Annotated in this window: 39 protein-coding genes (1 of these 39 only partly in view); 19 read left to right on the top strand and 20 right to left on the bottom strand. The window is 65.3% G+C overall.

Annotated features, from left to right (window positions below; translation table 11 throughout):
* Positions 1 to 319 precede the first annotated feature (319 nt).
* The 10 genes from RN01_RS05905 (at position 320) to RN01_RS05860 (ending at position 18,352) form a co-directional block, all read left to right on the top strand.
* Positions 320 to 3,181 (top strand): bifunctional glycoside hydrolase 114/ polysaccharide deacetylase family protein, encoded by a 2,862-nt coding sequence (locus tag RN01_RS05905; protein WP_017513328.1) that lies wholly within the window; start codon positions 320 to 322, stop codon positions 3,179 to 3,181.
* Complete coding sequence (locus RN01_RS05900) at positions 3,144 to 7,301, top strand: tetratricopeptide repeat protein (RefSeq protein ID WP_024570850.1); 4,158 nt, start codon at positions 3,144 to 3,146, stop codon at positions 7,299 to 7,301. The genes RN01_RS05905 and RN01_RS05900 overlap by 38 nt, the downstream gene beginning before the upstream one ends.
* Before the next feature lie 51 nt (positions 7,302 to 7,352).
* Positions 7,353 to 7,901 (top strand): hypothetical protein, encoded by a 549-nt coding sequence (locus tag RN01_RS05895; protein ID WP_063828808.1) that lies wholly within the window; start codon positions 7,353 to 7,355, stop codon positions 7,899 to 7,901.
* Between the two features lie 23 nt (positions 7,902 to 7,924).
* Positions 7,925 to 9,388: a PelD GGDEF domain-containing protein gene (locus RN01_RS05890; protein WP_024570848.1), complete on the top strand. Its 1,464-nt coding sequence runs from the start codon at positions 7,925 to 7,927 to the stop codon at positions 9,386 to 9,388.
* A 3-nt stretch (positions 9,389 to 9,391) separates the two neighbouring features.
* Positions 9,392 to 10,378: a hypothetical protein gene (locus tag RN01_RS05885; protein ID WP_017514842.1), complete on the top strand. Its 987-nt coding sequence runs from the start codon at positions 9,392 to 9,394 to the stop codon at positions 10,376 to 10,378.
* Positions 10,375 to 11,964, top strand: coding sequence for a GT4 family glycosyltransferase PelF (gene pelF / locus RN01_RS05880; RefSeq protein ID WP_024570847.1), 1,590 nt, complete (start codon positions 10,375 to 10,377; stop codon positions 11,962 to 11,964). The genes RN01_RS05885 and pelF overlap by 4 nt, the downstream gene beginning before the upstream one ends.
* A gap of 1 nt (position 11,965) precedes the next feature.
* Positions 11,966 to 13,336, top strand: a complete 1,371-nt coding sequence (gene pelG / locus RN01_RS05875; protein ID WP_011518650.1) for an exopolysaccharide Pel transporter PelG — start codon at positions 11,966 to 11,968, stop codon at positions 13,334 to 13,336.
* Positions 13,337 to 13,544: 208 nt separating this feature from the next.
* A complete protein-coding gene (locus RN01_RS05870) occupies positions 13,545 to 14,243 on the top strand; it encodes a response regulator transcription factor (RefSeq protein ID WP_011518651.1) in 699 nt (232 codons plus the stop codon).
* A complete protein-coding gene (locus RN01_RS05865; RefSeq protein WP_024570846.1) occupies positions 14,236 to 15,906 on the top strand; it encodes a FecR domain-containing protein in 1,671 nt (556 codons plus the stop codon). The genes RN01_RS05870 and RN01_RS05865 overlap by 8 nt, the downstream gene beginning before the upstream one ends.
* A complete protein-coding gene (locus tag RN01_RS05860) occupies positions 15,893 to 18,352 on the top strand; it encodes a CHASE2 domain-containing protein (protein ID WP_017513293.1) in 2,460 nt (819 codons plus the stop codon). The genes RN01_RS05865 and RN01_RS05860 overlap by 14 nt, the downstream gene beginning before the upstream one ends.
* A 250-nt stretch (positions 18,353 to 18,602) precedes the next feature.
* Here the strand turns inward: RN01_RS05860 and RN01_RS05855 are convergent, their stop codons facing one another.
* On the bottom strand, positions 18,603 to 19,493 hold the full coding sequence (locus tag RN01_RS05855) for a VacJ family lipoprotein (protein WP_017513292.1): 891 nt from the start codon (positions 19,491 to 19,493) through the stop codon (positions 18,603 to 18,605).
* A 43-nt stretch (positions 19,494 to 19,536) separates the two neighbouring features.
* Positions 19,537 to 22,263, bottom strand: coding sequence for an MMPL family transporter (locus tag RN01_RS05850; RefSeq protein WP_024570845.1), 2,727 nt, complete (start codon positions 22,261 to 22,263; stop codon positions 19,537 to 19,539).
* A 181-nt stretch (positions 22,264 to 22,444) separates the two neighbouring features.
* Here RN01_RS05850 and RN01_RS05845 point away from each other — a divergent pair, with 181 nt between their 5' ends.
* A complete protein-coding gene (locus RN01_RS05845; protein ID WP_008645112.1) occupies positions 22,445 to 23,074 on the top strand; it encodes a phospholipid-binding protein MlaC in 630 nt (209 codons plus the stop codon).
* Between the two features lie 94 nt (positions 23,075 to 23,168).
* On the opposite strand, the gene hpnH is transcribed toward RN01_RS05845, so the two are convergent.
* Together hpnH and ispH are read right to left on the bottom strand one after the other, a co-directional pair.
* Positions 23,169 to 24,335 (bottom strand): adenosyl-hopene transferase HpnH, encoded by a 1,167-nt coding sequence (gene hpnH / locus RN01_RS05840; protein ID WP_008645108.1) that lies wholly within the window; start codon positions 24,333 to 24,335, stop codon positions 23,169 to 23,171.
* Positions 24,336 to 24,363: 28 nt separating this feature from the next.
* Complete coding sequence (gene ispH, locus RN01_RS05835) at positions 24,364 to 25,362, bottom strand: 4-hydroxy-3-methylbut-2-enyl diphosphate reductase (RefSeq protein ID WP_024570843.1); 999 nt, start codon at positions 25,360 to 25,362, stop codon at positions 24,364 to 24,366.
* Positions 25,363 to 25,516: 154 nt separating this feature from the next.
* Between ispH and hpnA the strand changes: the two genes are divergently transcribed.
* On the top strand, positions 25,517 to 26,593 hold the full coding sequence (gene hpnA / locus RN01_RS05830; protein WP_223277417.1) for a hopanoid-associated sugar epimerase: 1,077 nt from the start codon (positions 25,517 to 25,519) through the stop codon (positions 26,591 to 26,593).
* A gap of 36 nt (positions 26,594 to 26,629) precedes the next feature.
* On the opposite strand, the gene RN01_RS05825 is transcribed toward hpnA, so the two are convergent.
* From RN01_RS05825 to RN01_RS05810, 4 genes are all read right to left on the bottom strand, one after another.
* Entirely contained in the window at positions 26,630 to 27,772 is a 1,143-nt protein-coding gene (locus RN01_RS05825) for a glycosyltransferase (protein ID WP_024570842.1), read from the bottom strand.
* Between the two features lie 6 nt (positions 27,773 to 27,778).
* Entirely contained in the window at positions 27,779 to 28,795 is a 1,017-nt protein-coding gene (locus RN01_RS05820) for a hypothetical protein (protein ID WP_017515404.1), read from the bottom strand.
* A gap of 132 nt (positions 28,796 to 28,927) precedes the next feature.
* The gene (locus RN01_RS05815) at positions 28,928 to 29,203 is read right to left on the bottom strand and encodes a hypothetical protein (RefSeq protein ID WP_011518661.1); all 276 of its coding nucleotides are present in this window, start codon (positions 29,201 to 29,203) and stop codon (positions 28,928 to 28,930) included.
* A gap of 62 nt (positions 29,204 to 29,265) precedes the next feature.
* The gene (locus RN01_RS05810; protein ID WP_008645098.1) at positions 29,266 to 29,529 is read right to left on the bottom strand and encodes a hypothetical protein; all 264 of its coding nucleotides are present in this window, start codon (positions 29,527 to 29,529) and stop codon (positions 29,266 to 29,268) included.
* Between the two features lie 199 nt (positions 29,530 to 29,728).
* Between RN01_RS05810 and RN01_RS05805 the strand changes: the two genes are divergently transcribed.
* Positions 29,729 to 30,847 carry an AGE family epimerase/isomerase gene (locus RN01_RS05805; protein WP_024570841.1) on the top strand — a complete coding sequence of 373 codons (1,119 nt, stop codon included), beginning with the start codon at positions 29,729 to 29,731 and terminating at the stop codon, positions 30,845 to 30,847.
* A gap of 7 nt (positions 30,848 to 30,854) precedes the next feature.
* Here RN01_RS05805 and RN01_RS05800 read toward each other — a convergent pair whose 3' ends face one another.
* Entirely contained in the window at positions 30,855 to 31,712 is an 858-nt protein-coding gene (locus tag RN01_RS05800; RefSeq protein ID WP_008645096.1) for a LysR family transcriptional regulator, read from the bottom strand.
* A gap of 133 nt (positions 31,713 to 31,845) precedes the next feature.
* Here RN01_RS05800 and mdtD point away from each other — a divergent pair, with 133 nt between their 5' ends.
* Complete coding sequence (gene mdtD, locus RN01_RS05795; protein ID WP_017512959.1) at positions 31,846 to 33,249, top strand: multidrug transporter subunit MdtD; 1,404 nt, start codon at positions 31,846 to 31,848, stop codon at positions 33,247 to 33,249.
* A gap of 38 nt (positions 33,250 to 33,287) precedes the next feature.
* Here the strand turns inward: mdtD and RN01_RS05790 are convergent, their stop codons facing one another.
* The 4 genes from RN01_RS05790 to RN01_RS05775 form a co-directional block, all read right to left on the bottom strand.
* Entirely contained in the window at positions 33,288 to 34,454 is a 1,167-nt protein-coding gene (locus tag RN01_RS05790) for an AAA family ATPase (RefSeq protein WP_024570839.1), read from the bottom strand.
* A gap of 100 nt (positions 34,455 to 34,554) precedes the next feature.
* Positions 34,555 to 34,929, bottom strand: a complete 375-nt coding sequence (locus RN01_RS05785) for a hypothetical protein (RefSeq protein WP_017512960.1) — start codon at positions 34,927 to 34,929, stop codon at positions 34,555 to 34,557.
* 76 nt (positions 34,930 to 35,005) lie between these two features.
* Positions 35,006 to 35,677: an alpha/beta hydrolase gene (locus tag RN01_RS05780; protein ID WP_017512961.1), complete on the bottom strand. Its 672-nt coding sequence runs from the start codon at positions 35,675 to 35,677 to the stop codon at positions 35,006 to 35,008.
* Between the two features lie 106 nt (positions 35,678 to 35,783).
* Complete coding sequence (locus tag RN01_RS05775) at positions 35,784 to 36,080, bottom strand: hypothetical protein (protein WP_011518671.1); 297 nt, start codon at positions 36,078 to 36,080, stop codon at positions 35,784 to 35,786.
* 573 nt (positions 36,081 to 36,653) lie between these two features.
* On the opposite strand from RN01_RS05775, the gene RN01_RS05765 reads away from it, so the two are divergent.
* Positions 36,654 to 37,727, top strand: a complete 1,074-nt coding sequence (locus RN01_RS05765) for a methyl-accepting chemotaxis protein (protein ID WP_017512963.1) — start codon at positions 36,654 to 36,656, stop codon at positions 37,725 to 37,727.
* A gap of 17 nt (positions 37,728 to 37,744) precedes the next feature.
* Here RN01_RS05765 and RN01_RS05760 read toward each other — a convergent pair whose 3' ends face one another.
* Positions 37,745 to 38,614: an alpha/beta hydrolase gene (locus RN01_RS05760; protein ID WP_017512964.1), complete on the bottom strand. Its 870-nt coding sequence runs from the start codon at positions 38,612 to 38,614 to the stop codon at positions 37,745 to 37,747.
* A 456-nt stretch (positions 38,615 to 39,070) separates the two neighbouring features.
* Between RN01_RS05760 and RN01_RS05755 the strand changes: the two genes are divergently transcribed.
* The gene (locus RN01_RS05755; RefSeq protein WP_008645085.1) at positions 39,071 to 39,568 is read left to right on the top strand and encodes a hypothetical protein; all 498 of its coding nucleotides are present in this window, start codon (positions 39,071 to 39,073) and stop codon (positions 39,566 to 39,568) included.
* A 256-nt stretch (positions 39,569 to 39,824) separates the two neighbouring features.
* On the top strand, positions 39,825 to 40,424 hold the full coding sequence (locus tag RN01_RS05750; RefSeq protein ID WP_017512965.1) for a TetR/AcrR family transcriptional regulator: 600 nt from the start codon (positions 39,825 to 39,827) through the stop codon (positions 40,422 to 40,424).
* A 46-nt stretch (positions 40,425 to 40,470) separates the two neighbouring features.
* Here RN01_RS05750 and RN01_RS05745 read toward each other — a convergent pair whose 3' ends face one another.
* The 5 genes from RN01_RS05745 to RN01_RS05725 all read right to left on the bottom strand — a co-directional run bounded on the left by RN01_RS05745 (position 40,471) and on the right by RN01_RS05725 (position 45,936).
* Positions 40,471 to 41,247 carry an alpha/beta fold hydrolase gene (locus RN01_RS05745; protein WP_024570837.1) on the bottom strand — a complete coding sequence of 259 codons (777 nt, stop codon included), beginning with the start codon at positions 41,245 to 41,247 and terminating at the stop codon, positions 40,471 to 40,473.
* Complete coding sequence (locus tag RN01_RS05740) at positions 41,244 to 42,275, bottom strand: M14 family zinc carboxypeptidase (RefSeq protein ID WP_024570836.1); 1,032 nt, start codon at positions 42,273 to 42,275, stop codon at positions 41,244 to 41,246. Before RN01_RS05740 ends, RN01_RS05745 begins: the two co-directional genes overlap by 4 nt.
* Before the next feature lie 45 nt (positions 42,276 to 42,320).
* Entirely contained in the window at positions 42,321 to 43,235 is a 915-nt protein-coding gene (locus RN01_RS05735) for a LysR substrate-binding domain-containing protein (protein WP_024570835.1), read from the bottom strand.
* A gap of 286 nt (positions 43,236 to 43,521) precedes the next feature.
* On the bottom strand, positions 43,522 to 45,666 hold the full coding sequence (locus RN01_RS05730) for a phosphocholine-specific phospholipase C (protein WP_024570834.1): 2,145 nt from the start codon (positions 45,664 to 45,666) through the stop codon (positions 43,522 to 43,524).
* Positions 45,667 to 45,717: 51 nt separating this feature from the next.
* The gene (locus RN01_RS05725) at positions 45,718 to 45,936 is read right to left on the bottom strand and encodes a hypothetical protein (protein ID WP_017514643.1); all 219 of its coding nucleotides are present in this window, start codon (positions 45,934 to 45,936) and stop codon (positions 45,718 to 45,720) included.
* Positions 45,937 to 46,392: 456 nt separating this feature from the next.
* Here RN01_RS05725 and RN01_RS05720 point away from each other — a divergent pair, with 456 nt between their 5' ends.
* Positions 46,393 to 46,878 carry a hypothetical protein gene (locus RN01_RS05720; protein WP_017514644.1) on the top strand — a complete coding sequence of 162 codons (486 nt, stop codon included), beginning with the start codon at positions 46,393 to 46,395 and terminating at the stop codon, positions 46,876 to 46,878.
* A 25-nt stretch (positions 46,879 to 46,903) separates the two neighbouring features.
* Here RN01_RS05720 and RN01_RS05715 read toward each other — a convergent pair whose 3' ends face one another.
* Positions 46,904 to 48,052: a DSD1 family PLP-dependent enzyme gene (locus RN01_RS05715; RefSeq protein ID WP_024570833.1), complete on the bottom strand. Its 1,149-nt coding sequence runs from the start codon at positions 48,050 to 48,052 to the stop codon at positions 46,904 to 46,906.
* Between the two features lie 217 nt (positions 48,053 to 48,269).
* Between RN01_RS05715 and RN01_RS05710 the strand changes: the two genes are divergently transcribed.
* Positions 48,270 to 48,779 carry the 5' portion of a methyl-accepting chemotaxis protein gene (locus tag RN01_RS05710; protein ID WP_017511031.1) on the top strand. The gene runs 1,038 nt beyond the window's last position, so the window shows 510 of its 1,548 coding nt (coding positions 1-510); its start codon is at positions 48,270 to 48,272; its stop codon lies off the right edge, out of view.

The raw sequence follows: 48,779 nt of genomic DNA, 5'->3' as shown, positions 1-48,779 counted from the left end.
CAAGAATGCAGGCTGTCAACAGCAATCTACGAAATCAAAATTGAAATGTAGATGCTGACCTACAACACCGAATCAACAGCCTTTTCCGAATACCCGAAAAATCCTATATAGAAGTGATGCGTAAGGCATAATAAAGGCTTGGGCATCGTCCGAGATGCGGGCCATGTATGCGAGCAGGGCCTGCGCGCCGCCATCGGCAACCGTCATAACAGCAGCGGACTTTAAGCCAGTGAAGCAATTACAGCGATGGATTCGGGGACTTTTCGAGGAGAGGGATGGGCCGACAGGCCGCTCGCGATCCGGTGCGTGGCGTGTAGTGATGGCCGTGATTGCCATTGTGGCAGCCGGTGTAGGGCTTGTGCTTGGCACGCTGACGCCGTCGACCGCGGCGCTGGCGCAGTCACCGGCGCCGGCGCGCGTCGCGCCGAGCGTGGCATTTCACTATGGCGCCCGCCCACCCGTGGACATGCTGCAGGCCTTCGACGTGGCCGTCGTGGAGCCCGATAGCGGCTTCGATCCGCGTAGCGCCAAAACACCAAACACAGCCTGGTTCGCATATGTCAGCGTCGGCGAAGTCCTGCCGAGCCGCGCGTACTTCAAGGACATCCCCAAGGCCTGGCTTTCCGGCAGCAATGACGCATGGAACGCCAGAGTCGTCGATCAGGCCGCCGACGGCTGGCCTGCCTTCTATGTCGACAAGGTAATCACGCCGCTGTGGGAACGCGGCTATCGCGGCTTTTTCCTCGACACGCTCGATTCGTACCATCTCGTGGCCAAGACCGACGCCGACCGCGCGCGTCAGGAAGCCGGCATGGTGCGTGTGCTCCAGGCAATCAAGGCGCGTTATCCAGACGCGAAGCTGCTGTTCAACCGTGGCTTCGAGATTCTGCCCCAGGTGCATTCGCTGGCCTACGGCGTGGTGTTTGAATCGCTGTTCCGCGGCTGGAACCAGGCGCAGGGCACGTACACCGAAGTCAGTCAGCAGGACCGTGACTGGTTGCTTAACCAGGCGCGCATTGTCCGCGAGCAGTACGGCCTGCCCGTGATCTCGATCGACTACTGCCCGCCCACCGACGCCCAATGCCGACGCGACACCGCGCGTCGTATCGGCGCTCTGGGCATCACCCCTTATGTCACCGATTCCGGGCTGCAGACCGTGGGCGTCGGGCCGTTTGAGGTCATGCCGCGCCGCGTGCTGGTGGTGCAGGAAAACGAGCTCGATGTTTCCATCGACGACAGCGTCGGCGTGCGTTTCCTGTCGATGCCGCTCAACTATCTGGGCTATCGCGTCGATTTCGCCGAAACGCGCGACACGTTGCCGGAGATCACCCCCGACCGCTATGCCGGCGTGGTGGTCTGGACCAACGGCAATATCCGCCAGAACCCGGGCCGCTTCTACGCCTGGGCGGAGAAACAGATCCGCCAGGGCATCCCCGTGGTCTTCATGAACGGGTTTGGCGCGCAGCCTGACGGGGCGCTGGCACGGATGCTGGACCTGAAGGTAGTCAAGGGCCGCACCTCGGGCGACGTCCAGATCGTGTCGCAGGACAAGATGATGGGCTTCGAGCAGCAAGTGGCCCCGGACCGTACCGATGCGGTGCCAGTGCAGATACGCGATGGCGCGGCGAACACGCGCACGCTGCTGCGCCTGCGCTCGGGCACGCTGACGTATGACGCCGCCGCGATCACGGCCTGGGGCGGATATGTGATGGGCCCCTACGCGGTGCGGCAGAACACGCCCAAGGGGCAGGACCGCTGGATCGTGCAACCGATCGACTTCCTGCGCGAGGCATTGCGCCTGCCGTCGATGCCCGTGCCGGATTCCACCACCGAAAGCGGCCGCCGGCTGCTGACCATCCATATCGATGGCGATGGGTTTGCCTCGAAGGCTGAGATTCCCGGTGGCGGTTATTCGGGCGAGGTGCTGTTCCGCGAGATCTTCGACCGGTACCGCCTGCCGATGACGATGTCCGTGATCGAAGGCGAGGTCGGCAAGAGCGGCATGTATCCGAAGCTGGCACCGGAACTGGAGCCGATCGCCCGCAAGATCTTCGCGCAGCCGTATGTCGAGGTGGCCAGCCATACCTATTCGCATCCGTTCGAATGGGGCCGGACCGTGCCGGGACAGGAGAGTAACGCCAGGATCATCGAGGGCGATGACACCTATCACCTGGCAATTCCGGGCTACAAGATGGACCTGAACCGTGAAATCGGCGGCTCGATCGATTACATCAACAAGGTGCTGTCACCGAACAAGCCGGTGAAGCTGGTGTTGTGGCCCGGCGACTGCCAGGCCCCGCCCGAGGCGCTCAAGCTGACCGAAGCCGCTGGCGTGCTGAACATGAATGGCGGCGACACGCTGATCACGCGCAGCAATCCGACCTGGACCGCCATCGCTCCGCTGGGCATCCACAAGGCGGATCACACGTTCCAGGTGTTCGCGACCAACCAGAACGAGAACGTCTATACGAACCTGTGGCATGGACCGTACTACGGCTTCGAGCGCGTGATCGAAACGTACGAGATGACGGAGAAGCCGTACCGCTTCAAGGCGGTGAACATCTACTACCACAGCTACTCGGGCACCAAGGTGGCATCGCTGAAGGCGCTGCGCAAGGTCTATGACTACGTGCTGACGCAGAACTTGCTGCCGATGCATTCCACCGACTACGTGCTCAAGGTGATTGACTGGCAGGGGATGGCCGTGGCCCGCGAGTTGGGCGATGGCGCCGACGGCGCGCCGGCCAGTGGCGCGTGGCGCGTGCGGGGCGATGGCAACCTGCGCAATCTGCGCTGGACAGGCGCGGGCGTGCCCGACGTGGCCACCGCAACCGGCGTGACAGGTTCATCGCCGGCGCCGGGCGGCGGCGTCTACGTGCATCTGGATGGTGGCAATGCGCGCTTCCGTTTCGTACCCACGGCCACGCAGTCGGTGCCGGAGCTGCCCGAGGCCAACGGTCTCGTGCGCGACTGGCGCCGCGATGGCAATGTCACCCGTTTTACCTTCGCCGGCTATTACAAGCCGTTCTTCCGGCTCGCCAACGCGGGCCAGTGCAGTGTTTCCATCGATGGCAAGCCAGTAACCGGTGTGCGCGATCGCAATACGCTGCGTTTCGATACCCCGGCGGTCAATGATCCGATCCATGTCCAGCAACAAGTCGAAGTCCGCTGCGGCGCCTGAGCGCGAGCGGCTGTTGCCGCCGGCGCTGGTTCTGACCTTTACCGCGATCGTGGGGGTCGGGCTGGCGCTGATGTTCCCGCGCGAGACCCTGCGTGAGCGCCTGCTTGGTCAGGGGAGGGCCGTCGATGGCCTGACCGTGGCCTATCTCGAGGCGTGGTCGCGCGTAGCGCCCAACGATACGAACTTCATGAGCGTGCTGGCCGAACAGTACGCCCGCAGTGGTCGGCTGGATGATGCCGAGACGATGCTCGAACGCATGTTGGCGGTGAAGGGTCAGGACCTGACGGGCCAGATCCTGCGCACGCGCATCGAGATCGCGCAGCAACGCGCCTATGCGGCCCAGCCGGATTCCCCCGAGCGCGTGGAGCGTCTGGCCATGATGAACGGCCTGCTCAAGGACGCCACCACGCCGGAGATGCTGCGCGCCTGGTCGGTGGCCGATCTGCAGACGCTGGCCACGCAGTCGCGCCAGGTCGGCAATGCGGCGGCCGCCGTGAAGCTCTTCCGCGAACTCAGCGTGCGCGACCCGGCCAACGTGGATTTCTATAATCGCCAGCTTGCCGGCATCGCCCTGGCGGGCGGCAACTATCGCGATTCCGCTCGCGCGTTGTTCGAGGCGCAGGCCCGCGCGAAGAATCTCTACGAGCAGCGCACGCTGTTCCTGCAGGCCCTGCAGACACTGCAGGCCGGCAATCTGCTCGATGAAGCGCTGGCCGAAGCCGAGCGCCATGGTGGAAAGCTGCTCGATGACGCCGAGGTACTGCGCTATCTGACCAGACTGGCGCTGGCGGCGAACAAGCCGGATATCGCGGCGAAGTATGTGGAGCGCCTGCTCAAGCTGTCGGCCAACCGGCCGACGAAGAGCACGCAGCTCGCACAGGCCGAACGGCAGCGGAACCTCCGCCGGGTCTCTGATACCGAGCCGTGGCTCGCGCGCGGCGTTGTGTTCCTCGACGGTCCGCACGGCCTTGCCTTGCGCGAACAGGTGGGCGAATTCGGCCTGCGTCGTGTGGCCGCGGACGCGATCCCGGCGTCTGGCGTGGCGACGAAGCCGGCCACGCGCGACATCACGCAGGCTGAGGCCCAGGAGACGGCGAAGGCAGAAGTGGCCACGGCCGTCGCCAATGGCAAGACGTTCAATCCCGACGATTACGACCTGGCCTACCGCGTGTTCCTGGCCGCGGGCAAGCTCGATCAGGCCCAGCGCGTGGCGCAGACGGCCGTGGACAAGTTGCCCAACGACGCCGTCTGGCGCGAGCGTCTGGCGCAGGTGGCCGAATGGAATCGCCAGCCAATGGTCGCGCTGCAAAGCTGGCTCAAGTATGCGCAGGAGACCAACGACGAACGCGCCTGGAACAACGTGATGCGACTGGCGCCGGGCCTCAACGATGACCGCGCCTATCTGGCGGCGTTGCGGCATCGTGCGGCGGGCGGCGATCTGAAGACGATCGACGAGGTCGTCGCGGCCTACGAGCGGCTCGGCGAGCCGGAGGCCGGCATGGCATTCCTCGACGGGCTCGCCAACGGGCCGAACGGGCGTCAGGTGATGGAGCGCAATGCCGAACTGGCCGAGCGCGCCGGCAAGGACGACCGCGCGTTCGAGCTCTACGGCCAACTGGAGAAGCGCTTCGGCGCGCGCCCGCTCTACGCGCTCAAACGTGCCAACATACTGTTCGTGCGCGGCCGGCTGGATCAGGCGATGGACGCGATGCTGCCCGCGCGCGACAAGGCCGGCACGCAGGACCTGCTCTATTGGCGCACGTACACCCAGCTTGCTCGCCTGACGCAGCGGGACGATCTGCTCAAGTACGGCTATCGCCAGATGATGATCTCGATGGCCAAGAGTCATGACGATCACTGCATGGCGATGCCGCCCGGCGCTGCCCGCAACGACTGCCTGGCCGAAGTTCGCGACACCGAGGACGACGATTTCTCGAACCTGATCGAGTACTACGATCGCTGGCCGATCGACGCCGGCCGCATCGCAGAGGCAGGCTGGCGCAAGAACGGCAAGCTCGATGAGCTTCAGTTGGCGATGTACTACTACACGCGAGCGCACGCTTATATCCGCATCGAGCAGATGCTGGCCAGCCTGACTCCCGAGCAGACGCGACAGGCCGAATCGTCGGCGGGCTTCCTGATGCGTCGCGCCGAGTACTGGCGCGCGACCGGCAACCACGAACGCGCGCTTGCCGACCTGCGTCATGCCATCGGGCAGGCCGATGCCGATAGCGAAACCTACGGGGCATTGCTGTGGGCACTCGTCGACATGGGTACCGACACCGAGGTGCGCGCGGTGATGCTGCGGCTGAAGCCCGAGGCGGAGAATGATCCGAGCCTCTGGGGCGCCTACGCGGCAGGCGCGATGCGCTTCCAGGACGGCCGCACCGCCTTGCACTTCCTGCGAAAGATGCAGCGTGGCAAGAGCGCCGATCCGCTCTGGCTTGGTGTGACCGCCGATGCCTGCGAGGCTATCGGCCAGACCGATCTGGCCTGGCGTATCCGCCGGGAGGCATGGGTCGAACTGCATCGTACGTGGGCCGTGGGTGGCGCGAAGTGGGCCGAGGAAAGCGCCGGCGACGAGTATGCCGATGAAGACGAAGAAGATGCGCAGGGCCGTCCGGCACGCTCGGATCTCCGTCGGCAGATGATCGCGCTCGGGCAGATCTTTGCCTCGGCCGATGTGTCGCGTGGACTCGTCGTCGAGATGCTGCGGCGCGACCGCGAAAGCGTCGCCGCGCGGCAGGCTGCGCCCAGCGATCCAAAATCGCCCTCGCAGCTCGGTAACGTGCCGGGTTTGTCCCCGCTCGAGGTGACGCCGCCGCCGGCGCTGGTGGAACGCGAACGGCGCAGACAGGCGCAGCTCACGGCCGCCAGTCGAGAGGTGGCGCTGGCCTGGGCGATGTCGTCGGAGTCGAACGAACTCGCGCGAGCCTGGCTGGCCCGTCAGTACGCCGAGCGGCTGCAGCGGCCCGCGTATGCCGAGATCGCGATTGCGCTCGACGACAACGACATGGACAAGCTCGACCGGATCATGGAGCGCAAGGCCGGGAAGGTGCCTGTGCTGAGCCAGATCGAGGTCAATCGCCAGCTCGACCGACTTTCCGCTGCCCAGACCCAGGCGTTTGAAACGCAGGAACTGGCGCGCACCGATGACTCGCTGCAGCAGACACTGCAGGACGCACTGTTGTTCAACGCCCAGGCAATCGAGCCGCGCGCGTCGTACCAGCGTCAGAATCCGCTGGAGTTCTACGAGTACAGCCTGGCCGGCGGTGCCCGGCTTTGGGACGGCTATGCGCTGAACCTGCGCGGCGTGTTCCGCGATCAGCGCTCGACCGACCGTACTGCGCTCGACAACGTGCCTGGCAGCGACCGTCGCGCCGAATTGGCGTTGACCTACCGCGACACCCAGAAACTCTGGCTGCTGGGCGTGGGGCGTCGCGACGGCCTGCAGAGCTTCACCACGGCGCGGCTGACTGGCGCGTGGAACCTGGAGGATCGGGTGTCTTTCACTGGCCGGCTCGGCTACAACCAGCAGGCGGATGAATCGGCGCAACTACGTGTGGGCGGCATGAAGGACCTGGTCGAACTGGGCGCGACATGGCGGCTGGGGCTGCGCGAGTTCATTCGCGGACGGATCGAGTACGACCGCTTCTACGGACAGGACCGCAGTTCGCTGGGGCACGGCATGGTCTACGACGTGGAGGCCGGCTATCGCATTCGCACGCAGTATCCCGACTACACGGTCCGCATCGTCGGCACGCGCGGCATTTACAACACCAACGGCGGCGCGCTGACGCCCACGATGCAGCGGCTGGTGCCCGCCGGTGGCGACGCTACGCCTGCGTTCTACATGCCGCAGAACTTCACGCAGGCGGGTGTGCTGTTCGGCTTTGGCACCGAACTGCTCGACGACTACACGCGCAAGTGGCGGCCCTTCCTGGACGTTGGGGCGCTCTACGACTCGCGCGCGGGGCACAACTTCCGCGGCCAGCTTGGCATGGCTGGTTCGGTGTTCGGCAACGACCACATGTCGATGTACGTGCTGCATGAAACCGCGTCCCGCAACGGCGGCACGCCGCTGACGGAAGTGGGTTTGCGATATCGCTGGCTCTACTGATAGTGAATACTGATGATCGAGTTCTTGAGAGTAACGAGGGGGATGGAAAACATGAACAGGATGACGACTCGCATGGGCCGCTTGATGGCCTGGTGTGGCGCGCTCGGCGCGGCACTGTGGCTGGCTGGTTGCGCGGTGACCGACGTGGGCCGCGCGCCGCAGATGTCGCCCGGTGACGTGGTGGCGGTGCTGCCCATCGTCAACAACACCGAAACGCCCCAGGCTGGCCTGCGTGCCGAGGCGATCGCCGAATCGCTGCTGAAGACCGGCGGCGTGGCGAACCTCAAGCGCTACCCGGCCTCGCTGAACCCGGAAACGCTGTTCGAACCGGCCGAGCGCGAGTCGGTGGGCAAGGCGCTCGAGTGGGCCCGTGGCGAGCGCGCGCGTTACGCGCTGACCGGTTCGGTGCAGGAGTGGCGCTACAAGGTCGGCGTCGACGGCGAACCCGCCGTGGGCATCTCGCTGCAGCTGATCGACGTGGCCAGCGGCCAGGTGGTGTGGTCGGCCACCGGCAGCAACGCCGGCTGGAGCCGCGAGTCGCTCTCGGGCGTGGCGCAGAAGCTGCTGCGTCGCCTGCTGGCGCCGCTGATGCAGGGTTGAGCACGGAAGGACGGGGGAGAGACGTGGCCAAGACCGTGGAGACAAGGCGCCAGGGGCAGGGCATCGGCCTGGGCGGGCGCTACGCGCGCTGGCTGGCGCCCGCGGGTGGCGGTGCGGCAGCCGTGATCGAGATGATCGTGATCATGGCGGCGGCAATGGGCATCACCTGGCTAGTGCTGCCGCAGAATCCGCTGCTGCTGGGCATGGGCTTTCCATGGGCCTGGTTGCTGCCGGTGATTCTGGCGCTGCGCTATGGCACGTTGGTGGGCGTTGGTGCGGTGCTGATGCTGCTGGGCGGCTGGTTCTTTTTCGACGAGATCGGCGCGCACAGTGGCGCCTTCCCGCGCATGTTCTTCATGGGCGGGCTGCTGCTCGTGCTGGTGGCGGGGCAGTTCGGGGACGTGTGGAATACGCGCCTGGCGCGAGCGCGGGCCGTGAATCGCTATCTCGACGAACGGCTGGCCGCGCTGACGAAGAACCACTACCTGCTGCGCATCTCTCATGCCCGGCTCGAGAACGATCTGCTGGCGCGCCCGACGACGCTGCGCGACACGTTGTCGCAACTGCGCGCGGTGGCCCTGCAGGACGCGATGAACGGCGGCAATACCGGCCCGCTCGCTGGCGCGCAGCCGATGCTCCAGGTCGTCGCGCAGGCCTGTCAGGTCGAGGGCGCGGCGCTCTATGCCTGCGATGGCGAGCGTGTCGTGCCGAACGCCGTGGCCAGCATCGGCCCGGCCTTCGAGATCGACGTCAACGATCCGCTCGTGCGGCATTGCCTCGAAACACGCGCGCTGGCGCATCTGCGTTCCACGGGGCTCCAGCAGGACGCACAGACGCGATACGTGGCCGTCGCGCCCGTGCTGGCGGGGTCGGACCGGTTGATTGGCGTGCTGGTCGTGGAACGGATGCCGTTCCTGTCGCTGACCTATGAAAACCTGCAGATGCTGATGGTGCTGATGGGCTACTACGCCGATGGCGTGGAACACGCCCGCGCCACGCACGGCATCCAGGAAATGGCACCGGCTATTCCGTATGCGTTCGCGCTCGACTACGCGCGGCTGTCGCGGCTGCGTCACGAGACGGGCATCCAAAGTTCGGTGGTGGCGCTGGTCTTCGACCTCGACGAAGCGCGCGATGCGCTGTTCGAGCAGGTCGTGCGCAGCCGTCGTGCGCTCGATGTGGCCTGGCCGGTGCGCAACGCCCATCACCGGGCCATGCTGACGCTGATGCCACTGTCGGACGCCCAGGCGGTATCCGCCTATCTGGTGCGTATCGAGGACATGCTGCGCGCGCAGTTCGGCACCGATTTCTCGAGCGCGCATATTGGCGTCTACACGCTCTCGGTGCCCGCTGAGGGTGCGGAGGAGGCGCTTATGCGGCTGCTGCACCGCTGCCAGCTCGATGGGGCGTCCACGATCACGGCCGTGCAGGCCGATGGCACGCGCGACGTCAGCGTGGCGGGCGCCGGACCGGCACGGGCAGGCTGACCCATGGGCAAGCTGACCTTCGGAGGCGCCGCCTTCCAGATCTCCGCCCTGGCGCTGCTGTTCAGCGGCGGAACGGGGCTGCCGCTGTTGCTGGGCTTCCTGACGCTGCAAGGCGCGGCTGCGGCGCTGCTGGGGCTGGCATTGTGGCGCCTGTTGCCGCGCCGCTTCCGGACGCCTTTCGTGTGGAGCTACGGCTATCTGGCAGCATTCTGCTTCTTCGTGCCGGCGGGTGGCGTGTTGGTGTGCATGGGCAGCCTGTTGTTCTCGAAACTGTTCCCGCGCCGTGGCAGCAACAGCGGTATTGCATCGGTGGCGCTGCCCGAGTTCGTCACCCACCTGATCCAGCGTGTGACCCATGGCGGGGGCGCGCGGCTGCGCGCGCAACTCGGCAATACGCGCGCGCCATTGCCCGAGCGCATGACTGCGCTGGTAGCCATGCAGTCGATGCCCACGCGAACGGCCAGCCCGGTGCTGCGCGAACTGCTGGCCGACAGCACCGACGATATCCGGCTGCTGGCCTACGGCATGCTCGATGGCGCGGAAAAGCAGCTTACGCAGAAGATCCTGGCCGAGCTGCCCCGTCTGGAGTCGGCTGACAGCCCGCAGGCGCGCGGGGAGATCAACCAGCGGCTGGCTGACCTGTATTGGGAACTGATCTACCAGAACCTGGTGCAGGGCGATGTGTACCGCTACACGGCCAGCCAGGTGGAGCGCTACGCCAGCGCGGCACTGGAGATCGACGGCAACATCGCCGCGCTCTGGTACATGCGCGGCCGGCTGGCGCTGACGCGCAACGCGCCCGCCGAGGCGCGCGAGTTCCTGGCTCGTGCCGAAGCGCTCGGCTTCGCGCGTGATCGCGTGTTGCCGCTGCTTGCCGAGGCGGCTTACCTGGAACGCGACTATGCCACCGTGCGCCGCCTGATGGCGGATTTCGACAGTCCTTCGCCGCTCCCACTGGTGCGGCCCCTGCTGCGGTACTGGCAATCATGAGCGAGATTCTGGTCAAGGGAACGTCCGCGGACGTCATGCTGCTTCTGGAAGGCACGTTTCCTTATGTGAGTGGTGGGGTGTCGAGCTGGGTCAATCAGATGATCCGCGCCTTCCCCGATATCCGGTTCGGCATCGTCTTCATCGGCAGCCGCCGACAGGACTATGGCGAGATGGCCTACGCGCTGCCGGACAACGTGGTGCATCTGGAAACGCACTTCCTCTACGACTTCGCGCCGCCGCCGATGGTGCATGGCACGAAGGGCGACGCGCATGCCTTCGACCGCTCGGACGAACTGCACAAAATGCTGCGCCAGCGCGGCAGGGAAGTGGAGGCGGGTGATCTGATTCGCGAACTGATGCCGGCGCTGGGCGAGGGCGGCGCGCTGTCCGAGGATGCGTTCCTCTACAGCAAGCGGGCGTGGGACACGATCACCGATCAGTACCGACGGTACTGCACCGATCCGTCGTTCACGGACTATTTCTGGACTGTCCGGATCATGCACAAGCCGCTGTGGCAGCTCGTGCGGATCGTGGACGGGCTGATTCCCGCCAAGGTCTATCACACGGTTTCCACCGGATACGCGGGATTCCTCGGTGCAATGCTGCGGCATCGCACTGGGCGTCCGCTGCTGGTCTCGGAGCACGGCATCTATACGAAGGAACGGAAGATCGACCTGTTCCAGAGTCAGTGGATCCGCGATAACCGGAACATCTTCGAGCGCGATATTTCCCAGATCAGCTATTTCCGCGAGCTCTGGGTGCGCTTCTTCGAGACGCTGGGTCGCGTCTGCTATGAGGCCGGTGACGAGATCACGGCGCTGTACGAAGGCAACCGCAGCCGCCAGGTGCTCGATGGCGCGCCGGCCGAGCGCACGCACAATATCCCGAATGGCATCAACCTGCCTCGCCTTTCCGCGCTGCGTGAGCGGCGCGCGCCGGGTGTGCCGCCGGTGCTGTGCCTGATTGGCCGGGTGGTGCCCATCAAGGACATCAAGACGTTCATTCGCGCGATGCTGACTGTGGTGCGTGAGTATCCCGATGCCGAAGGGTGGATTGCCGGCCCCGAGGATGAGGATCCGGATTACGCGACCGAGTGTCGCAGCCTGGCCGAAAGCCTCGGGCTGGGCAGCAAGGTGAAGTTTCTCGGCTTCCAGAAGATCGACGAACTGCTGCCGAAAGTCGGCGTGCTGGTGCTGAGTTCGATTTCCGAGGCGTTGCCGCTGGTGGTGCTCGAAGGGTTCGCGGCGGGTGTGCCGTGCGTGACGACCGACGTCGGCTCGTGCAGCCAGCTCGTCTTCGGGCTGCCCGGCGAGGACGCGGCGCTGGGGGCCGCAGGCGACGTGGTGCGCATCGCGGACCCGGCGGCGCTGGCCGATGCGGCGCTGAAACTGATCAAGGAGCCCGCGCGATGGCAGGCGGCCCAGGCCGCCGGCATCGCGCGGGTGGAACGCTACTACACGCAGGAACAGATGGTGGGCAGCTATCGCACGCTCTATGCATCGATGATGGCGATGCCGGACAACACGCATCACGCACGCGGCGGGGCAAGCCCGGCAAAGTGCCCGGTGCACGGGGGAGGGCGCTGACATGGCCGGCATCGGATTCGAACTGCGCAAGATGCTGCGGCGGGACAGCCTTTCGGGGCTGATCGGCGCCTATGCCTATGCCGGGGTGATCAGCTCCGGTCCGTGGGTGCTGTCGATCGTCGGCATCCTGCTGATTGGCCTGCTATCGGTCGGTTTCGTGATTCCGGGCATGCTGATCACGCAGTTCCAGGTCTCGGTGACGTACCTGATCGCGTGCAGCCTGATACTGACCGGGCCGATGCAGCTCTCGTTCACGCGCTTCACCTCGGACCGGCTGTTCGAGCGTCGCGATGATCTGGTGCTGTCGAACTATCACGCGGTGGCGTTGCTGGCCACGATGCTGGCGGGACTGATTGGCCTGGCGTGCGCGTTCTGGGCCTTTCCGGAGCAGTCGGTGCTGTACCGGCTGTTGATGATCGCGGGCTTCGTGATCATGAGCAACATCTGGATCGCGGCGATCTTCCTGTCCGGCATGAAGCAGTACAAGGCCATCGTGTGGACCTTCCTGATCGGCTATGCCATCACCGTGCTGGCGGCGCTGGCAATGCGCAAGAGCGGGCTCGAAGGGCTGCTCGGCGGCTTTGTGGTCGGCCAGCTATGCCTGCTGGTGGGCATGATTACGCTGATCTACCGGAACTACACCAGTCGCCGCTTCATGTCGTTCGAAGTCTTCCAGAAGCGCTACGCGTATCCGAGCCTGATCGCCATCGGCCTGTTCTACAACCTTGGCATCTGGCTCGACAAGTTCATGTTCTGGTATGCGCCGTCCACTGGCCAGCAGATGATCGGGCCGCTCCATGCGTCGATCATCTACGACATTCCGGTGTTCCTGGCCTATCTGGCGATCATCCCGGGCATGGCGGTGTTCCTGGTGCGGATCGAGACGGACTTTGTCGAGTATTACGACGCGTTCTACAACGCGGTGCGCGGCGGCAGCTCGCTGGAACATATCGAGGACATGCGCAACACGATGGTCCAGACCATCCGCCTGGGCCTGTACGAGATCGTCAAGGTGCAAGCCATCGCGTCGCTGGTGCTGTTCGTGGTGGGCGGATGGGTGCTGCGACTGCTCGGAATTTCTGAGCTGTATCTGCCGCTGCTCTACGTGGACGTGATCGGCGCCAGCCTGCAGGTGGTGCTGCTGGGCGTGCTGAACATCTACTTCTACCTGGATCGCCGCCGCGAGGTGCTGATGCTGACCGGCACGTTCGTCGTGCTGAATTTCGTGCTGACGCGCCTCACGCTCGAGCTTGGGCCGGCCTGGTATGGCTATGGCTTCGCGGTATCGCTGCTGATCGTCGTAGCACTTGCGTTATATCTGCTCGATCGTAAACTTGACCGTCTCGAGTACGAAACCTATATGCTCCAATAAAGGGCGCGATGCGTGGCGATGCTGCATTTTGCGTGCACGAAACCGTTACGCCCGCAATTGGAAACTGAGAGGAAAAGGTAAGGATTGAGGTTGGTCTGCAACACCCGAAGCGCAGAATCCCCTCTAACGTAGCCTCGACGGGCCGTGTTACCGTTCGGTAACATAACACCGCCGTGCCAGACACAGGCCGTAGTTATCAGAGGGAAGTATGAGAATTGCCTCCGTGGAGGACGACACCAGCCAGGCCGAGCAGATTTGCCAGCTGCTGGATGAAGCGGGCTTTGAATGCTCGAGCTTCGCGACCGGTTCCGCGTTCTTGCGAGCATTGCGGGACCAGGCGTTCGACCTGGTCGTCATGGACTGGCAATTGCCGGACGTCAGTGGTTACGAACTCGTGAGCTGGGTCCGCCAGCATTCGGGACGCCTGCCACCGATCCTGTTCCTGACCAGTCGCATCGAAGAATCCGATATCGTCGCGGGCCTGTCCGTGGGCGCCGACGATTACCTTGCCAAGCCGATCCGGCCGGGCGAGTTCGTCGCGCGCGTGCGAGCGTTGCTGCGTCGCGCATATCCCAAGACCCTGCACGAAGACGATCTGATCCGGCAGGGCGCCTATATCGTGGACGCGCGCCGGCGCGTTATCGCGCTGGACGGCCAGAACGTTGACCTGTCGCCGCGCGAGTTCGACCTGGCATTGTTCCTGTTCCGCAATATTGGCCGCCTGCTGGCGCGCGACGTGATTGAACAGGCCGTCTGGGGGCGTGCGATGGATGCCGCCTCGCGCACGCTCGACACGCATATGTCGCGCCTGCGCATCAAGCTGGCCCTGCGCCCCGAGAACGGTGTGCGGCTGGCTTCCGTCTATTCGCATGGCTATCGGTTCGAAGCCACGGCCGCTCATGAGTAGCCGTCCCACGCTGCACCGCGCCACCGTGGGAGGCGCGCTGATGTCCCTGATTCTGTCTGGCAGTGCGCTGGCCGGCCCCGCAGGCACGCAGGGCAAGGATTTCATCTATGAGGTCGAGCGGGGCGACACCCTGATCGGCCTGGCCACGCGTTTCATGACGAGCACGGACGGCTGGCACCTGCTGCAGACGCTCAATCGCGTGGAAGATCCGTACCGGCTGGTGCCCGGCACGCGGATTCGCATTCCCCTGTCGCAGATCCCCGTAGCGCCGTCGACGGCGCGAGTGGTTTTCGTGCGCGGACAGGCAAGCGTCGATGGCAGGCCGATGCAGACCGGCATGGCGCTGGCCGAATCGGCGCGGATCGAGATCGGTCCGAATAGCGCGGCAACGCTCGAACTGAGCGACGGGACCCGTGTGTCGCTGCCAGCGGCGACCAAGTTGCAGGTGCGCCGACTGCGCGCATTCGCGCGCAGCGGTCTGACCGATACGATGATCGGCATCGACAAGGGCGGCGCCGATTCCGTGGTCGCGCCGAAGGGCGGTGGCGTCGGGCGCTATGAGATCAGCACGCCGTTGATGGTGACAGGCGTGCGTGGCACGCGCTATCGCGTCAGCGCCGATGACGGCGGTAGCCGTAGCGAAGTCATCGAAGGCAAGGTCGGTGTGGGGGCAGGCGCGCGGGCGGGCTCGGCCACGCAAGTCGCAGCCGGCTACGGTGTTGGGGTGTCGACTGCGGGCCGACTGTCCAAACCAACGGCGTTGTTGCCTGCCCCGGTCGTTGCCGCGCTGCCGCAGCCGGTTTCCAGCCGTGCCGTCACGGTGCGCTGGCAGGCCGTGCCGGGCGCGGCTGGCTACCGTGCGGGCGTGGCGCGCGATGCCGCGCTGACCGAATGGGTAGCGACGACAGAATCTGCGTCGCCGGAGGCCGTATTCGACGATCTGCCGGACGGTGATCTTTTCCTGGCCGTCAGCGCCCTGTCGCCACAGCGGCTTGCCGGACGGAACGGCGTGCAACCGTTCAAGGTCTGGCGCAATCCGCCAGCGCCGTTCTCGCTGATGCCTGTGCCCGACGCCGTCGAGCATGGCAGCGAGGTGGCGTTCCGCTGGGCTGCCGTGCAGGACGCATCGGGCTACGAGCTTGCGCTGGCCGCCGATCCCGAGTTTTCTCAACGCGCCGAGACGCGCCGTGAAAATGGCGTGGAGGCCGTCCGCACGCTGGCGGTGGGGCAGTGGTGGTGGCGCTTGCGTTCGTTCGATGCGCGGAATCAGCCGGGCCCATGGGGCGACACGCTAAAGGTGACAGTGCAACCGGCCCCGCCAGTGCCGGCGCCGGTCGACAACGGCGAGGAATTGCGCGTGCGCTGGCCTGCCGATGCCGGAGCCGCCGCTGCCACGGGCTATGTGCTCCAGATGGCGTCCGATCCCGCTTTCAGCGGCGATGTGGTCACGTTCCGTACCACGGAGAGCGCGCTTTCGATTCCCCGCCCGGCCTCCGGCACATACTTCGTTCGCGTGGCCCGAGCCACTGGAACGGACGTGCCTCTGGCAAGCGCGTTTTCCGCGCCACAGCGAATCGACCTGCAATCTGTGCTGCGTGATGGACAGGGTGGGGTGATCGTGACGGGCGGCGCGAAGAAAGGCGTGCAACTTGGCGCCCAATAGAACTGACCTGCGCAGCGGCCAGTTCGACGCGGCCGAGCGGGAGGGCGCCCCGGGCGCCATGGGCTTTCGTCGGCGCACGCGACTGGAGTGGGCGCTGCTCACCGCCGCCGTGCTGGTGATCGCCCTGGCCGCGTCAAGTTTCTCCTGGTTCGAGCGCGCGGACCTGGCCGTGTTGGACCTGGCCATCGTTGCCCAGGAGCACCCAGCGCGCAATGACATCGTGATCGTCGCCATCGACGACGAAAGCATCGGGGTGATCGGCCGCTGGCCGTGGCGGCGCACGGTGCTTGCCGCGCTGGTGGACCAGATCGGCGCTGACAAGCCGCGTGCGATCGGCATCGATGTGATCCTGTCCGAGCACGATATCCGTTACCCGTCCGACGACGCCGAACTCGCGCGTTCCGTGGCGCGGGCCGGCAACGTGGTCTTGCCCATGGTCGGCGAGTCAGGATCGAGCGGCGCTCGGCTGCGCGGCCCGATGGATGGCCTGCTGGCGCAGACCGGCCACATCAACATGATTGTGGATACCGATGGCGTGGCCCGGCAGGTGTATCTGCGCGAGGGCGATGGCGAAGGGCCGCCGGTCTGGCACTTCGCGGCCGCTATGGCCGCGCTGGGCCAGCCCACGCCGGTGACAGCGGCGCAGTTCCGCAACGAACGCGCGGTACGCATGGATGGCGCGGGCTGGATCAGTCAGGACCGATTGCGGATTCCGTTCGTCGGCCCCCCGGGGTCGTTCGCGCGCGTCTCGGTGCTGGATGTGCTTTCCGGCGAGGTCAGTCGCGGCTACTTTCGCGACAAGTCGGTGCTGATCGGCACCGTCGCCACCGGACTCGGCGATGTGTTCCCGACGCCGGTATCGCGCGATGGGCGCGCCATGAGCGGTGTCGAAATTCTGGCCAACACGCTGCAGGCGCTGCTCGATGGCACCGGCATCGTTACCGTGCCCAAGCCCGTGGGCTGGCTCGGGACGATCCTGCCGGTGCTGCTGGCGGCCCTGGCGGCGTTGCGGTTCTCGCCGCGCAATGCGCTGCTCGCCACGGTGGCGATCGTTGCGGCGGTCGTCGGCACCAGTCTCTGCCTGCCGGGCAGCATGCATCTGTGGTTCGCGCCGTCGGGTGCGGTGCTTGGCTGCATGATGGTCTACCCGCTCTGGAGTTGGCGGCGTCAGGAAGCCGCGCTTCGCTTCCTGTCCGAAGAACTCGGGCGCCTGGCGCATGAGCCCGGCTTGCTGCCGGCGCCGGCCACGCGCATCGACCACTCGCTCGACGGCCGGATGCAGGCGGTCTACGGCATGACCTCGCGCCTGCGCGACATGCGGCGCTTTCTGTCCGACGGACTGGAGAGCCTGCCGGAGGCGACCGTGATCTGCAATCTGGATGGCGGCATTCTGGTGGCGAACCGGCGCGCGGTGGCGCTGGCGCCAACGATGCTCCAGGGGATCGACGGCGCGTACTATGCCAACGACCTGCGGTACATGCGCGGCAGCAATACGTACGGCGAGCTGGGCCGCCCGGGGTTGCCCGACCTGATCGAGGCGATGTTCGCGGTGGCGGGTCCGGGCCTGGCCTACTGGGACGCGCTGTGCGGCGCGCTCGAAGGTGACGCGCCGGTGATGTCGTCGTCGGATTCGCATGGCGTGGAACTGACCACCGAGGACGGCCGGCGCTATCTGTTGCATGGCGGGCCGCTGCATGGCGAGGCGGGGCGTCCCGCGGGCGTGATCGTCAGCCTGATCGACATTACCGCGATACGTCGCGCCGAACGCCAGCGCGAGCAGACACTGCATTTCCTGTCTCACGACATGCGCTCGCCGCAGGCGTCGATCCTGGCACTGATCGACATGCAGTCACGCCCCGACCGTGCCTTGCCGCAGACCGAACTGCTCGGACGAATCGGCGAACACGCGCACCGCACGCTTGCCCTGGCCGACGATTTCATCCGGATTGCGCAGGCCGAATCGCAGAGCCTGACGTTTGCCGAGACCGACCTGACGCAGATCGTGCTCGACGCAACCGATGAAATGTGGGCGCTGGCCAAGGCGCGTGGGACCGAACTGCGGCTCGACGTCGACGAGCAGGGGCCGAGGTTGCGCGTGGCGCCAGCCCTGCTGGCACGCGCCATCACCAACCTGGTCAACAACGCCATCAAGTACAGCCCGTGCGGCACCGAAGTGACGGTGCGCCTGCGCAGGCTCGGCCCCTATATGGCGATCGAGGTATCCGATCAGGGGCCGGGCATCTCGCAAGACGCCCAGGCACGGCTGTTCCGGCCGTTCAGCCGAGTGCACGCGCATGGCGCCGATGCGCCGTCTGGCAGCGGCCTGGGGCTTGTATTTGTGAAGACCGTGGCGGAGCGCCACGGCGGCCGGGTGATGGTTGCCAGTGAAGTTGGCAAGGGCACGATGTTCTCCATCTGGTTGCCCCTGCGCGGCCGCGCGTCCTGAATGCGGGCCGACACAATTGTTGGCAGTCACATTTTCGGAAATTGCCTACGATCTGGGTGCCGCGGACTCCGCATCCGCGCGCCTTCCGGCCCGCGTCGTATCCCGACGCGGGCAATTTTTTGCGTAGTCGCCGGACAAACGCCCTGACGCTCTCCGCCGGAGAGCGAACCAGCAGCCATTGATATGCCCTTTAGGGGGCGGTGGAGAGGGCAAGCATCTCGATTGCCCCGAGACGCTATTCTGATTCTGGCTACTTTGCTGAATCGGATGGCGGGGCAGCCGGGGTTGCCGGAGTTGCCGGGGCGGCTGGATTAGCCTCTCCAGCAGCGGGCTTGGCCGGAGCAGCCTCCCCAGCAGCAGCGGGCTTGGCCTCCGAGGCCTTGTCCGACTCGTCCACCTCGTCGTATGACGGCAGCGCGTTTTCACCCTGGTTCAGCAGGTACTGGCGCCGCTGCGAATAGGCATCGCGCACGAACGCGTACTTGTCGAGCGCGGCCTGCGAGAGCAGGTCCGTGGCGCCCAGCAGGTTCGAGCGCGTGTTGATCACGTTGACGCCGAACAGCGAGTTGCGCCAGGCCGGATCCAGATAGTGCGCCGGGTCCAGGTAGATGCTGGCGGCCACGCCCATGCTGTCGCGGAACGAACTCGGTCCGTAGATCGGCAGCACCAGGTATGGGCCTGCGGGCACGCCCCAGGTACCGAGGGTCAGCCCGAAATCCTGCGAATGGCGGTTCAGGCCAGCCGCCGTCGCCACGTCGATCAGGCCGCCAATGCCGAGCACCGAATTGATGGCGATACGCATCATCGTTTCGGTGGCATCGACGCCCTTGCCCTGCAGCACGTTGTTGACGAAGTTGCCCACGTCCGACAGGTTCGAGAAGAAATTGGTCACGGCCAGACGGGCCGGCTCCGGCGTTACCGCCTTGTAGCCCTTGGCCAGCGGTTGCGCGCCATAGGTGTCGATCGTGTCGTTGACCTTGAAGATCACCCGGTTCATGGGCTCCAGCGGATCCTGCGGATTGGCTTGAGGACCCGTGGCGCATCCGGTGGCGAGGACAGAGAGCGAGGCGGCAGCCAGCGCGCGGGCAAGCCGGGGCTGGCGCAGTGCTGCGGCGCCCGAAGGCGAAAAGCGGGATAGCATCGGGAAACGGTCTTGGCTTTGGTTTCTTGTAAGGGTGCGGCGCCTACCTTCCTGGGTGGCGTTGATCCGGCCCCGCTGTGTTATCGGCAGATTGTGACATGGACGCGGCTACCGAGAGCGGGGGCAGCGACGGGCCGAGCGGTTCGGCGCGTCCCGACGGCTGACGGCGCGGGCGTCCCATCAGGATCGGCTGGAAGAACACCGCGCCAGCCAGCGTGCACGCCAGCGCCAGCGCCAGCAGTTTGCCCATGCTCGCGGTGCCCGGGTGGTGCGACAGCCAGAGGCTGCCGAACGCCGTCGCCGTGGTGGCGGCGCTGAACAGCACGGCGTGGGTCAGGCTCGACTGCAGAAGCTTGGTCTTGCCATGGCGCCAGGCAATCACGTAGTAGATCTTGAAGGCCACGCCAATGCCCAGCAGCAGCGGCAGCGCGATGATATTGGCGAAGTTCAGCGCGATGCCGAACACCACGCAGAGTTCGAGCGTCACGAGGCCGGAAACCAGCAGCGGGATCAGCGTCCGCAGCACATCGCCGACGCTCCGCAGCGTGATCCACAGCAGCACCGTGATCGAGATCACCGCCAACACGCCGGCGTGCAGGAACGCGGTCATGATCGTGTCGGCCGATCCGCGGATCGCGATCGGGCCGCCGGTGGCGTCCGGCTGCACGCGCGCCATCACGTCGATAAACTGGTTCAGCGCCGCTTCGCGGGCGTCATCGTTCTTCGCGCCGGGCGGGGGCAGCTTCGGGCTGACGCTGACCAGTGCCTGACCATCGGGCGCGAGCCAGTCGCGGACCAGTTCGGGCGGCAGCGTCTGCTGCGAGATCGGCTCGGGCTGCAGCGCGTTCTGCAGCGAGGCCAGTGCCAGTTGCAGCGGCAGCGCAATGGCCTGTTCCGCGCGGTCGCGCGTGGCGGCCGGCGCATCGGCCAGCTTCTTGAGCGCTTGCGACAGATGGTCGGCTGCAGCCGCGCCCGGGCCGGGGTGATCCTCGGCAGCCAGCGCGAGCTGGCGCGAAGCGTTGCGCAGCGATGCCACGCGGCGCACGTCCTCGGCCGGTTGCGAGCGCGTTTGCGTCAGCACGGGCATCAGGCTTTTCGCCATGCCGGCGACAATGGCCAGCTTGGCGGGCTGGTCATCCGGAATGAACGTCTTCAGCGTGACCACGCGCTCGACTTCCGGCAGCGTCTTGAGCCGCGTGGCGATCTGCTGAGCCGCCGCCACGGACGGGGCGAGCACGCTGACGTTGTCGGTACCGGCCTGCGGCGCATCCTTGAGCGCGAGCAGCGTCGACATCGATTCGGAGTCAGGGTCCTTCAGGTGCAGCGGGTCGAAATCGAAACGCAGGTGCGGCAGCAGCGGCGCGCCCGCGATCAGCACCGCCAGCACGCCGACCAGCGTGCCCTTGCGATGGCGTTCGAAGAAGGAATCGGCCGGGGCCAGCCAGGCAAAGCCGGGCACTTCGTCCTCGCCCGGCGGGGCCAGCACGCGGATCATTGCCGGCAGCAGCGTGAAGGTGGTGCCGAAGGCGATGAACATGCCGACGCCGGCGATCTTGCCAAGCTCGGCCACGCCACGGTAGTCGGTGGGCAGGAAACAGAAGAATGCCGCTGCGGTGGCGGCTGCGGCCAGCGTGAGCGGGCCTGCAACGTCGCGGGCCGCCAGCTCCAGCGCCTTGTTGATGTCGTCATGCTCGTGCCGCTCTGCTCGGTAACGCACGCCGAACTGGATGCCGAAGTCGACACCCAGGCCGACGAAAAGCACCGCGAACGCCACGGAAATCATGTTCAGCGCGCCAACCATCAGCAGGCCCAGTGCGGCAGTGATGATGAGCCCGGAGATCAGGCTGACAAGGACAGCCGTGATCAGCCGCGCGGAACGCAGCGCCATCCACAGGATGCCGATCACGACGACCAGCGTGAGGATGCCATTGAGCGCGGCGCCTTCGCTGACCGACGAGAATTCGTCGTCGGCCAGGGGCTGCGGGCCGGTCAGTCGCACAACGGCGCTGTAGCGTTCGGCAAGCTTGAGTTCGGTGGCCGCGGTGCGGATCGCTTCGCTGGCGCCAGAGCCCGCTTGCAGGTCGCTGAAATCGAGCACCGGCGACAGCGTCACGAAACTGTACGCGTTGCCGTCGGCGTTGGCCTTGAGGCTGTCGTCGACCAATCCGGCCCACGACAGGGCCACCGTATGGTCGGCCAGCACGCCGTCGACGGTATTCGCGCTCGCCTGGAGCAGCTTTTCCATGTCGCCCAGCTTGATCTGTCCGAGCTGCAAGGGGAGCGCCAGCGTGGTGGTCAGCAGGTCCGACAGGCCGCGCAACGTGGGATCGTGCGCGAGGTTGTTGAGCAGCGGCCGGGCCTGCGTGAGTTTCTCGGCCATGTCGTTGACGCTCGCGGTATCGGCGAACAACAGGCCGTTGCGTTCGAAGAACGGGCCCGAACCGGGCTGCCCGACCGCGCGGAAGCGCTTGGGCTGCTTGCGCAGGGCATCGGCCAGCTCATTGGCGGCCGCATCGGCAAGCTCCTTGGCCGGGGCCTGCACCACGGCGAGGATCATCTTGTCGCGCTGCGGAAAGGCGTCGCTGATGGCCTGGTCGTGCTTCGCCCAGGGGGCGTCGGATTCAAGCAGCCGGCTGATATCGGTGTTGATGGCGAAGTTGCGGGCCGCGTAGATGCCTGCGGCAACGGTCAGCAACAAGGAAATGCCAATTACCAGCCAGGCGTGGGCGGTAGCGAATTTGACGGTGCGAACGAGCAGCGGTCTGATCATGTGTTTGAAATCTTCATCGCCCGGTTGCGGAGGGGCGCGTGGGCGGCACCCGGAGTATAGCGGGTGACGGTGGCGTTGCAGGTCCGGAGCGCCTTGCGCGCCATGCAGTCCGGCCTCGCGGCGATCCGCTATATACTGGCCCGACTGGCCAGCCGGCCGATACCTTGAGCATCAGATTGTCATGAACCGTTACGGATTCCTTCCCGCCGCCATCATTGCGCCGATCGCCGCCGTGGCCGTCGTCAGTACCGCCCACGCACAGGTCAATACCAGCGCTTCGCCGGACAAGCTCGTGCAGTCCGCCGTCGAGGGCGTGATCACGAAGATCAAGGCCGATCCGGAAACCCGCGCGGGCGATCTCGGGAAGATCACGGCGGTGGTCCAGCGCGAGTTCCTGCCCTATACCGACTTTGGCCGCACCACGCGCCTCGCGGTGGGCGGTGCCTGGAAACAGGCGACGCCGGAGCAGCAGAAGGTCCTGCAGGAGCAGTTCACGGCGCTGCTGGTGCGCAGCTACGCGGTGTCGCTTTCGCAACTGCGCGAGCAGAGCCCGAAATTCTCGTACAAGCCGGCCAAAACCGGCAGCAATGCCAATGACGTGGTGGTGGCCACGCGGGTGATGAACAACGGCGACGAGATGCTGATCGATTATCGGCTGGAGCGCGGCGCGGAAGGCTGGCGCATCTATGACATCAACATGATGGGGGCGTGGCTGATCGAGGTGTACCGCAAGCAGTTTGCGGACATCGTCGCTCGTGACGGCGTGGATGGATTGGTGAAGTACCTGACGAATCACAACGCGCGGACTTGATGCCTGTGTGGGCCTGAATGGCCTGAGTGGTCCGGAAAAGCAATCGGGGTCGGCAATGCCGACCCCGATTGCTTTCACGTCACCAGAACCAGGCTTAGTGCACCTGGGCGGCCTGAGCGGCCTCGGCGCGGCTACCCTGCGCCTTCTTCAGGTTGCCGATCTCGGCCAGCTTGATTTCCACGTGGCGCGAGAAGACGTATTCGGCGGGACGCTGCTTGTCCAGCGGGATGTCCGGGGCCATCGGGCCATCGGTCTTCACGCCGCGCAGGCTCACGCCCAGCGCCTTGATCGGGTGCGCGAACGTATCGGCCACAGCCGTGGCTTCAAAGCCGCTGTGGACCATGCAGTTGGCGCACTTCTCGTAGTTGCCGACACCGTAGGCGTCCCAGTCGGTGTCTTCCATCAGTTCCTTGAAGGTCTTCACATAGCCTTCGCCGACCAGGTAGCACGGACGCTGCCAGCCGAACACGGTACGCGCCGGGTTGCCCCACGGCGTGCACTTGTAGGTCTGGTTGCCGGCCAGGAAGTCCAGGAACATCGTCGACTGGCTGAACGCCCAGTTCTTGCCGGCGTTGCCGCGCGACAGGATGTCGCGGAACAGCTGCTTGGTCTTGCCGCGGTGCAGGAAGTGCTGCTGGTCCGGGGCACGCTCGTAGGCGTAGCCGGGCGAGACCGTGATGCCGTCCACGCCCATCGCCTTGACCGAGTCGAAGAACTTGGCCACGCGGTCAGGCTTGGCATCGTTGAACAGCGTGCAGTTGATGTTGACGCGGAAGCCACGTTCCTTGGCCATGCGGATCGCTTCCACACAGCGGTCGTACACGCCTTCCTGGTTCACCGAATGGTCGTGCATTTCGCGGTCGCCATCCAGGTGGATCGACCACACGAAGTACGGGCTCGGCTCGTACTGGTCGATCTTCTTTTCCATCAGCAGCGCGTTCGTGCACAGGTAGACGAAACGCTTGCGGGCGATGATGCCGCGCACGATCTCGGGCATATCCTTGTGCAGCAGCGGCTCGCCGCCGGCGATCGAGACCACCGGGGCGCCGCACTCGTCCACGGCCTCCAGGCATTCCTGCACCGACAGGCGCTGGTTCAGGATGGGGTCCGGATAGTCGATCTTGCCGCAGCCCGAGCAGGCGAGGTTGCAGCGGAACAAGGGCTCGAGCATCAGGGCGAGCGGGTAGCGCTTCTGCCCGGAAAGATGCTTGCGTGCGATGTAGGCGCCTACGCGGGCGACCTGCAGAAAGGGAATGGCCAAGGGGGTGCTTCCTGTTAGGTTCGTTGCTTCAGCCTGCCGCCGTCTGGTCGGCAAGGCGTGCGTCGCTGGGTTCAGTGGTACTACTGGCCGCCGGGGCCTGCTTCACATTTTCCAGCTCGGCCGGCAGGCGGAATTCGGCATGTTCCTCGATCCCTTCCATGGTCGAAACTTCGACCGGACCAAGGCGGCGCAAGGCCGCAATGACGTCTTCCACCATTTCTTCGGGTGCCGAGGCACCCGCGGTAATGCCGACGACGGCGGCGTCGCGGACCCACGTGGGGTCCAGCTCGCTGCCATCGGCGATCAGGTAACTCGGTACGCCGCTCTCGGTGCCGATTTCGCGCAGGCGATTCGAGTTGGAACTGTTGGTGGCGCCAATCACGAGGATGACGTCCACGCGGGTGGACAACTCGCGCACCGCGCTCTGCCGGTTCTGAGTGGCGTAGCAGATATCGCGTGTACTCGGGCCAACCAGATTGGTAAATCGCGCGCCGAGCGCCGCAATGATATTACGGGTGTCGTCCACGGACAACGTGGTCTGTGTGATGTAAGCGACCGGTGCGTCATTCGGCAGGTCCAGCGTGGCGACATCGGCCTCGTTCTGGACCAGGATGACCTTGCCCGGAATCTGCCCCATCGTGCCTTCCACCTCGGGGTGGCCGGCATGGCCGATCAGGACGACGTGGCGGCCCGCTGCCGCGTACTGGCGTCCCTGATTGTGAACCTTGATGACGAGCGGGCAGGTCGCGTCGATCGCGTGCAGTTCGCGGCGGGCGGCCTCGCTGACCACGTCCCGCGACACGCCATGCGCGCTGAAGATCGTCACCGCATTGCCAGGCACCTCGTCGAGTTCCTCGACAAAGCGCGCGCCTTTCTGGCGCAGGCTTTCCACCACATGCTTGTTGTGTACGATTTCGTGTCGCACATAGACGGGGGCGCCATGCTTGACGAGGGCTCGATCGACGATTTCGATCGCGCGGACGACACCTGCGCAAAATCCGCGAGGTTGAGCAAGTATCACCTGCATCGAAATGGCCCCCCGACCCTCTTGTGAAGATTAGAAGACATTTATATTTTGGTATTCCCGGGATCACATTTCCGGACTACGGTGGTTACTATATACCGGTGTCAGTTTTCGTGTCGCCGCGTGGGAATTTGCCAACAGGGCGTTTCCGGCGAGAATGCTGCACCGCAATCCGGCTGTGGGCGGGCTTCTGCGGGGCAGAAAAGCCTGCTGCGCCGGCAGCATTGTCAGGGGATTTGAAATTAACAATTGCATTCTTGTTACAGGTGCGTCGGGATTCCTAGGCTCGTCTGTGATGCGACAGGCACTCGACCGTGGCTTCCAGGTGCGCGTGCTTGTGCGCTCGACCAGCCCGCGCGCCAATCTGGCCGGCTTGCCCGTGGAGATTGTCGAAGGTGACATGCGGGATGCCGCGTCGATGACCCGCGCCATGGCCGGCGTGCGCTACCTGTTCCATGTGGCAGCCGATTACCGGCTCTGGGCGCCTGATCCCGAGGAAATCGTGCGTTCGAACGTCGAGGGCACGGTCACGGTCATGAACGCCGCCCGCGCAGCTGGCGTGGAGCGTGTCATCTATACGAGCAGCGTGGCCACCCTGCGTGTGGCGGGCGCCACGGCGCCGGTCGACGAGACGGCGGCAATGGCCGGCCATGAGGCGATCGGCGCCTACAAGCGCAGCAAGGTGTTGGCCGAGCGCGAGGTGGAGCGTCTGGTGGCGGAAGGCCTGCCGGCGGTCATCGTGAATCCCTCCACGCCGATTGGCCCGCGCGACGTGCGTCCGACCCCGACCGGCCGGATCATTGTCGAGGCGGCCACCGGCAAGATCCCGGCCTTCGTCGATACCGGCCTGAATCTGGTCCACGTGGACGACGTGGCGAACGGTCATTTCCTGGCGCTGGACAAGGGGCGCATCGGCGAGCGCTATATCCTGGGCGGCCAGGACGTGCTGCTGCGGCAGATGCTGGCCGACATCGCGGGCATGGCCGGCCGCAAGGCGCCAACCATCGAGTTGCCGCGCTGGCCGCTCTATCCGGTCGCGCGCGTGGCCGAGACCATCGCACGCTTCACCGGCAAGGAGCCGTTCGTGACCGTGGATGGGCTGAAGATGTCGCAATACCGGATGTTCTTCACTTCCGCCAAGGCCCAGCGTGAGCTTGGATACGCGCCGCGCCCCTATCAGGAAGGGCTGCGCGACGCGCTCACGTGGTTCCGGGAAGCCGGCTATCTGAAGTAGCCGATCGGCATGGCGGGTGGCCCCGCCATCTGGACGTTACGACCGTACGGGCGCCTGCGAGCGCCCTTTCCACTGGCCGCCGCGACGCAGGTAATAGCGCCGCGCGGAATCCAGCGTGGCGCCCAGGTAGAACAGGGCGGTCAGCGGCAACAGCGGCGCCATCCACACGGGTTGACGATACTCACGCAGCATCGGCCGGTAGCTGATGGCCATCAGGAGCCAGGCCAGCCAGGCTGGCCAGGTCCCCGCGCCGCCGGCCAGCGCCAGGACCGGCGGTGCCAGATAGGTCAGGATCATGCCCAGCGTGGCCCCGATCAGCATCCACGGCGAGTAGTGCAACTGCGTGTAGGCACTGCGGGCGATCATGTTCCAGAGGCTCTGCCAGTCGTCGTAGGGGCGGAGCGAAATGCTGTCATCCGCCAGATCGAGCCGGATCGACCCACCGGCCTTGATCTTCGCCGCAAGGCTGCAATCGTCGATCAACTCGCCGCGAATGGCTTCGAACCCGCCGATACGGGCTAGCGCCGAGCGCCGCGCCAGCATGCAGCCGCCCGCCGCGCCGGCCACACGGCTGCGCGGGTTTGCAATGCTCGCGAACGGGTAGAGTTTGGCGAAATAGAAGACAAATGCCGGCACGATCATGCGTTCCCACGCGGAATCGCAGCGCAGGCGCACCATCAGCGAGACCAGGTCACGCTGCTCGTTCTCGGCGCGGGCCACCAGTTCGGCCAGCGCATTCGGACCGTGCCAGATATCGGCATCGGTCAGCCAGACATACCTGGCCTCTGGCGCGGCCTTGTCCGCGGCGGCCAGACCTTCGGATTGCGCCCAGACCTTGCCACTCCAGCCGGCGGGCAGGTCGCGTGCCCCGATCACGGTCAGCGCGTCGCCTTTGCCGATGGACAGGGCCGCGGCACGCGCGATGTCCGCCGTGCCATCGGTACTGTGATCGTCCACCACCACCAGATGGAGCCGGCCGGCGTAGCGCTGGCTCAGCACACCGGTCACGGCGCGGCCAATCACATCCGCTTCATTGCGGGCCGGGATCACGGTGACCACGGTGGGCCATTCGGCCGGGGCGGGAGAGGGCGCGGGCTTGCGCACGCGCCAGAAACCGGCGCGGGCGAAGACCAGCACGCACCAGACCGCGAGGGTCAGCAGGGACAATCCAAACAGCATGGCGAATTATTTGACGAAGCGTCGTGCGAAGCGCGCCAGCTTGGGCACCGTGGTCGGACGCAGAAGCCGCGCATCATACCCCGCCATGCGCCGATCGTTCTCCATCAGGCAGAGATCGATCATCGAGCCGGGCGTGAGCGAGTCGGCCAATGTTTCGGCGGCGTTCATTGGGAAGTTGGCGTCCTGGGCGCCGCCATGCTCGTCTACTTCGATCTGGCGAGCCAGGCCGATCCGCTCCCGAATCAGGAACAGCCAGACGCGGAACACCTTGAAGGCGAACGCGGGGCGGCGCCACCAGGGCAGGCTGGCGCGATACCAGGCCACCCAGTTGACGAAAAACAGGATGTGGCGGCCTTCTTCCTGAATCACCGGCTCGAAAGTCTCGACGAGTTCGGCCGGGAAGTAGCCCGAATCCTTGGCGGCCGCGAACAGGCCGAACGCGGCAAAGCTGTCGATGCACTCGCTGTAGCCGGTAACCAGCCAGCCCCATTCGATGTCGGACGGCGGCAGATATTCGGGCTCGGGTTCCAGCTGGATGCCGTAGGCCTCGACGAGCTTGGCCAGCACCACCTTGTGCCGCGCCTCCTCGTCGCCATCCATTTCCAGCGCGCTGCGCAACAGCGGGTCGCGCTGAAGCCGGGCAAAGCTGTGCACGCGGATCGACGCGCGGCCTTCAGTCTGCACGGCGATGTCCCAGATCGGCAGCGAGGTCACGCGCTCGAGCGCTTCCGGCGAGAGCTTCGGCCAGTCGATGACGGCGGGTTTGTAGGGGTTGTGGGTCTGCAGAAGCATGTTGCAGAACATGCGCAGATGCTCGGGGGACCCGGCACGCACCGGACCCTCTACCGGGTCGGTCCAGTTGCGCATCGCGTAATCGGCCTGGTCGATGGCCGCTCGGGCAACGGTGGCAGCCACTTCGGCGGCACGCGCCGCCGGGCTCGGTGTGGTGCTGGCCGACTGTGATCCGGTTTCGGGGACCAACGGGTCGACGGTCATGCCATCCGCTTCGAAATTTCTCTTCATCGGCGCTCCGGGCAGGGGATTGCGGAGCCATTGTATCCAGCCGGAGCGATCAGCGCAGGATTGTGTCGTTCAAGGCAGTCGAAATCAATCCGGCGGGCCAAAGCCCGCCGGATCGTGACTGTCAATCGACCGCTAACGCGCGCGGTGTTCGTGCGCGGGCGGGTTCGGGCGAGGGCGCCAGTCCCGTGCGATGTCGGGGAAGACGTCGCACTCGCCACGCACGATGGCCTCGATCGTCGTGCAGACGCATTCGGTCCCCCGCGGGCCTACGCAGACGAGGCTGTGCGGATGCTCCGAATGGGGCGGGATGGCGTACACGTGCATGCCCTCGCGGTAGAGGGGATGCCGGGTGAGCCGCTCGTTCAGGATCTCGACGAAGCGGCGGGGGCTTACGGTGGGCTTGTCCATCGCTAGTTCGTCCTTTGAAGGAAACCCCGGCCCAGGCCGGGAGCGTTTGCAGGCGCGCAGGCTTAGTGGAGCGTTTGCGAGTCAGTGACTTCGCCGGCCGCGCGCGGCGTGTCCAACATGCTGTTGCCGGCAGCCCAGCAGGCCGCTTCCGCTTCGGCGTGCGAGGGGTAGTCGGCCGCTGCTTCGATCATGCTGTCGCATTCAGCGCCGCCGCACTTCTCTTCCACCACGATTCGCCACGTATAGCGTCCGGGAGGGTCTTCAAGCACATGCATGACCAGCGTGCGGCGGTGGTCGGTCAGGGTCATGGGATGGGTGGTGGGCATGGCGATTCTCCCTTGCCGACGGGCCATGACAGGAACGACAACCCGGCGGACTTTCAACATAGTCAGCGTCGCGGGGCATTGCCACCCCGAAATGATGCGGTGCGGCGTCGGCGGCCTTTCCTCGTATCTCCGGGCCTGCTATCTTGTCTGGCTTCGGTCTTGCGGGTCGACTATCCGGCCCACCCGAACCCAATCCGACATGCCAGTCTCGCCGCCGACCCTTACCGCCCGGATCTCCGCGCTGCTCGCCCATTTCGATACGGCCGTCCTGCCGCCCTGGACCGGCGCGGGATGGAATCCGGCGATGCAACTGGCGCATGAGGCACTGGATGGCGCCACCGGCCAGCCGTTGCCGGACAAACGCTACCGGGCGATGGCGTGCGCGCGCCAGCTCTATGTCTTTGCGACGGCCGGCAACCTGACACATGCCGATACGCTGTTTGCAGCGCTGCAACGTCACTTCGGCGATGGAGCGGGCGGATGGATCTACAGCATCGACGCCGACGGCCAGCCGCTCGATACGACGCGAGATCTCTATACCCACGCCTTCGTGGTCTTCGCCTGCGCGCATTACCACCGCGCTGGCGGCAGTGCCGCGGCGCTGGACCTGCTGCGTCGCACAGTCGATGTCATCGAAAGCCGCTTTGCCGATGGCAGCGGGCTGTATCACGCGGCCCTGGCCGAGGATTTCACGCCCAATGGGAGCGGCGTGCTGCAGAACCCGGTCATGCACCTGACCGAGGCCTATCTCGCCGCGCTGGAAGCCACTGGCGACACATGGTTCGCCAACCGGCTCCGTGACCTGGCCGATGCGGTGCACGCACGCTTTGTCGATGCCGCCGATGGCTGCGTGGCCGAACTGCCCCAGGGCAGCGCCGGCAATCGGATCGAGCCGGGACATCAATTCGAGTGGTATTCGCTGGTCATGACGGCCCCGGCATTGTTCGCCGATGCGGCACTGTCATCGGCATTGCGCCGGGCGTTCGATTTCGCGCGCCGCCACGGCGTGGCGGACGACACGCTGGGTGTCTGCGCGGCGCTGGATGGGGCGGGGGGCGTACTGGATGGCACCGAGCGCATCTGGGCGCAGACCGAATTCGCCCGGGCGCTGGCGGTCAAGGCATCCGTCGATCATGATGGCGAAGCGTTGGATACGCTCGCGGTCTGGACTGACCGCTTCCGCACGCGCTTTCTCCACGTCGGTGGCTGGCACGAATGCCTGGCGCCAGATGGTGTGGTCGTGCGGGCGGAGATGCCTTCCACCACGCCTTATCACCTGCTGACCGCCTATCAGGCGCTGGACGCGTTGCCAGGCTAAGCAGGCATCAATCGACCCGCGCGGCGCGCAGGTCGCTCTTGCGAATCAGTTGCAGCAGCGTGTCGGCCGGCTCGGTGAGCCGGCGTGCGGCCAGCGTGATGAACTCCACGTCCGGCAGTGCTGGCAGGGCATCGAAATTGACCGGTGGCACCAGACCGCCGCCGGTCAGATTCTCGGCCCGCACGGTGATGCCGAGCCCGCCGCGCGCCGCTGCGATGCATCCGGAATGGCTGCTGCTGGTGCACACGACGCGCCAGCGCCAGCCGTTCTTGGCCAGCGTGTCCAGCACCACGGAGCGCGTCACGCTCGGTTCGTTCACGAGGATCAGCGGTAGAGGCTGACGCACATCCACAACCGTACCGGGCCGCGCCAGCCATTCGAGCCGGCCACGGAAAAGGGGCACGCCGCGCCGCTCGCCTTCGCGCCGCTTGCCGACGATGAGGTCCAGGGTGCCCGCTTCCATCCACTCGTACAGCTTGCTGGTCATGCCGATGGTGATCTCGAGCTCCACGTCCGGATGCGTTGCGCGGAATGCAGCCAGCACATTCGGCAGGGGACCCTGCGCCAAGTCTTCGGAGGTGCCAAGGCGCACGCGCCCCTGCAGGCGCGGTCCGCTGAACTGGGATTCGGCACGGGCCAGGGATTCGAGAATCAGCCGGGCATGAACGAGCAGGGCTTCGCCATCGGGTGTCAGCGCCAGCGAGTGGGTATCGCGCACAAACAGCCGCCGGTTCACGCTGCCTTCGAGCCGGCGGATATGGTCGCTGACCGACGATTGCGACAGGCCAAGCTGACGCCCCGCGTCGGTAAAGCTGCGCGCGGTGGCCACCGTCGCGAAAGTCTGGATCCAAACGGGATTGAGCATCGGCGCATTGTCATCGGTAAATCCGATCGCAGTCAACAAAGCCAGAGGGGTTCCCGATGGGGTGTCCGCTAGGTACCATGCTCGAACGTCTCCGGGATTACCCGGAGTGACGCCGCCCCATCAAGAATTTCCTATGCGTACCGCCTCTGCTTCCGCCACCGATCAGGCCTTCTCCCAGAAGGCCATGCTGTGGATCGTCTTCGCCGGCTTTTTCATGCAGACGCTGGACACCACCATCGTCAACACCGCGCTGCCCGCCATGGCGCGCAGCCTGGGCGAGAAACCACTCGATCTCAAGCCTGTGGTGGTGGCCTATACGCTGACCATGGCGATGCTGACCCCGGCGTCTGGCTGGCTGGCCGACAGGTTCGGCACACGGCGCGTCTACTTCAGCGCGATCCTGATCTTCGTGATTGGTTCGGTGTTCTGCGCCACCGCGCACACGCTGACCCAACTGGTGATCGCGCGGGTGCTGCAGGGCATTGGCGGATCGATGCTGTTGCCGATCGGCAGGCTTGCGGTGCTGCGCAACATACCCGGCGAGCAGTACATTGCCGCACTGGCCTTTGTCTCAATCGCGGGGCAGGTCGGGCCGATCTTTGGCCCGGTGCTCGGCGGATGGCTGGTGCAGAGTGCGTCGTGGCACTGGATTTTCCTGATCAATGTCCCGGTGGGGCTGGTCGGCCTGTTCGCCGTGCATCGTTACCTGCCGGCTGGCGAAGTGGATGCCGCGCCGCCGTTCGACTGGATAGGCTGTGGCCTGCTGTCGCTGTGCATGGTCACGTTCTCGCTCGCGCTTGAGCGTGGTTCGGTCAGTAGCCTGAGCGCCGCGCTGATGGCCGCAAGCATTGCCAGCGCGCTGCTCTACATTCCGCATGCGCGTCGCCATCGCACGCCGCTGTTCCGTCTCGCGCTGTTTCGGGAGCCCAACTTCACCGTTGGGCTGGTCGGCAACCTGGTCTGCCGCATCGGCTCGGGCGCCGTGCCGTTCCTGCTGCCGCTGCTGTTTCAGCTTCAGCTCGGCTACTCCCCGTTTCATTCGGGCCTGATGTTGTTGCCGGTAGCCATTTCAGGGACCATCTCGAAGCGCTGGATCGTGCCGCTGGTGAACCGCTTCGGCTATGACATATTCCTGCTCGTCAATACGGTGATCGTCGGGGCTTCGATCGCTTCGTTCGCGGCGATCTCGCCGGGCTGGCCGCTCGGGCTGTCGATCGTGCAGTTGGCGATCTTCGGCGCCGCCAACTCCATGCAGTTTGCCGCGATGAACGGCGTCACACTCAAGGGTTTGTCGCGAGAAGACGCGGGCAGCGGCAACAGCCTGTTTTCGATGGTGCAGATGCTCGCGATCGGCCTTGGCGTGACCATTGGCGGTGGACTCGTGAGTCTGTTCTCGGCCAAGCTTGGCGTGGCCGCTCCGGCCTATCGGCTGGCCTTCCTCAGTGTGGGCATGATCACGCTGGCATCGGCCATGGTGTTCCGGCGGCTCGATGCGGACCTGCTGAACCCGAAGCGGACTGCGGTGGAAGCGCGGTAGCGCGCATCAGGGTTGCGGTAAGCGCACGGCTGGGCCGCTCATTCATCGACGGGCGGCCATTTTCCTTGCTGTGCCAGTTCCTGATACCACGCGTGCATGGCGCCGTCGTGCGCCGAATACTCGCCGCGCGCGGACTTCCACACTAATGCGGGCGAGCGGTCGCGCAGGTTTTCCAGCGCGGCCTGTACTTTCTGCGCCGATACGGTGAGGCCGGGGCATTGTTCCCGATAGAACGCGAGCGCTTCAGCGTCGTAGGGCCGATAGGCAGGGCCCAGTGCGAGGATGCGCCAGAGTACCGCCCGATCAAGCGGCTTCAATCCAAGAAAATCCGATTGCATTTGCGCGGCGTCCTGATCGCGCCGGCTGCGCGCGGCCGCCAGCACCCGCTGCTCGAATCGCTCGCCGTCGAGGGCTTCCAGCGGGTTCAGCGCATGGCCGATGGCCGCGTGAAAGAACTGTGGGCGATGGCCAAAAAGCTGGAAGGCTTCGAGCAGCGCCGGATGATCCACCGGTTTGAGGTCAGGACGCTGCGTCTCGATCAGTGCGACGACGTGATCGATATAGTTCTTGCCCAACGTGGGCATCTGGTGGATGGTCGAGCCAAAGAACGCGGCGCCGTTCGCGTTGACCAACCGGAGTAGCTTGTCGCGATCCGACCCTGACATCACCAGCATCAGCGCCACCCTGTCGGGGGTATTCATCTGATCGCGCGCCGATTTCAGCGCGGCCATTGCGGCTTCGCCGGCCACGCTGGTCAGCGCGTGCTGGGCCTCGTCGATGATCAGGGCGATGGGTTTGCCGGCGGCGTCGTGCAGGGCCTGCAGCGCCTGCGCCAGCGTGGCCCCATCCGGCTTGCCGATCAGGGAGGTATCGAGCTTGAGCGCGCCGGCAATGGTGATGCTTTGCAGGCCGGCCTTCCGGGCGGTCTTTGCTACCAGGCCCATGTGCTGGCCCAGCGCCAGCGCAATGGCTTCGGCGATGTGCTCGCCGGGATCGCGCCGCTGGTCCGCCCAGAGATCCACATAGATGACCAGCACGCCCCGTTCCGACAGCGCGGGGCGGAGATCGTGCTGGAGGAACATGGATTTGCCCGTACGCCGTGGCGCGGCCAGGAACAGTCCATTGTGGGCATCGCCGAACACGGCTTGCCCTTGTAACTGGCTCGCCAGTTCCGTGGCGAGGCTCGGTCGAGCGAAGTAGCTCATCGAATTATCCAGAATTATTTAGATCTAGATAATTTATGGAAACGTGGATAAAAGTCAATAATTGCTCGGCGCCCCCAGGCAATAAAGTGCCTTTTGGTGCTCAGTCTTCCTCGACGCCAGCCTCCCGCAGCATCCGCTCGCACTCATCGAGCATGTCGTGCGCGAATGCGGACTGGTAGTTCGGATCGAGGGCTTCCATCATCTCGTGCGAGGCGTAGAGGCCGGCTTCACGAGACAGCGTTTCGGCCAGTTGCCGCGCGAGTTGATCGCTCAGGTCGGACAGCACACGCCGTTCCGACAGCGCCAATTGCAGTTTCGAGCGTGACAGCCAGTTGGCCGCGAGCGTGGCGCCCTGGCCCTCGGTCATCCACTGGCCGTGTTCGTAGAAGGCTGACAGCCGTTCGGCGGTCAGCGCGAACATCAGGGCCTTGCGGGTGTTGAAGTCGATGCGGGGCGGGGGAGCGGCGGGGATCATGCGTGGATATCGGGGGTGGGGCACAAGAGGCGGATGAAGGACGGCCGCCATGTTAGCGCGGCAATCGTCGCGGCACTCACACAAAGCGCTCCTGCAGCCACTGGCCGATATCGACAATTTCCTCGATGCAGACCGAATGCGGCATCCGGTAGGTCAGCCATGTGACCGGATGGCCCGCGGCGGCCACCCAGTCGCGCGCGCGGGTGCCGAGCATCAGCGGCACGACATCGTCCTCGGTGCCGTGGGCGGCAAGGATCGGCGTGGCGGCGTTGGCCGGTGCAACCTCGGATGCGATCAGGTCGGTCGAGGGGATATACGTCGATAGCGCAATTACCCCGGCGAGTGTTTCGGGATGGGTCAGGGCCGTGGTGTACGCGATCGCGCCACCTTGCGAGAACCCTGCCAGGACGATGCGATTGGTTGGCACGCCGCGCGCGTTTTCGCGTGCGATCAGCGTGCGGATGGCATCGCGGGATTGCAGGATGCCCCGTTCGTCGGCACGGCGGCCCGCTTCATCGAGCGAGTAGATGTCATACCAGGCCGGCATGACGTAGCCGCCGTTGCAGGTCACGGGTATCGCCGGGGCGTTCGGGAAGATGAACCGGACGGCAAGGGTTTCAGGCAATCCGAGTTCCGGGACAACTGGAACGAAGTCGCTGCCATCGGCGCCCAGCCCGTGCATCCAGATCACGGAGAACGCCGGGTTCGGCGCGGTTTCAATTTCGATGGCGGGCAGCGGTTCGCTCATGGCCGGTTCCAGTGCAACAGCACGAAGCTAGGGAAGGCGGCCAGTATCGCACAGGCCCGAACGAGCCCATGCGGGTGTTGCCACGCCAGCGCGGCGTCAGGCGGCGTCAGGCGGCAGAGGGCACGATCGGCACCGTGGTCAGGCCCGGTGCGGCACGTGCGGGTGTTGCGGTGGCGTCCGTGCCGGCATGGGTGATCGCATAGCGCCGGTCGGCCACACCTTCCACGCCGCTCGTTCCCACTTCTTCCAGGAAAGCGATCATGTTCCGGTAGTAGTCGACTTGCATCTGCGCTTCCAGCAGGCGGCGTTCTGCCTGGAAAAGCGTCAGCCTCATGTCTTGCAGTTCCTTCTCGGCGATTTTCTCGGGCGTCGGCGGACTGAACAAGTTTGCAAGCGAACGCATGGCATTTACCTCCAGGGGCTGTCTACGGCGGTGAGTCGTGAACGGATGTGAGCGCCATTGCGGTCAAATATAGACGATCCGGCGCAAGGTACACGATGGGTCACCATGGTTCATGTGGGGTCGCCCACAAGAATGATTGCGGTACGCCGCACGCAGGAGTAGATTGTTTGCCCATTGGCCGGGATGCCGCGAACTGCGCGTCCCGGCTTTGTCGTTTCTGGGGCGCTGGCCCGGGCGATTCCACCGATTGTGGCGAAGGTGCCACTGCCGGCCTCCGACGCGATCCGCGCCGTCAAATCCTGCCATCGGCAAAAAAACGACATCCCGTCTGCCGCACGCAACATCGGTCAACTGCAGGCATTTCTCCCGCATGACAACGGCATGACGCGCCGATGACCAAATGGTGGCGCGAATGCCACGCCCGATTGTTCCTGTCCCGGTTTTGTCTTTTCGCGACCCACTCTTTCGGAGGGGTAAAGGTTGCTTGGCTGGCTCCGTTAGTCCATCGATAGCCCCGGACAACGCGGGGCACGAAAGAGGAGCGGATAAAAAATGGCGTGGGATAACTTGAGCATGCGCATCCGGCTGGGCGCGGCATTTGGGGTGGTGGTGGTGCTGGTGGCCGTCATGATGACGCTGGCGTTGGGCCAGATCACCGATGAGGGCACGCGAGGTTGGCTCTATGGGCTGGGCACTGCCGTGGCGGTGTTCTGCGTAGTGTGCTGGGCCCGTCTGGCCAGTGCGATCGAGGCGCCGCTCAAGGAGGCCGAATTCATTGCGGAGACGGTGGCTGCCGGCGATCTGAGCAAGGATTTCGAAACCGAGCGCGGTGGCGATTTCGGTCGTCTGCTCGGCGGCCTGGGAGAGATGGAAGACATGCTGACCGACCTGGTCACGCGCATCAAGTCCGCCAGCGATTCGATTTCTTCGGCATCGCAGCAAATCGCCGTGGGCAACACCGATCTGTCGCAGCGGACCGAGGAGCAGGCGGCCACGCTGCAGGAAACCGCGTCAAGCATGGGCGAACTGACTGCGATGGTCCGGCAGAACACCGAACGCGCGCGCACCGCCAACGGGCTTGCGGCTTCGGCGTCCGGCATCGCCGAGCGCGGTGGCGCGATCGTCGGCAATGTCGTGGAAACGATGGATGCCATCAGCGTCAGTTCGCGCAAGGTGACTGACATCATCGCCGTCATCGAGGGCATCGCATTCCAGACCAATATCCTGGCCCTGAATGCCGCCGTGGAAGCGGCGCGCGCGGGCGAGCAGGGTCGCGGTTTCGCCGTGGTGGCCGGCGAGGTGCGCACGCTGGCCCAGCGCAGTGCTGCGGCTGCCAAGGAAATCAACGTGCTGATCAACGACTCGGCGCGTCAGGTGGAAAGCGGTTCGGCGCTGGTCGGCCAGGCTGGGCAGACCATGGAGGAAATTGTCCAGGCGGTGCGTCGTGTGACGCAGATCCTTGGCGAGATCGCGACGGCTTCCGAGCACCAGAGCGACGGCATCGAGCAGGTGAACGTAGCGGTGACCCAAATGGACGATGTGACGCAGCAGAACGCCGCGTTGGTCGAACAGGCGGCTGCGGCTTCGTCGGCGCTGGCCGAGCAGGCGCAGGAGCTTCAGAAGGTGGTGGGCGAGTTCAAGCTGTAGCCTGTCGCTGATCGCCGTCAGAGCTTCCCGCTCTTCAGATAGGCGATCACTGGCGCCCAGAAACGGGTCATGTAGGAGGGCTCGATCGCCGCGTCATGCGGAAGATCCTCGAAGGCTTCCAGCCGCCGGGGCCCGTGCGCGGCCCGGGCCAGGCATTCGGCATCCCGGAACGGGATCGTCTCATCCCGCTTGCTGTGCAGCAGCAGGATGGGCAGGGTCAGATTCCGGATTTGCCGGATGTTATTCCATGGGTCCGGCAACATCCAGGCGAGCCAGCGCGGCACCCGGCCAGTGACGACTGCGGCGGCACGCGCCGAGCGGAATCCGGCGCCGATGACCATGCCGTCGGGTGCCGGCGCCAGATCGCCCACAACATCCAGCAATACGCCACTACCGAGCGAGTGCGCCATGACATAGTGCCGCGACGCCTCCGGCGTAACGGCGCGGAACTGGGCATAGGCAGCCAGGGCGTCCTGGTGCAGGTGGCGAACGGAAGGCCGGCCCGTGCTGGCGCCATAGCCGCTGTAATCGAAGACGAAGGAACTGATGCCTGCCGCGTGCAATAGCGCCTGGACGGGAGCCCAGTCGGCCAGGCATTCCTCGTCACCATGGAATACGGACAGTGCGGGCGCGTCGGGGGAGGCCGCGACGTATGAGCCACGCAACATGCGGTTACCGCTTGCGAATGCAAACTGGCGCGATGCAACGCCGAAATCGTCTGGCCTTGCCGTGCCGCCCGGGGCCGGAACGAACGCTTCACGTTCGATTGCGCGAAACAGTATTAGCCGTCCGACGCCGGCCAGCAGCGCTACGCCAGCCAGCCCTGCGGCGCCAACCAGCCAGCGCCGGTACGGATTGGGGGCGGGGGACGCTTTTGGGGGCGGCATTGCGATGCTCGACTGTCGGCAGGGGTGAGTAACCCTATCACCTGCAAGGCCCGTCGGGGAAGCACCGGCAGGCTTCAGCAGAGGATTTACCTCAACTTTATCTCGTAAAATCAATTACTTATCTTCGTGATTGATGATTTCGATCGGGGCAATAGAAAAGTTTTTGAGTGGCATTCCAAGTTTCCCCTTGCTTATCTATCTATAGGTAGATAGTATTCACGCCATGGACGAACACGTTGCAGCGCAAACAACCAGCGCAGCGGGCAATCCAAGCAACACCAGACAGTGACGCAGTACCGGAAACGGTTCTTTTTTTAAGTCTTTGAATCTATCTAGTAGTAGATAGCAATCAGCAAAGAAGACGAAAAAGAGCGCCGCGAATTTGCAGCACAGACTTCGGCCCCGCAATCCACAACATGAACCGGATTGCCCGGCCCCTTGAAGAAGGAGAGCATCATGAACGCCAAGACCATCCTGACCGCCGCCGCCCTTGCCGCCGCTTTCGTGACGGGCGCCGCCCAAGCCTCCACCTCGCACGGCGAGGTCTACGGTTATACGTATCGCGTGAACGACCAGCGCAGTGCCTTTACCGATGGCGCCCGCCAAGGCAAGTTTGATAGCTTCAGCGAAGGCGCTCGCATCAGCAATCGCGACGGCTTTACCGAAGGCGCGCATATCGGCAACCGTGACGCCTACACGGATGGCGCCCGCATCAGCAACCGTGACGGCCTGACAGCCAGCATCAGCAACCGTGATGGCCTGGTTGAACGCACCATCGACCCGTATCTGGATGGCGCGCGTTTCGTAGCCGGCCTTGACCGCAGTGGCGTTTCCGCCAGCCCGGCTCGCAAGGCCGATCCGTATCTGGACGGCGCCCGTGGCAATGAAGCACGCAACCCGTACTTCGACGGTGCCCGGACCCCGGACGTCTACACCGACGGCGCCCTTGCCTGACCAGCGCCATGGCCGCCCCGAACCGGCGGTTGTCGGCTGAAGCCCGGCGCCCTCGACAGGGCGCCGGGCTTTCACGGTGCGATACGCACGCTAAGATGAAATCGTCCGGGCCGAATGCCCGGATTCCCGGCGGCCGGAAAGTGGCGTGGTTTCGCAATCGCCACCTCCGTCGCGGGTTCCCGGCCTGAATGGCCGCTGGTTGGCTCCGGGAAAATCCCGGTTGTGTATCTATCTTCGTGTAGATAAAGTGGCGACCATGAAAACGCAACCTGTCCGCGAGCAACTGCTCGAACACACGCTGATCCTGATCCGCCAACGCGGATGCAACGGCTTCAGCTATCGCGACCTGGCCGAGCTGGTGGGCGTCAAGACCTCCAGCATTCACTACTACTTCCCGTCGAAGGACGATCTGATCCTGGAAGCGGTCAAGGAGTACAGCCGGCGGATCAGCGAGCGGCTTGCTGGCATCAGCGGCGACCTGCCCGTGCTGGACCAGGCGCGTCAGTACCTGGAGCCGTTGCGCCAGACCTGCGGGTCGAACCAGATTTGTCTGGCGGGGATGCTGTCGACCGAGATCCTGAGCCTGCCGGAGTCGGTGCACTCGGTGCTCAAGGACTTCTATCACGTCAACGAAAACTGGCTGGCGAAGCTGCTTGAGCGCGGCCAGAAAGAGCGTGACACGCCGTACCCGGTGCCGCCCGCCATGCTGGCGCAGGTGATCTACGGGGCGCTGCAGAGCGGTCTGATTGCCGCGCGCCTGTTCGGCACCCAGGATCGACTGGAATCGGCGGCCGAAACGCTGCTTGGCGCGCTGTGCAACAAGCGCGCCGCGGCGCTGCTCGAAGCGCACGCCTGAGTCGCGTACCGAACTATCTGCAGGACATATCATCCGCCGGAGGGCATCAGCCGTCCGGCGGTATTTTTTTGTCCGGCTTCCAGGCGGCCACTGTGTCGCACAGCCACAGTGGATCGTCGTGCGGCAGATCGTGTCCTGCCCATGGATGACGGATATGGCTGACGCCATCCGAGCGCCACGCTGCCGCCAGGTGCGCCGAGCAGGCCGGATTGACCAGCCGGTCGGCATCGGATGAGAGGATCAGCGTCGGACATGGCGGCGCGGCGGTCATGGCGCGAAATCGTGCGGCGGCCAGCAACTGCAGCCATGCCGCCTTGCGCGAGACCGGCGCGCTTTGTGCGATCTCGACCCAGCCGGCGATGTCGGCGTCGCGGGTATCGAGCCGCTCGCAGGTGAGCCGGTGCACGGTCCGTTCGCAGCGCACGCGATCTTGCCAGTGGTGCGCCATGCCGAGCAGCGCGGGCCAGTTCAGCGGCTGCAGGCGCTCCGTTATCGCGCTGAAGGGCCTCATGCTCGTATTGATCAGCACCAGTCCCTCCAGTTCATCGGGCCATGCCTGAACCCATCGGGTAGCCACCATCGCTCCGAGCGACATCGCCAGCACGCGCCATGGTCCCGGCACGCCCGATGCATACGCAGCGGCCCGTACCGCTTCCATCATGCCGTCGACGCTGGCCGGCACCGTGGCTTCGTGGGCCGTGCCGTTGCCGGGCAGGTCGATCAGCAGCGGCTGCCCAAGCCCACGCGATGTCCATAACGCCGGCAGGTTGCCCCAATGGCGTGATTCACGGGTCAGGCCGCGCAGGAAGATCCAGGCGCTCATGGCATGGGCGGTCCATATTGCCAGTGCGCGCGCGCCTGCTCCAGCAGGTGATCCCGCTGCGCTCCGTTCGGCAGCCAGCGATTGGGCGCCACGGCTACCCGGCCGAGAAAGTCGAACAGGCTTACATGCCGGCGCAGGACCCGTGCAGTGCGGTGTGCCTTGATGGGATTGAAAATGCCGGCACGAGAGAAAATCTGACGCGGATTCTTCTTGATCCACAGCCACGAGCCCAGTTCGAGCGTCATCGGCAAGAACAGGTTCTGCGGCGGCGCGCGGTCATACGCGAAGTCCCACAGATCGCCGTGCAGCAGGTACTGATGGCTCTGCGGCTCGAATGCGTAGCCGTGATGCGGATGGGCCTGTTCGAACATGGTCTTGAGCAGGTACATCTCAGGGAAGTGGGACATTGGTGCGTGCGTGCGCGCGTACGGGAACCAGATGCTGTCGCGCCAGCCGTAGCCCGAATGACAATCGACGGCGAAGCTCAGTGGGCGCGGCAGCAGTTCGGTTTCCACCACGTGAAGCATCGCGCGGCTTTCCGCTTCCATTGGCGCGCCCGCCCGGCCGCGATACCACGGTAGCCAGGCGCCGATACGCTGCCCACCGGCCAGGAACGGCACGGCGGCATCGGCATCCTGCGGCGCGTTGCGCATCAGATCGACACCATTCGGATTGGCGCGCGTTGCCGCATACATCCCACCTGGATTGACGATCGGCATGAAGATCAGCCGCACCGTCTGCAACTGGCGATGCAGCAGGTCGTCCCAGGCAAGACGACACAGCAATGAGCGCATGTAATCGAGCACAAGCTGCGTGCCGATGCGTTCCAGCCCGTGAATGCCGCCAAAGATGCCGATGGCCGGGGCGTCTGGTGCGTCGGTGCCCAGACTGGCCACGTGCACGGCAAACGAGTGGCCTTGCACGGTCACCTCGCAGGCGATTTTCGAACGAAACCATGGCGCGCCGAGTTCCAGCAGCGCGAGTAGCTGGTCGTACTCGGGAAAGCTGGAGCGGCCCGTGTCGGTCATCGATGGGAGGCGTTTGGGGCGGAGGGCGCTTGGAAGACGGGCGGATCAGTTCAATATAGGCGCTGGCGGCGGCACTTCGCAATGGCGGCCGGAGGCGGCGCCAGGCAGTACCAGGCTGTCCAGCAGCGCGCTGAGCAGCCTTGTCTCGCGCCGGCTGTTGAGGCAGTACAGGTATTCGTGGATCACCGGTGCGCGGCTGGCGAACGGCACCACCGTCAAGGCCGGGTCGCGTGGCACTTCACCCATCGGCATCACGCTTGCGCCGAGGTTGTGGCGGATGGCCTCGCAGATGGCCTCGCGGCTCCCGATCACAGTGTGCGCCGGTAGTTCTTCTCCGACGGCACGGAGCGCGCTTTCCGTGGCCTCTCGCGTCATCGAGCCCTGTTCGCGCACGAGCAGGTGACAGGCGGCGAGTTCGGAAACTTCCACGCGCGGCCGGCGTGCGAACGGGTGCGCGGGATGCGTTACCAGCACCATCGGGTCCGCCGCCAGCCTGACTCGGTGCAGGCGATCGTCATTGACTACATGCGACGACACGGCGGCATCGATGCGGTACTCGAAAAGCGCATCGAGCATTTGCCGGGAGTTGCCGATCTGGATGCTGACGCCGATGGCCGGATAACGCTGCCGGAACGCCGCCACGCTGCGCAGTATGTAATAGGGGCCAGTTGCGCCGATCCGCAGGTTGCCCATACGGAGGTTTCCGGCATTGCGCAGCAGGAAGTCGGCATTGCTCTCCTGCTGCACGATCTGTTCGGCCAGCGGCATCAGCGCGACGCCGGTATCGCTCAGGTCCACGCGGCTGGCCCGCCGATGAAACAACTCCACGCCGTAGAGCTCCTCAAGCTGGCGGATGCGCCCGGTGACCGTGGGCTGGCTGACTCGCAACTGGCGAGCGGCGGTGGTGATGCTGCCTTGTCGCGCCACCTCGTAGAAGGTCATCAGCAGATCGCCAAGCATGGGGTTCCAAACGGAAACGGGAGAGCTGCCGACTATAAGGCGGAAATATGACAGCGTGACGAAGGCCTGTGCGTGGCCAATCCGGTGCCGGGGGGGTGGCTGGCCATCATGCAGCTTCACGGCGCGAGGGAGGTGATGACAGCGCCGACGTCGAGGGGCATCGTTACTTCAACATGGAATCGGGCCCGGGGATGCCGTGGGCATCCCCGGATGAGCGACTACCTGGCCGGGCGGCTCACCGGCCCGGCAACTGCGAGGCTGCCGGACCAGTTGCCGTGAGCCGTTGTCAGGCGCCCATGGCCGGGTCGGAGACCGTATGCGTGCCGTTCTCCAGCCGGCCGGCGAAGCGGCGCATGAAACCACCCTGCTGCGTGGTGACCGTGAAGTCGTACCAGTTGCCTTGCGACCCCACGGGCCAGTGTTGATCGACCTCCTTGCCGGCCGGGACCTCGAACGTCCAGGGGCCGTCGTTCCGATAGGCGTTCGGCTTGACCGTGAACGTGCACGTCGCGCTGCCGCGGTTGATCAGCGTGAGCCAGACCTGGGCGTTGGCCTCGTCGTAGCACACACGAATCTCGGGCGCGGCACCGCCGCCGGCAGCCTTCTGCGCGCTGATATCGCCGACGAACGCGCGGTGATAGCCATTCGGGCCAAGCACCCAGAGGTTGTAGCGGCCACTGTCGCGGCTCACGTCGAGCTTCGCGTCGTAGGACTTGCCCGCCTCGATCGCATAGCGGCGCGGCACATCGCCCAGATGCAGGTGGTCGTACACGTGGAATACCGCAGCCTGGGTGCCGTCGTTCTTGAAACGCAGCCAGACCGTGTTCGTGGACGGGTCCTCGAAGCCGCTGGTATGCAGCGTGTAGGGCAGCGCGCGCGACGGGCGCGTGCCGCTCTTCTGGGTGGGCATCGACTGGGCGGCAACCGTCGGCGCGGGAATCTGCGCCTTGGCATCCTGCGCGGCGCGCAGCGTGTCGGCATCGGTCTTCTGCAGCGGCGTGAAGGCCAGGGCCGTGTTGCTATTCGGATTGACGAAGTCGAACGCCGACATCAGATCGCCCATGATCGCGCGGCGGTAGGCACTGATGTTGGTTTCCGCCACACCGAAGCGCTGCTCGATGAAGCGCAGGATCGAGGTGTGATCGAAGGCCTGGGAGTTGACCCAGCCACCACGGCTCCACGGCGACACAACGTACATCGGCACGCGCGGGCCGGGACCAAACGGCGTCTTGTCGACGCTGTAGTACTCGGTCGATGCATCCATCGTCGTGTAGCCGACGGGGTTGCCCGTAGCGTCGAGCGCGGGGGCGCACGGCGGCGGCACGTGGTCGAAGAAGCCGTCGTTCTCGTCGAAGTTGATCAGCAGGACCGTGCGGCTCCAGATCGCGGGGTTGGCAGTCAGCACGTCGAGCAACTGCTGCGTGTACCACGCGCCCTGCACCGGGCTCGACGGCCCCGGGTGTTCCGAGTACGTCGCCGGCGCGACGATCCACGACACCTGCGGCAGCGTGCCGGCGGCGATGTCATCGCGCAGTGCCTGCAGGAAGCCGCCATCGGGCATGGTGTTGCCGATGCCCTTGAAGAGCGGGTTCACCGTGTCGTTGGCCGGCGTGTACGGCGTGTACGGCGAGCCGTTGGCGGCATTGCCCAGCGCCGCGTTGGCCGCGCGGTACTGCTTGAAGCCAGCCAGCGGATTGTCGGTGAAATTGTCCGGCATGTTCTGGTAGACCTTCCAGGTCACGCCGGCGGCCTGCAGGCGTTCCGGATAGGTGGTCCAGGTGTAGTTGACGCCGGTGGCGTCGAGCGAGTCGCCGCTGTTGTCGATCACCGGGCCGCCGTTCTTGCCAAACGGATCATTGGTGCCGGTCCACTGGAACAGCCGGTTCGTGTTGGTGCCACCGTGGAAGCCGCAGTGGTAGGCGTCGCACAGCGTGAAGGCATTGGCCAGCGCGTACTGGAAGCCCAGTTCCTGCTCGGTGTAGTAGCCCATTGACTGGGTCTTCTTGGCGGTGGGCCACGCGCTCATGCGGCCGAGATCCCACGCGGCCTGCGCGTCGGGCTGGCTGTGAGGCGTGCCGCTCACGCGCTGGGCGTTGCCGGCGGTCTGGTCCAGGTGATACGGCAGTACCACGCGGTTGATGTTGTTGCTGGCGTAGGTCTGCTGGAATGCGTTGCGGCCGCCCGGCAGCGGGATCGGGAAGCGGTCGCTGAAGCCGCGCACGCCGTTCATGGTGCCGAAGTAGTGATCGAACGAGCGGTTCTCCTGCGTCAGGATCACCACGTACTCGACGTCGCGGATCGATTTGGTGGCGTTGTTGGCCGGAATGGCCAGCGCGCGGCGGATGGCCGGCGGGAATGCGGCAAGCGCGGCGGTGGCGGCGGCACTGCTGCCGGCCATCTTCAGGAAATTGCGTCGGCTGCTGGAGTTCATAGCGGTTCTGCCCTGGTCAAGCGTGTCGTTGTTGGTGGCGTCCATCGGTGCTCAGGGCGCGCATTTCATGAGCGGCTTGGCGGAATCGGGAGTATCGCCGCCGGGCGTGGTGCCGGTGGGGGGCGTAGTGCCGGTGGGTGGCGTGGTGCCGGAGTTTCCGGTGCTGCCGTCGCCATCGCCGCCACAGGCGGCAAGGGTCGCACACAGCAGCAGGGCCGCCAGGCACCCGCGGGTGCGGGCCCGGGTGATGGTGCGGATTGCGTCGATCATGGTCGGTGTCTCGTGCGGGGTATGGCCGGCCGCTGCTGTCTTGCAGCGGCGCGTCGCGTGACTCGCGATGCGCTTTGCAGCGTAAGCAGCCAGGTTGTCCTCGCAGTGACATCGGGCCCAAGAATTCCGATGACGGCATCGGTCTTTTTTGCGCTTTGGGCCAGTCGGGCAAGCTGTCAAATTATCTGAATCATCAGAATATTGTGCTGCGATGCACCAAACCGTGTGCTATGGTTTTAGACGCTTCCCTCGAATTTTGACGCAGCGGCTCGGCTTTCAATTTGGCGATGTTTCCCTGAAAGCCGTGCCAGTCCTGGGCTGCAGGGAGGTGGCACCCGTGCTGGACGCGTCTGACCCCATTCTTGTTGCGGGTGCAACAAGCCGTGACCTTGCTTGTGATCAGGGCTTCCCGCCCCCAGTCTGGTAACTGAGCAGGGCGCTTGGAGGAGTTGCATCATGAACAACCAACCCGACTATGTCTGGCACTACACGGTGGGCACGCCACTGGCCGCGATCGCGCGCGCCGGGCGTCTCGTGCCGGCTGCCGCATTGATGCGGGAGCCGCGCCTGGGCAAGCAGGAGATTCTCTGGTTCTCACGCAACCAGCAGTGGGATCCGTCGGCGAGCAAGGACGACGGGCTGGGTCAGGCGCGTCACACGTTGACGCGCGGGGCGCTGCATACCCGATTTGGTCTTTACCGATTCGGCCTGTCGGCGCTGGACGTGCGCCTGGTGCCGTGGCCGACCGTCACGCGTGTGGCGGAAATCGACGTGCCCGAGGCCATGACGATGGTGGCCAACGGACTGCGCTGCGGCGCGGCGCCGACCGACTGGCTTGGCACGCTGATGCCGATTCCCTTGTCGGAACTCCGTTTCGAGGCCTGGACCGGCGCGATCTGGGTGCGGGCCGATCTGAACGAAATCGCCGCCCAACTCGCGTAGCGGGCGGGCGCTCCAGTTCCGGTGATCAGCGGCTCAGCCCTCGCGCGCTGATCGGCCAGACACATTCCACCACGCCGGCCCGGACGCCGATGATCTCGTCATAAAGATTCAGGGTCGGGTCGCAATGGCCCGGCACCAGCATGACGCGGCTGCCCAGTGCGGGCAACGCCTCGGGGGTGTCGGCGCGACGTGGCTTCACGATGCCGTGCTCATCGTTGGCCGCCACGTAGTCCAGCGTCGTCGACGCCGCGCCATCGGCCCAGATCCACGGCAGCCCGGAATCGACCGCCATCGACTTCAGTCCCGCATCCAGAATCACGCGATCTCCCGCCGCCACGCTCATGACCGTGGTAGCGATGAAGAGGCTATGTTCGAAGCGCAGCGTGCCGGTATAGGCATTGCTGCCGTAGTCCGCGTCCATGAACACATAGGAACCTGGCTGGATTTCGGTATAGACCCCACTGTTCAGGTCGAACTCCACGCTGCCGCTGCCGCCGCCCGTCACCACGTCACAGCGCACGCCGACTGCGCCGAGGCGTGCGATGACACTACCGGTGCGCTCGGCAGCCCGTGCGGTGGCGTCACGACGCTCGGCCCAGCCGCGCAGATGCTGGACGCCCCCGTGATATGCCTGCAGGCCCCGAAATTTCAGTGGCGCGTGTTTCGCGATGCGCTCCGCGAGCCGCAGCGCCTCGGATGCATCCCGCACACCGCAGCGACCCTGGCCGACATCGATCTCGACGAAGACATCGACCGCGCTGCCCGCCGCCGAGGCAGCACTGGCCAGTGCGTCAATCTGCGCGACGTCGTCGACGCACACGCTCACGCGCGCATGCCGGGCCAGTTCGGCCAGCAGCGCCGCCTTGGCCGGGCTGGCGAGTTCATTGCTGATGTGGATATCGTGGACACCGGCGCGCGCGAACGGCACGGCCTCACTTACCTTCTGGCAGCAGATGCCCACTGCGCCCTGGGCGATCTGTGCAACTGAAACGTCTGGGCACTTGTGTGCCTTGGCGTGAGGACGCAGCTTGACGCCGGCCGCGTCGGCCGCGGTCTGCATCCGACTGATGTTGCGGGCGAAGACTTCCAGGTCGACAACGAGCGAAGGTGTGTCGATGGCGTCTACGGGCTGGCCGGGACGCGCGGCGGGAGGCAGGTCAAAGGCGATGGACATGGCGAGATGGCGGTTGACTGGGGGACAGGACCGGCGATACGTACCACACGATGCGCGAGACAGCGTAGCACGGTCCGCCATACCGTCGCCGGGGAGTGCTGCAAAAGCCTCTCGCAAGCCCCGCATTTGATCTATCGCAAATGAAGACCATGGATAGGCTCAAGCTTCAGGCGAGGACGTCGTTAAGGCGGGCTTGCACCCTTATCTGTTGAGCCCCATGAATAACCTGAGCATCCGCCACGGCCTGCTGGCGACCCTGGTGATTTTCGGCCTGATGATCGTGTTTGGCGCCGCGCTGGGCGTGACCCAGTTGTACGCAGCCAGCGAGTCCGCGGAGGACATGCATCAGGTATCGGCGCACGTGCAGTTGCTTAACAGCGCCTACAAGGACATGACACGCGCGCGCGCTGCGCTGACGCGTGCGTACAACTCGGCCAAAGCCGGTGGCGGCGTCAACGCCGAGGCAATCGGCAATGCGGAGGGTTCGATCCGCAAGTCCACCGATGCGCTGGAACGCTTTGCCAGCGCGCCTGTCCTGGAGGGGCTGGATGCCTCGGCACGCGACGGCATGGTTGCTGTCGCACGGGCACACAATGACGCTGTGCAACGGGGACTCGAAGCATTGCGTAAGGATGATCCCGATGGCTTCGTGGCGATCAATGACAAGGACATCACCGCGACAGGTATGAAGTATTCAGCTGATGTCGAGCGTTTCGAGGCGCTCGCC

Source organism: Cupriavidus sp. SHE, assembly GCF_000812445.1.
Classification (GTDB): Bacteria; Pseudomonadota; Gammaproteobacteria; order Burkholderiales; family Burkholderiaceae; genus Cupriavidus; species Cupriavidus metallidurans.
Note: the sequence above shows the minus strand (reverse complement) of the source record. Positions and strands in the feature narration are given on the sequence as shown.

Excerpts from the sequence above, each read along its gene's own strand:
- RN01_RS05905 (WP_017513328.1), top strand. The coding sequence starts at position 320 with ATGGCCGTGATTGCCATTGTGGCAGCCGGTGTAGGGCTTGTGCTTGGC.
- RN01_RS05825 (WP_024570842.1), bottom strand. The coding sequence starts at position 27,772 with ATGCTGTTTGGATTGTCCCTGCTGACCCTCGCGGTCTGGTGCGTGCTG.
- RN01_RS05810 (WP_008645098.1), bottom strand. The coding sequence starts at position 29,529 with ATGCCCACCACCCATCCCATGACCCTGACCGACCACCGCCGCACGCTG.
- RN01_RS05815 (WP_011518661.1), bottom strand. The coding sequence starts at position 29,203 with ATGGACAAGCCCACCGTAAGCCCCCGCCGCTTCGTCGAGATCCTGAAC.
- mdtD (WP_017512959.1), top strand. The coding sequence starts at position 31,846 with ATGCGTACCGCCTCTGCTTCCGCCACCGATCAGGCCTTCTCCCAGAAG.
- RN01_RS05755 (WP_008645085.1), top strand. The coding sequence starts at position 39,071 with ATGAACGCCAAGACCATCCTGACCGCCGCCGCCCTTGCCGCCGCTTTC.
- RN01_RS05800 (WP_008645096.1), bottom strand. The coding sequence starts at position 31,712 with ATGCTCAATCCCGTTTGGATCCAGACTTTCGCGACGGTGGCCACCGCG.
- RN01_RS05720 (WP_017514644.1), top strand. The coding sequence starts at position 46,393 with ATGAACAACCAACCCGACTATGTCTGGCACTACACGGTGGGCACGCCA.
- ispH (WP_024570843.1), bottom strand. The coding sequence starts at position 25,362 with ATGCAGGTGATACTTGCTCAACCTCGCGGATTTTGCGCAGGTGTCGTC.
- RN01_RS05765 (WP_017512963.1), top strand. The coding sequence starts at position 36,654 with ATGCGCATCCGGCTGGGCGCGGCATTTGGGGTGGTGGTGGTGCTGGTG.
- RN01_RS05790 (WP_024570839.1), bottom strand. The coding sequence starts at position 34,454 with ATGAGCTACTTCGCTCGACCGAGCCTCGCCACGGAACTGGCGAGCCAG.
- RN01_RS05820 (WP_017515404.1), bottom strand. The coding sequence starts at position 28,795 with ATGAAGAGAAATTTCGAAGCGGATGGCATGACCGTCGACCCGTTGGTC.
- RN01_RS05780 (WP_017512961.1), bottom strand. The coding sequence starts at position 35,677 with ATGAGCGAACCGCTGCCCGCCATCGAAATTGAAACCGCGCCGAACCCG.
- hpnA (WP_223277417.1), top strand. The coding sequence starts at position 25,517 with ATGCTGCACCGCAATCCGGCTGTGGGCGGGCTTCTGCGGGGCAGAAAA.
- RN01_RS05865 (WP_024570846.1), top strand. The coding sequence starts at position 14,236 with ATGAGTAGCCGTCCCACGCTGCACCGCGCCACCGTGGGAGGCGCGCTG.
- RN01_RS05805 (WP_024570841.1), top strand. The coding sequence starts at position 29,729 with ATGCCAGTCTCGCCGCCGACCCTTACCGCCCGGATCTCCGCGCTGCTC.
- RN01_RS05745 (WP_024570837.1), bottom strand. The coding sequence starts at position 41,247 with ATGAGCGCCTGGATCTTCCTGCGCGGCCTGACCCGTGAATCACGCCAT.
- RN01_RS05715 (WP_024570833.1), bottom strand. The coding sequence starts at position 48,052 with ATGTCCATCGCCTTTGACCTGCCTCCCGCCGCGCGTCCCGGCCAGCCC.
- RN01_RS05855 (WP_017513292.1), bottom strand. The coding sequence starts at position 19,493 with ATGCTATCCCGCTTTTCGCCTTCGGGCGCCGCAGCACTGCGCCAGCCC.
- RN01_RS05730 (WP_024570834.1), bottom strand. The coding sequence starts at position 45,666 with ATGAACTCCAGCAGCCGACGCAATTTCCTGAAGATGGCCGGCAGCAGT.
- RN01_RS05750 (WP_017512965.1), top strand. The coding sequence starts at position 39,825 with ATGAAAACGCAACCTGTCCGCGAGCAACTGCTCGAACACACGCTGATC.
- pelG (WP_011518650.1), top strand. The coding sequence starts at position 11,966 with ATGGCCGGCATCGGATTCGAACTGCGCAAGATGCTGCGGCGGGACAGC.
- RN01_RS05760 (WP_017512964.1), bottom strand. The coding sequence starts at position 38,614 with ATGCCGCCCCCAAAAGCGTCCCCCGCCCCCAATCCGTACCGGCGCTGG.
- RN01_RS05885 (WP_017514842.1), top strand. The coding sequence starts at position 9,392 with ATGGGCAAGCTGACCTTCGGAGGCGCCGCCTTCCAGATCTCCGCCCTG.
- RN01_RS05735 (WP_024570835.1), bottom strand. The coding sequence starts at position 43,235 with ATGCTTGGCGATCTGCTGATGACCTTCTACGAGGTGGCGCGACAAGGC.
- RN01_RS05900 (WP_024570850.1), top strand. The coding sequence starts at position 3,144 with ATGTCCAGCAACAAGTCGAAGTCCGCTGCGGCGCCTGAGCGCGAGCGG.
- RN01_RS05725 (WP_017514643.1), bottom strand. The coding sequence starts at position 45,936 with ATGATCGACGCAATCCGCACCATCACCCGGGCCCGCACCCGCGGGTGC.
- RN01_RS05785 (WP_017512960.1), bottom strand. The coding sequence starts at position 34,929 with ATGATCCCCGCCGCTCCCCCGCCCCGCATCGACTTCAACACCCGCAAG.
- pelF (WP_024570847.1), top strand. The coding sequence starts at position 10,375 with ATGAGCGAGATTCTGGTCAAGGGAACGTCCGCGGACGTCATGCTGCTT.
- RN01_RS05850 (WP_024570845.1), bottom strand. The coding sequence starts at position 22,263 with ATGATCAGACCGCTGCTCGTTCGCACCGTCAAATTCGCTACCGCCCAC.
- RN01_RS05775 (WP_011518671.1), bottom strand. The coding sequence starts at position 36,080 with ATGCGTTCGCTTGCAAACTTGTTCAGTCCGCCGACGCCCGAGAAAATC.
- RN01_RS05895 (WP_063828808.1), top strand. The coding sequence starts at position 7,353 with ATGAACAGGATGACGACTCGCATGGGCCGCTTGATGGCCTGGTGTGGC.
- RN01_RS05870 (WP_011518651.1), top strand. The coding sequence starts at position 13,545 with ATGAGAATTGCCTCCGTGGAGGACGACACCAGCCAGGCCGAGCAGATT.
- RN01_RS05740 (WP_024570836.1), bottom strand. The coding sequence starts at position 42,275 with ATGACCGACACGGGCCGCTCCAGCTTTCCCGAGTACGACCAGCTACTC.
- RN01_RS05845 (WP_008645112.1), top strand. The coding sequence starts at position 22,445 with ATGAACCGTTACGGATTCCTTCCCGCCGCCATCATTGCGCCGATCGCC.